The sequence below is a fragment of the Flavobacterium zubiriense genome (genome assembly GCF_041729725.1).
GTDB classification, from domain to species: domain Bacteria; phylum Bacteroidota; class Bacteroidia; order Flavobacteriales; family Flavobacteriaceae; genus Flavobacterium; species Flavobacterium zubiriense.
Genome location: NZ_JBCFQL010000018.1, coordinates 1 through 57,671, shown reverse-complemented (window position 1 = coordinate 57,671; position 57,671 = coordinate 1). Strand labels below are relative to the sequence as shown.

Sequence of the window (57,671 nt, the reverse complement as noted above, 5' to 3'; positions counted from 1 at the left end):
TATACCAAATACAAAATCAATTTTATTGGATTACCATTTGAAGTTAAAATTTTAGAAATTGATAATGAAGAAGTAGTTTTTGATGCTGAAAGTTTTAAAGAAAATCAATATTTGATAGTGTCAAAGGGTTTCAATGTTTTGCATATAATTGGATAAAAAAATTGGAATATTGATACAATTGAAATTAATATTATAAGTTTATAATTAATAATAATTGTATTTTTGTTTTGAAAAAATTAACAATTATGAGAAAAAATCTAGTACTTATAGGAATTGCCAGCTTAGGATTAATGTATTCATGTTCAACGAATCCATTAACTGGAAAAAGAACGTTGAATTTTGTTTCTAATAGCGAATTGTTTCCTTCTGCATTTCAAGAATATGGAACTTTTTTAAAGGCTAACAAAGTAGTTTCTGGAACAGTCGATGCTAAAAAAGTAGAGACCGTAGGGATTAAAATTAAAATGGCTGCCGAACGCTATTTAGCTTCTCTTGGACAAACTGATTATTTAGAAGGATACCAATGGGAATACAAATTGGTAGATAATAAAGAAGTAAATGCTTGGTGTATGCCAGGAGGTAAAATTGTAGTTTACACAGGAATTTTGCCCGTTACAAAAAATGATGCTGGTTTAGCTACAGTGATGGGACACGAGGTTTCTCATGCTCTTGCTAATCATGGTGCACAACGTATGAGTGCTTCTCAATTACAAACTCTAGGCGCTGCAGGTGTTGCTGTTGCAACAGGAAGTCAAAGTGCCGAAAGACAACAAATGTGGCAACAGTATTATGGAATTGGTTCTCAAGTAGGAGTGATGCTTCCATTTAGTAGAAGCCATGAAACTGAAGCGGATAAAATTGGTCTAGTTTTAATGGCGATAGCAGGATACAATCCTGAAGAAGCGATTAATTTTTGGACGAGAATGTCAGCTAATTCAGGAGGTGGAGCTCCAGCCGAAATGCTAAGCACACACCCGTCTGATGCGACTAGAATTGCTAATTTAAAAGCAATGATTCCAGAAGCTAAGGCTGTAGCAGCCAAATTTGGTGTAACATTCAAATAAAAAAAGAAGAACTCATTTTATAAGCCAATTCGTTTGAATTGGCTTTTTTTTATGTCTTTTTAGTAACAATATTTTTAAATTATTTGTGCAGGAACTGTTAAAAAAAGCAATAAATTCGTCAAAAAAATAAGAGATATGAATCCATTACAAAAAGGAGATAAAAAATTACTGAATGCTTGGGCATTTTACGATTGGGCAAATTCAGTATATAGTTTAGTTATTGCTTCGGCTGTTTTTCCACTTTTCTACATGGCTTTATTTAGTAAAGATCAATCGTATATTTATATTTTTGGAACCGAAATTAAAAATTCGGCTTTAATTAGTTTTGTTACAGCTGCCGCTTTTTTAGTTGTAGCGTTTGTATCGCCTCTTTTATCTGGAATCGCTGACTATGTGGGTAATAAAAAGTTTTTCATGAAGTTTTTTTGTTACTTGGGTGCATTTTCTTGTATTGGATTGTATTGGTTTAGTTTAGAGCATATTTACATTAGTTTGCTCTTTTATTTTTTTGGATTAATTGGTTTTTGGGGAAGTTTAGTTTTTTATAATTCGTATCTTCCTGATATTGCATTTGTAGAGCAACAAGACGCAATCAGTGCTAAAGGATATTCTTTAGGATATATTGGTAGTGTTATTCTTTTAGTAATAAGTTTAGCGATGATTCTGTCATCTCCAGATGAAGAAAAAATCATGCAAATGCGATATTCTTTTGTGATGGTTGGAATTTGGTGGATTGTATTCAGTCAGTATACGTATTATCATTTACCTAAAGGCAATAAAAATTCCCTAAGAGTATCAAAAGCCATTTTATTTAATGGCTTTAAGGAACTTAAAAAAGTTTGGAATTCATTAGAAGAGAACATTGCTTTAAAAAAGTACTTAATAAGTTTTTTTGTGTACAGCATGGCAGTTCAAACGGTGATGCTGGTGGCAACTTATTTTGGAGAACAAGAAATAGAATGGGAGTCTGATGGTGCTGCAACTACAGGATTAATAACTTGTATTTTGTTGATTCAATTAGTAGCTGTTTTAGGTGCTATCTTGACATCAAAAGCATCTGTTAAATACGGAAATATCCGAACTTTGATTTTTATAAATTCTTTTTGGATTGTATTGTGCGTGGCTGCTTATTTCATAAAATTGCCGTTGCATTTTTATATTATGGCCGCTTTAGTAGGTTTAGTTATGGGAGGAATTCAGTCTTTATCTCGATCTACTTATTCAAAATTATTACCGGAAACACAGGATACTGCATCATTTTTTAGTTTTTATGATGTGTCTGAAAAAATCGGAATTGTAATTGGAATGCTGGTTTATGGAATTATTGACCAAATTACCGGAAGTCCAAGATTTGCAATTGTGTTTTTAGCTATTTTCTTTATTGTTGGAGTTCTTTTGTTAAGAAAAGTGCCTAATAAATAGTAGGAAAAATAAAATAAAAATTTATATTTGGTGGCAATCAAAATTTGCTGATTTATGAAAATATTAAAAACTGCCCCCCAATTATTACTGTTGTTTCTAGCAATATTGATAGCTTCTTGTACTTATGAACCTGTTGATGGCACTGTTGAACTACTTCCAAACTCAGAAGGTTCAGGAGTATTTAAAGTCGATTTTAGTGGCAGCACATGGACTACAAACGAAGCACAAGCTACAGTATCAGGAAGTTTTATTGGTATCTCTGCAATTAAATCGAACGGTGAAGGTTTTATACTTATGGTTGAAGGGGCTGCTGTGGGAACTTATGCTGCTAATATAAATGTTGTAGCTTATAAGCCAGCAGACACAGAATATGGTTATTGGGCAATAAATGATGATAATCCAACAGAAAATACGGGTTCAGTTATTATTACGAGTATAAATGCCACAACCAAAACAATATCAGGAACTTTTCAATTTAAGGGTTATTGGACAGATTCAGATAATCCTAAACCAGCAATTCAATTTACGAAAGGTGTGTTTACAGATATTCCATATATTACTCAATACTAAACAACTGATGATTTTACTGCAAAAGTTGCAGGCACTAACTTTGCTGCTGCTATATTGACTTCTGAAATTGGAGTGGTACAACTGATTGGATCGATATAGGAGAGTAATATGTTAATTTATATATAATACTTGATTTCGATAAGAACGACTTTTGGAGCTGGTAGTTATACATTTTTTGGAAATCTTATAACAGGGTCATACCATTTACAATAACCGAAGGTAATTTTGATGTAGGATATTAGTTTTAATACAATAAATGTTAGTAATTGCCCTCAAATAAGTAATTGGCTTTTTGAGGGCAATTAATTTTAGTTGGCTTTGTGGCACAAAGATTGACTTATAAGAACTAAATAAGGCTAGTTTTTTGTATTATTGATTGATTTTCAATGTTATAAAACACGTGAATACTAACTTTGTCATTGAGTGTTTCTACAATTTAATGACAAAAAGACTTAAATTATACCATGTCAAAACATAAAATACTTACTATTGACAATCTGTCACAACAAGAATTCGATTCAGAAGCGGAATTAATACCGCTATTAACACCAGAAGACGAAGAGGAAATGATGAAGGAAGAACTTCCAGAATCGTTGCCAATTCTTCCATTGAGAAATATGGTTTTGTTTCCAGGTGTGGTAATTCCTATCACTGCGGGAAGAGATAAATCGATTAAATTGATTGATGACGCTAATGCTGGTGGGAAAATAATAGGTGTTGTTGCCCAAAAGGATGAAGAAATTGAAGATCCGTCAAAGGAAGATATCAATTCGATAGGAACTGTTGCTCGTATTTTACGTGTACTTAAAATGCCTGATGGAACGACTACCGTAATTTTACAAGGAAAAAAACGTTTCGAAATCGAATCTATAACTTCTGAAGAACCGTATATTTCAGCGCTAATCAAAGACTTTTCAGAAGACAGACCAGATAGCGATGATTCTGAGTTTTTAGCTATTTTAGAATCTATAAAAGAATTGGCTATTCAGATTATTAAAGTTAGTCCAAATATTCCAAGCGAAGCTACTTTTGCTATAAAAAACATTGAAAGTCAATCTTTTTTAATCAATTTTGTTACTTCTAACATGAATTTATCTGTTAAAGAAAAACAAGATTTATTAGCTATTAATAGTTTAAAAGACAGAGCTTTAGAAACTTTAAAATACATGAATATTGAGTTGCAAAAACTCGAACTTAAAAATGATATTCAATCTAAAGTACGTTTTGATTTAGATCAACAGCAAAGAGAATATTTCCTTCATCAACAGATGAAAACCATTCAGGAAGAACTAGGTGGTTCTACTCAGGAAGAAGAAATGGACGATATGTTAGTAAAGTCCAAAGAGAAAAAATGGGATGAAAAAACGCAAGCTATTTTTGAAAAAGAATTGACAAAAATGCGTCGAATGAATCCGCAGGCTCCTGATTTTGGTATCCAAAGAAATTACATGGAATTACTATTGGATTTACCATGGAATGAATTTTCGAAAGATAATTTTGATTTAAAAAATGCTCAAAAAATTCTTGACAGAGACCATTTTGGATTGGAAGAAGTGAAGAAAAGAATGATTGAACATTTGGCTGTTTTGAAATTAAGAAACGATATGAAATCGCCAATTATTTGTTTAACAGGACCTCCGGGAGTTGGTAAAACATCTATTGGTCGTTCAGTTGCAGAAGCTTTGGGGAGAGAATATGTTCGTATTTCTTTAGGGGGATTGCGTGATGAAGCAGAAATTCGTGGACATAGAAAAACCTACATTGGCGCTATGCCAGGTAGAATTATTCAGAGTTTGAAAAAAGCGGGAACATCAAATCCTGTGTTTGTTTTGGATGAAATTGATAAATTGTCAAATAGCAATCATGGCGATCCATCTTCGGCATTGTTAGAAGTTTTGGATCCAGAACAAAATAACGCTTTTTATGATAATTTTGTCGAATTAGGATACGATTTATCGAAAGTAATGTTCATTGCTACGTCTAACAATATGACTGCTATTCAGCCTGCTTTGAGAGACAGAATGGAGATTATCAAAATGTCAGGCTATACTATCGAGGAAAAAGTTGAAATAGCTAAACAACATTTATTTCCACGCCAATTGAAAGAACACGGATTGACTTCGAAAGATTTGACTATTGGAAAAAAACAGTTAGAAAAAATTGTAGAAGGATATACGCGAGAATCTGGAGTTCGTGGATTAGAAGCTAAAATTGCCCAAGTAATTCGAAATGCAGCAAAATCAGTTGCCATGGAGGAGGAGTACAATAAGAAAGTGACTGACGAAGATATTGTTAAAGTATTGGGCGTTCCAAGATTAGAGCGTGATAAATATGAAAGCAATGATGTTGCTGGAGTAGTTACTGGATTGGCTTGGACCAGCGTTGGAGGAGATATTCTTTTTATAGAATCTTTACTTTCACCAGGAAAAGGTGGCATGAGTATTACGGGTAATTTAGGTCCGGTAATGAAAGAATCGGCTACCATTGCTTTGGAATACATCAAAGCCAATGCGGATCAATTAGGTTTAAGTTCCGAGTTATTGTCAAAATACAACATTCATTTACATGTTCCAGAAGGTGCTACTCCTAAAGATGGCCCAAGTGCGGGAATTGCAATGTTGACTTCGCTAGTATCTCTTTTTACACAAAAAAGAGTGCGAAAAAATATTGCCATGACTGGTGAGATTACACTTCGAGGAAAGGTATTGCCTGTAGGTGGAATTAAAGAAAAAATATTAGCTGCTAAAAGAGCTAATATTAAAGAAATCATCTTGTGTCATGAAAATAAAAGTGATGTTGACGAAATAAAACCAGAGTACTTAAACGGCGTGACGTTTCATTATGTAAAAGAAATGAGCGAAGTTCTAGCTATTGCCATTACAGATCAAAAAGCTAAAAACGCTAAGAAATTGTAAAAATGCTGCTTTAAGTAAGTGTTAAAAAAAAAACCGCAAATTCGCAAATTATTAGAAAACATAAATAATTTGCGAATTTGCGGTTTTTTTTAGTTGTTATTTCGCAATCAAATCGCAATACCAAAATCCATAATCATAAGCTGTAGAATCATTAGTATCGCAAGCCGAATTCGAAGCATCTTGCTTCGGTTTTTCATATTTTCTATAAACGATTTCACCTATTTCAAAATCGATTGGTTTTTGGAAAATAGGACCATCAAAACTAAAAGTATGGAATTCGCCATTTTCACCGCAAACATCTACATTGTCTGGTAAATCATCAATGAATTGTTGATCGATTATTCGACCTACAAAACTTTTGTCTAAATAGCGCTCGTTGACACATACCACAATGGTTTTAAAACCCAAGGCAATAAATTCCTGAATTAGATCATGAGTTGGAATTTTCCAAATCGGAAAAACACCTTCAAAATCCATAGTTGTTAATTTGTCTTCACGATATTTACGCAAATCTTCCAGAAAAATATCTCCAAAAACAGAATGGGTGATTCCTCTATTTTTAAATTTTTCTAGTGTTTTTTGCATTACGTTTTCGTACACTTCCATAGTTGGCATTTCAGGAATTTGCATGATTTCTAGTGGGATTCCAATACTTTCGGCTTGTTGTTCCAAAAGTTCAACTCTTACGCCGTGCATAGCAATGCGTTGAAATTGCTGGTTGACGCTGGTTAATAAACAGCTGATTTCAAATTCTGGGTTTTGCAGTATTTTGTATAAGGCTAATGCGGAATCTTTTCCGCTACTCCAGTTAAAAAGGGCTTTCTTCAATTTAAATTTTATTAAAACTTTATGAGGTAAACATACAAAAATAGTTCAATTAATTACTTAAGCTTTGTAACTTTGGAAATCCTGCTTAATTTGCGTTTAATGAAATACCTTTTTCTATTTATTTCCACTTTTGTTTTTGCACAACAAACAAAAACTGTTGATTTTACTTCGGTTTCAGCTCATTTGAGTTTGAATGCTGTTGAGAAATCGATTTCTGGTACAGTACATTATTCTTTTGAAGTTCTAAAGACCACAGATACCATAAAAATTGATGCGCAAAACATGACTTTTTCTAAGGTGCTGTTAAATAAAATGAATGTTCAATTCATCAATTCTGGAAAGCAATTGCTTGTCGTTTATCCATTTCAAAAAGGGAGAAACGAACTGGTTTTTGAATATAGCGCTAAGCCAAAACAAACTTTGTATTTTGTAGGTTCAGCAAATTCAGAAGATTTGCAAATTTGGACTCAAGGGCAAGGAAGGTATACCAGCAATTGGTTTCCGAGTTTTGATGATGTGAATGAAAAACTAATTTTTAATCTCAACATTGAATTTGATTCTGATTTTCAGGTGATTTCTAATGGTGTTTTAAAGCAAAAAACGAGCAATGGAAAAAAAACTTTTTGGCATTATCAAATGAAAAAACCAATGAGTTCTTATTTATTGATGTTTGCCATTGGAAAATTCGAAAAAAAAGTACAATTTTCTAAAAGTAAAATTCCATTAGAATTGTATTTAGAAAATAAAGATGCTGCTCGTTTTGAGCCTACGTATCGCTATTCGGCTAAAATATTTAACTTTTTAGAAAAAGAAATTGGCGTAAAATACCCTTGGAAAATATACAAGCAAATTCCGGTTCGGGATTTTTTGTACGCAGGAATGGAAAACACCTCGGCAACATTATTTGCCACGCGCTATGTTGTAGATTCGACGGGGTTTGTGGATCGCAATTATACTAATGTTGACGCACATGAATTGGCACATCAATGGTTTGGTGATTTGGTTACGGCAGCTAGTGGAAAACACCATTGGTTACAAGAAGGTTTTGCTACGTATTATGCTTTATTGGCAGAGAAATCTATTTATGGAGAAGATTATTTTTATTCGAAAATGTATGAATCCATTCAGCAAATAAAATACGCTTCCAGAACCGATAGTATTCCTATTTTGAACGAAAAAGCAAGTTCATTAAGTTTTTATCAAAAAGGCGCTTGGGCTTTGTTTGCGATGCATCAGGAAATAGGAGACAAAGCTTTTAAGAAAATTATTAAAAACTATTTAAAAAAATACGCCTACAAAAATGTTACTACCGAAGATTTTTTTGCAGAAGTAAAAAAAGTAAGCCGTTTTGATACCGATTCATTTTCTAAAGAGTGGCTTGAATCAACTACTATTAATACGCCAAATGTCAATAAGTTGTTGGTTAAAAATAAAATCACTAAGATATTATTAGAATTAGATAAGATCAAATCAAAACCCTTAGCTGAAAAAGAAGGTTTTTTTAAACTAATCCTTTTGTCAGATGCTCATTATTCGGCAAAAGTAATGGTTGTTAACCAACTGAGGAACGAAACTTTTGAAGCTAAAAAACCGTATTTAGAATTGGTAATGAACACTAAAAATCTTCCTGTCCGTCAGGCAGTGGCTTATTCGTTACCTAAAATCCCAGAAGAATTTAGAATGGATTATGAAAGTCTATTGGATGATGATTCGTATCAAACACAGGAAATTGCCTTGCTGTATTTATGGAGAAATTTCCCGAAAAACCGATTGGATTATTTAGAAAAATCAAAAGATTGGATTGGTTTCAATGATTTTAATTTGAGAACTTTGTGGTTGTCACTGGTTTTAAAGACGCCTGAATATGCTGTTCATAAAGAAGATGTAACGGATGAATTAATGAGTTATTCATCTGAAAAATATGAGGCAACAACCCGACAAAATGCCTTAGAAAGACTAATTGGATTTCAGATTATTAATGATACTGTTTTGATAAATTTAGTAAAATCAACCACACATCACATGTGGCAATTTTCTAAATTTGGACGCGACACTATTCGAACACTATTGAAAAATCAAGAATATAAAGATGCTTTTTTGAGAATTTTGCCTAGTTTAGACGAAAAGGAACAATTTCAATTGAATCGATTATTAAATTAAAATTTATGAGAGCATTGGTTATTTCCGGAGGAGGAAGCAAAGGCGCATTTGCAGGAGGTGTTGCCCAATTTTTATTGGAAAAAAAGAAAATCCAATATGATTTTTATATTGGTACATCTACAGGAAGTTTATTGCTGCCTCATTTGGCACTTGGAAATATTGAAAAAATACATCGTATTTATACCAATGTGGATATGAGTAAAATTTTTAATGTTAACCCATTTATTGTTAAAAAAAAGAATGGAATTGATGTAGTAAGTATCAATCACTTTAATGTTTTATTGCAATTTTTTAGAGGAAAAAGAACCTTTGGCGAAAGTAAAAAACTACGTGCTTACATCAAGAAAAATTTGCCAATAGAAGAATTCAATCAGTTAAAAGCATTGCATACTGATGTAATTGTTACGGTGACTAATCTTACTATGAATCAGGCAGAATACAAATCCATTAAAGATTGTACTTATGATGAATTTTGCGATTGGATTTGGATTTCGAGTAATTATATACCTTTTATGAGTTTAGTCACTAAAAAAGGTTTTGATTATGCTGATGGAGGTTTTTCTAGTTTAGTCCCTATTCAAGAAGCTATTAATCGAGGGGCAACGGAAATTGACGTTATTATTTTAGAAACCGAAAAAGCAACTCCTCGAACAACTATAGGTAAAAATCCATTTTCATTATTGATTGATATTTTCCAAATTCAACTAGATCAAATAGAGCATCACAATATTTTATTGGGAAACCTGTCGGCTTCTTATAATAACATTAAACTTAATTTGTATTACACACCAATTGCTTTGACAAACAATGCCTTGATTTTTAATAAATTAAAAATGACTCAATGGTGGGAGGAAGGATTTCAGTATGCTTTGAAAAAAAGCGAAGAAATGGAATCAGAGACAACTAAATCTTTATTGACAGACGAAAGGTCAGCATGATTTTTTACCACAATTCAGCTACTTCACTTTTTATAAATGATAACGCTGTACTACTTGGAGAGGTTTTGTTGAATAACTCACTGATAACATACGTTCTCAACTCGTCAGCATTTGTTACTTTTCCATTTTTAGCTGCTGTGCGAACCATTTGCACAATGGCGTTTTTTGCAGTGATTATTATTGACCAACATTTATCCGAAACATAAATTTGTTGTGCAATGTTGTGTTCAAATTCCTGTTCGATTTGAGCAATTACATAATTTTCATAATCGTTTTTATCATTCGAAATAGGATTAATTCGCACCATTAATTGAGAAGGATTAATACGTTCCATTAATAATGTTAATCTTTCATAAGCTTGTAATCGTAACGGCAAAGCCATTTTTTGATTTTCCTTTTGAATGAGCCAATGACGTGTGTTTTGTTGGTCTTTAAAATAAGACTTAAATAAATAATAAGCCACACCGCCAGTTATTAATGATGGAATAGTATAAGCTAGTATTTCTATGATTTTTGTTGAATCCATTTTGGTCTAAAATTTTGAAAGCAAAAATATGCTTTTTGTGTGTATGTAAAAATTATTACGGAAAGATAAGTTTGAAAAAATATAACGCAAAGACTCGCAAAGAGTATGCGCAAAGTTTTACAAAGGAAAGTCTTTAAAAATGCTTTGCGTTTCTCTGAGTTTCTTAATGAATCTTTGCGAAATAAATCAACAATGACACTCTTTTTAAAACTTTAGAACAGGAGTCTGTAATTAATTCTTAAATACTTATTTTTGCATGAATAGAGAAAAAAATCATGCAACAATATATATCCCAACTTAACGAAGCTCAGCGCGAACCCGTTTTACAAAAAGATGGCCCAATGATTATTATTGCTGGCGCAGGTTCTGGAAAAACCCGTGTATTAACCATTAGAATTGCCTACTTGATGCACCAGGGAGTAGATGCATTTAACATTTTGTCGCTTACGTTTACCAATAAAGCGGCTCGTGAGATGAAAAATCGTATCTCGGATATTGTGGGTTCTAGCGAGGCTAAAAATCTTTGGATGGGAACTTTTCACTCTGTTTTTGCTCGAATTTTACGTTCAGAAGCCGATAAATTAGGTTATCCTTCTAATTTCACTATTTATGATTCTCAGGATTCGCTTCGTGCTATTTCGGGAATTATCAAAGAAATGCAATTGGATAGAGATGTTTACAAACCAAAACAAATTTTAAGCCGAATTTCGACTTTTAAAAATAGTTTGATTACGGTAAAAGCCTATTTTAATGACCCCGATTTACAGGAAGCCGATGCGATGTCTAAGAAACCTAGAATGGGCGAAATTTACCAAAATTATGTAGATCGCTGCTTCAAATCAGGTGCGATGGATTTTGATGATTTATTGTTGAAAACCAATGAATTACTGACTCGTTTTCCAGAAGTTTTGGCTAAATACCAAAATCGTTTCCGTTATATTTTGGTCGATGAGTACCAGGATACCAATCATTCGCAATATTTGATTGTTCGCGCTTTATCGGATAAATTCCAAAATATTTGCGTGGTAGGTGATGATGCGCAGAGTATTTATGCTTTTAGAGGAGCGAACATCAATAATATTTTAAATTTCCAAAAAGATTATCAAGGTGTAAAAACCTTTCGATTAGAACAAAATTACCGTTCGTCCAGAAATATTGTAGAAGCGGCTAATACCATTATTGAAAAGAATAAAACAAAACTGGATAAGGTGGTGTGGACTGCCAATGAATTTGGCCCAAAGATAAAAGTACACCGCAGTTTGACTGATGCCGAAGAAGGACGATTTGTGGCCAGTACTATTTTCGAACAAAAAATGCAAAACCAAATGACTAATGGTCAATTTGCTATTTTGTATCGAACCAATGCGCAATCCCGTGCCATGGAGGATGCTTTACGAAAAAGAGATATTCCGTATCGAATTTACGGAGGTTTGTCTTTTTACCAAAGAAAAGAAATTAAGGACGTTTTGTGCTATTTGCGATTGGTTATTAATCCAAAAGACGAAGAAGCCTTAATGCGGGTTATTAATTATCCAGCGCGTGGAATAGGGGATACTACTGTCGAAAAATTGACTGTGGCTGCTAATCATTACAAAAGATCGATATTTGAAGTAATGCAGAATATTGACCGCATTGATTTGAAACTGAATTCGGGAACCAAACAAAAACTGAATGATTTTGTTACGATGATTCAGAGTTTTCAGGTTATCAACGAAAATCAGGACGCTTTTTATATCACCGATCACGTTTCTAAAAAAACAGGATTAGTTCAGGAATTGAAAAAAGATGCCACACCGGAAGGAATGGCAAAAATTCAGAATATCGAAGAATTATTAAACGGTATAAAAGATTTTACCGAAGGACAAAGAGAAATTGACGGAGCACGTGGCTCTTTGGCCGAATTTATGGAAGATGTGGCTCTAGCTACGGATTTGGACAAAGATACTAGTGACGAAGATCGTGTCGCTTTAATGACGATTCACTTGGCAAAAGGATTGGAATTTCCTCATGTTTTTGTGGTAGGGATGGAAGAAGATTTGTTTCCATCGGCTATGAGTATGAGTACCCGTTCAGAATTAGAGGAAGAACGTCGCTTGTTTTATGTAGCTTTAACTAGAGCAGAACATCAGGCGTATTTGACTTATGCGCAATCGCGTTACCGTTGGGGAAAATTAACTGATAGTGAGCCATCCCGTTTTATTGAAGAAATTGACGGACAATTTTTAGAATACCTAACGCCTGCCGAGAGTAATTATCGTTTTAAACCCATGATTGATAAGGATATTTTTGGCGATGTGGACAAGTCTAAATTGCGTTTGGCAAAACCTTTAAGTACTACGCCACCAAGCCCCCTAACCCCCGAAGGGGGAATGAAATCCGATATCAATATTCGAAAACTAAAACCAGTTTCAACTAATGCACCTTCTGGAGCAGCAAACTTATTTGATAATAAATTGACAACAGGAAATATTGTCATGCACGAACGTTTTGGTCGCGGACAAGTTATCAATTTGGAAGGTGTTGGCGCTGATAAAAAAGCCGAAATTAAATTTGAAGTTGGAGGGATTAAAAAGCTTTTACTACGATTTGCGAAGTTGGATATTATTGGGTAGAAAGAGAATAGATAATAGATAATAGAGAATAAAGTATTATGGAAAATAAATCACTCATTAGAAAACTAAATTTTATCGAAATTTATCAATTTTTTGGTGGGATTATTGGTTTATTGATAATGGTTTATTTGTTAACCACAACTAATGTTAGTGAGTATAAAAGTTTCTTTAATATTTTACTGATTTTACCCTTCATTTTTTTTACCTTTTGTATTTATTCTGCTTGGTTGATAAACAGAAAAAAATATTTGAGAGGATTAAATCTTATTTTAATTTCGTTTTTTTTTCAGTTATTCGCTTTTGATCTTTATGGAGTGTTTTACACATCTGTAAATGGACTTGCTATTAATCTTATTTTAGATTTAACTGATGATATTCTGGTAAGGCTTGATTTTCAACCCTCACAATTCTTGTTAGTATTCAAGTCAGGTACTCTTTTTTATTTTAAATTGAATTTAGTAGCTCTTGGAATGTTTATTTTTACATCAAAAATTTTAAAAGAATTAAAGGACAATGTCTATGTTCTTTAATCTATAATCTTTATTCTAATAATATGGCAGAATTCATAAAAATATACGAAGACAAACCCTCTGAAGCAGCTATTGCTAAAGTGGTTAAGGTTTTAAGAGACGGTGGTTTAGTAATCTATCCTACGGACACTGTTTACGGTTTGGGTTGTGATATTACTAATTCGAGAGCCTTAGAACGCATTGCAAAAATTAAAGGCGTAAAATTAGATAAAGCGAAGTTCTCGTTCATTTGTCATGATTTGAGTAATCTTTCGGATTATGTCAAGCAAATTGATACGGCTACTTTCAAAATTTTAAAAAGAGCCTTGCCAGGACCTTATACTTTTATTTTACCAGGTAATAATAATTTGCCAAAAGAATTCAAAAAGAAAACTACGGTAGGTATACGTGTGCCAGAAAATAATATTACTTTAGAAATTGTAAAACTATTGGGGAATCCAATTGTTACCACTTCTATTCGTGATGAAGACGATGTTGTAGAATACACCACTGATCCGGAATTAATTTTTGAAAAATGGCAGAATTTGGTTGATATGGTTATCGATGGTGGTTATGGAGATAATGTGGCTTCTACTATTATTGATCTATCTGGACATGAGCCAGAAGTGATTCGTGAAGGTAAAGGAAGTTTAGATATTCTTTGATATTTTTAGTTATATAGAACATAGAATTTCGAAAATAGATTATAGAATTTAGATTTAAAAAAAACATAAAAATATGGGATTATTTTCAGCATTATTAGGTAACGCAGGAGCAGTAAGTCAGGAAGAATTAAAAAAAGACTACGGAAAATTATTAATTGACGGAGAAGAAATCGAATTGGGTTTTAAGCTTATCCGTGATGTATTTATTTTTACAACTAAACGATTGATTTTGGTCGATAAACAAGGGATTACTGCTAGTAAAATAGAATACAAATCCATTACTTACAAAAGTATTTCTCGATTTAGTATAGAAACAGCAGGAACATTTGACTTAGAAGCCGAATTGAAAATTTGGGTTTCAAGCGAACAACAACCTAGTATTAGAAAACAATTCAATAAATCGGTTAATGTTTATGATGTACATAAGGTTTTAGCCAGTTATGTTTTGAGTTAAGAATTATAGTTTTTGATGAAACGTCTTGAGTAATCAAGGCGTTTTTTAGTATAATTTTTTTATTTTTAAGACTTAAAAATTCATTTACCATTCACTAGCTAATTTTTACCGTTCACTATTTTTATTTTTCAAAATTTCTCAAATCCCTACATCTTTGAAATGAATTTATAAAAAACACCTTATGAAAGCATTTCAAAAATTTATTTTTCTCACTATTTATTTGTAGTTGTTGGAATTTTTAAACTATCGGCAGGGAAACCTTTTTTCGAGGAATTCAGTTTGGATGTTTATGGATTTTTAGCCATTATGCAATTTATTTTTCCAGCTTTGGCTTATATCTATGTTTATGAAAAGGTTCTCATGAAGAAGAATATAGATATAAAGAAATCTCAAGGAATCGACAAAATACTTCTTATTGTTTATGGATTGGTTTTTGGAGTTTCTTATATTTTTAGTTTATTGATGTTATATTTTCTAACTGGAAAAGTGGAATTTGAAACCTCATTGATCACTGCTACTGCTGTTAATCATTTTGTATTTATTTCAATTGCCTCTGACATGCATAAACGATATAATTCAATTCTAAATTATCAAATTAAGTAACTGTTTAAGTTTTATCTAATAGTTTTTATGGATTGTTTCCCGCTATTCGTCGTTAAATTTTGAAAGAATATGTTGATTATTCTTTCAAAATTAATCTTGGCTATCGAAAAATAATCTTCTAAAATTTAAACAATTATTTAATAAACCTGAAGTTTTTTGTTTCTAATTCATTGTATTAGCCTTTAAATACAGATGAAGTTTAAAGAGTAAATACAAAGAGAGCCATAAATTTTTTTAAAAATTAGTTCGTTTCAAGCCTTCATTACCATCACAAAAACCACTACATACTTTTTATTTTCGTAATGTTTCTATTGCTAATGTTTTTGCTTACATGATACAGCGTTTTTTGTCTAGAGATAAAAAAAAATCATTTCGAATGCTTTTTATGTAATAAAAAGTGATTCAAAATCTATTGAAAACCGTTTTTTAAATTTTTTTTTTCTTATTCTAAATTCATCACCGTCCTAATTACGAGATTACTCACAATCACGAAATTCCCATCATAAACTAATCGCAACCAACGGGTTATGGTTTTTATTTTAAAGAGGTACATATAATAACATCTATTTAGTTAAAATATTAATAATTCATTTATTAGTTGTTTTTTTTATGATTATGAAAAAATATTTCTTAACACAACCGATTGTTTAAAAATATATATATATTTGTTATGTTAATATATTGTTATTATATTTTTATATAAGGCAATATTAAAAAAATACAATTTAATGTTTTATCAAAAAGCTATTTAACCAATTAAAACAATTTTTTATGACTAACTTTTTTATTATTAAAAGAAAATCAAAACGCTTTAAGCTATTGGGATTTCTTATCCTGATGATTGTGTACTCTGCAGGAGTAAATGCTCAAACAACGGTTTCTGGAATTGTTTCGGACTCAAAAGGTCCAATTCCTGGGGCAAATGTTATAATAAAAGGTACGGGAAATGGAATAACTACAAATTTTGATGGAAATTATTCTATAAATGTGCCCTCTGATGCTGTGTTAGTATTCAGTTTTATTGGATTAAAAAGTAAAGAAATAACCGTAAAAGGACAAACTAGAATTAATGTTGTTCTTGAAGATGATTCAAACGCTTTAAAAGAAGTTGTAGTAGTAGGGTATGGAACACAGCGAAAAGAAGCTGTTACAGGTGCGGTTGCTTCAGTAAGTGGAGATGTTATGAGAGAAGTTGCTTCTGCTAATATTACTCAAGCACTTCAAGGAAGGGTTTCTGGTGTTGAATTTTCTCAAGGTTCAACAAAACCAGGCGCACAAATGCAAATTAGAGTGCGTGGCACGCGCTCGTTAAATGCAAGTAATGACCCATTGGTTGTTTTGGATGGAATTCCTTTTGCTGGTTCACTTAGTGATATTAATCCAACAGATATAAAAAGTGTTGATATTCTAAAAGATGCTTCAGCTACTGCAGTTTATGGATCTCGTGGAGCAAATGGAGTCATATTAGTAACAACAAATAAAGGGTCTAAAGGACAAGAAGCAAAAATAAGTTATACAAGTTATTTTGGTTTTAAAAATGTATTTGCAAAATTCCCTATGATGAATGGACCTGAATTTGTAAAACTAAGAGCAGATGCAGGTATTTATACCACAAATTCTGTTGATGAAGCAAATGATGTAAATACCGATTGGCAAGATTTGTTATATAGTACTGCTACTGTAACAAGTCATGACATAGGTGTTACTGGAGGAGGTGATAAAAGTAACTATAGTTTTGGTTTAGGTTATTATAAAGACGAGGCTGTGTTGCCGGGTCAAAACTACGAACGTTTTTCATTAAGAACTGCTATTGATCAAGAAATTGGGGACTATATTAAAATAGGTTTAACCTCAAACAACAGTTTTTCTATTAACAATGGGAATAATTTGGGTATTTATGGTGCATTAAACGCATCACCTATAGCCAATCCTTACAATGCTGATGGTACATTTAAAAGACTAATAGAAATGCCATTAGATCAACAATGGGTAACTACCAGAGCTACCATTGATGCCTTAGGAGATAAATGGATCGATCGAACTAAAAATTTCGGTTCATATAATTCCGTTTATGGCGTTGTTAAAATCCCTGGTGTAGAAGGATTAAGTTATCGTCTAAATCTTGGGTTAAATTACCGTCAATCAATAGGTGGAAACTATACAGGAGAGGGAGTATTTGCGGTTCTTCCAACATCAATTTCATCAGCCTCTTTAAGTAATTCGCATACCACAAGTTGGACTATTGAAAATATACTTTCGTATGATCGTACTTTTGCAGATAAACACAAGATTAATGTGTTAGGTTTATATTCTGCTGAGGAAAGATCATTCAATAGTTCTTTTATTGAAGCAAGAGATATCCCTTCAGATTCATTTCAGTTTTATAACTTAGGTCGTGCGAATGAACCTATTATTATCAATCCTGACAGGCAAGGTTATGAGGTAAGCGGCTTAACATCTGTTATGGCTCGTTTAATGTACTCTTATGACGATCGTTATATGTTGTCGGCTAGCTTTAGATCTGATGGATCTTCAAGATTAGCAACTGGAAACCAGTGGGTTTCTTATCCTGCTATTTCTCTTGGATGGAATATTAAAAAGGAATCTTTTATGGATAAGGTTAATTTCGTAGAATCCTTAAAACTACGACTTGGTTATGGTATTACTTCTAATCAGTCTGTTCCAGCTTATTCTACACTTGGGCGTTTAGGTACTACACCATATAATTTTGGAAATACTTACACTACAGGTTTTAATGTTTCTGAATTGCCTAATCCTAATTTAGGATGGGAAAAATCGGCTACTATGAATTATGGTTTAGATTTTAGTCTATTAAAAAGCAGATTATCAGGTACAATAGATTATTATAATACAAAAACTACAGATCTTTTATTTAGAGTAGGACTTCCTACAACATCTGGAGTTGGTAGTTATATGGCAAACATCGGTGAATCTGAAAATAAAGGTCTCGAAGTAGGTATTAACGGTGTTATATTAGATAATCCTGATGGTTTAACTTGGGAGGCTGGTATCAATGTTTACACAAACAGTAACAAACTTACAAAACTTGCCTCAGGTACAGAAAGAGATGAAAGTAACTGGTGGTTTGTTGGGAGCCCTATTGATGTAATTTATGACTATAAAGCAATTGGATTATGGCAGCAAGACGATCCCTACTTAAATATTTTAGAACCAGGGGGTAATGTAGGTATGATTAAAGCGGAATACACTGGTGATTTTAATCCTGATGGTACACCAACAAGGCCTATTGGAGCTGCAGATAGACAAATTATGGATATGCAACCTGATTTTCAAGGTGGTTTTAACACTCGTCTAGCTTACAAAGGATTTGATTTAAGTGTAGTAGGTATTTTTAAAAGTGGAGGATTGGTTATAGCAACACCTTATGGAGCAAATGGTTATTTAAACTTGTTAACTGGACGTAGAGGCCAAATTAAAGCCGATTATTGGACACCAGAAAATACAGATGCAAAGTATCCAAAACCAGGAGGAATAGGAGGAGATCAACCTAGATATCTTAATTCACTTTCTTATTTTGATGCTTCATTTATGAAAATCAGGACTATTTCTTTGGGTTATAATTTTGACACTGACAAGTTGTTTAAAAATACAGGTATTGATAATTTAAGGCTTTATGTAACCGCTCAAAATCCATTTGTGTTTTTCTCTCCTTACAAACGAGAATCAGGCATGGATCCAGAGACAAATTCATTTGCTAATGAAAATACGGCTGTACCTATTGGCGAAAATGACCAAAGAAAACGTTTGATGACTATCGGAACTAATACGCCGTCAACTACAAATTATTTAATTGGTCTTAATGTAACATTTTAAAAAAACAATCATGAAAAGAATAAAAATTAAAACTTTTATATCAACAGCTTTATTAGCATCGGTTTTGTTTAGTTGTTCAGATATTTTAGAAGAGGAACCACGTGGAATTTTTACACCTGAATATTTTAAAACTGAAAAAGGAGTATTAGGAGGTTTGACTTCACTTTACGCACATACTCGTAATATTTATGGAAATGGGTATTTGTATGCTGGTATGCAATCAGGTACTGACGAAGGCACTTGGGGTCAGAATGTTAATGTTGATGCGAAAAATGGAGATTTTTCGGGAGTAGGAAATCTTTCTTCTACAAACAATCCATTCGGGGCAATCTGGAATGCTACATTTCCAAATATTAATACCGCTAGTGGTATTATTGAAAATGCAGAAACTGTTGGTACAATTTCTGATGCTCTAGTTGCAGAAGCTAGGTTTTTTAGAGCATTCGATTATTTTTTATTAGTACAAAATTTTGGAGGAGTCCCGTTGGATCTAGGTGCAGGAGAATTAAAGTTTAATACTTCTACAACTCGAACTTCTGTTCGTAATACTGTGCCAGAAGTTTATACTAAAGCAATTTTTCCTGATTTAGTGAAGGCGGTAGCAGATTTGCCAGACAATTCTAGATTAACAGGATCGGCAAACAAAACAGTTGCAAGATTGTTTTTGGCGAAAGCCTACTTAACGTATGGCTGGTGGTTAGAAAATCCAAATAATATACCTACTTATCCGCAAGCAGATAGAATAGATCCTGATGGTAAAACTGCAAGTTGGTATTTCCAGGAAGCGTATAATATAGCGGCAGATGGAATAAGTTTGAAACCAAGTACTATTGGTTTGATGGATTATTATTACGATCTGAATTTAGGTTTAAATGACCGTAACAAAGAGATGTTGCTTTATGCAGACCATACACAAGGTAGTGATCTTTATAATGGTGCTCCTGTTAATGCATTTGGTTCCGGGAATTCTCCAGGAAGTTTTTCACCGTGGTTAGCCACTTGGAATTACACAGAATTAAGAAGTGCAGAAACAAGTGGAGGTGCATATAGTTTCACATCGGTTGGTCGTGAAGCAATACAAGCTCATGGACGCCCATGGACAGGTGTTGCTCCTACACATGAAGTTATAAAAAACACTTTTGCTGACAAAATTAATGATTCACGTTATGATGGTACCTTCACCACGGCATATTATGGTAACTGGCAGAGAAATGGTAAACCAACTGTAACAACAATGTACAATGCTAATAATTTACCTATAACTATGAATGATCCTGTTTTAACGTTTTTGGATACAGATAATTCCGCTATTGTTTATCCTACTAATGCAGGTTCGAGTAATGTAGGTGCAGGTACTTTATCTGGTAGATCTGATTGGATAGTTACACCAACAGGAATAAGTAGAATAATGTATCCTGGTCTTTGGAAATTAGGCCCTTACCGCACAGATAATGGTAATACCTTAGGACAAGCAAATGCAACTTATACACGTCCTTTTCCTATAGCAAAATTTTCTGAACTTTATTTTATAGCTGCAGAAGCTGCGGTAAAAGGAGCTACAACTCAAAGTGGTAAAAGTGCTAGAGAATTGATTAATGTAATACGCGCTAGAGCTGGAAAATGGCGTTGGAATAACAATGGCAGAGTTGCAAAAATTGAAGACAATAGTGCTGCAATGGTAGCAGCAACACCAGCAACAATAACGATAGGATATATATTGGATGAAAGATCTCGTGAATATTTTGGCGAAGGAATGCGTTGGTATGACTTATCCCGTACACAAACATGGCACACTAGGGCAGCCTCTTATACTATATGCGGAACTGCAAAGGGCGATCATACACCCGTAACTGTTAATCGTACGATTCCATTGACAGCTTATTTACGACCAATTCCACAGGGGCAGTTTGATGCTATGGAAGGAGATGTTGTAACCTATCAAAATCCAGGATATAACTAGAAAGATTATATTTAAATAGAAGTTGGTTAAATTAAAAAGTCGAGAGTTGTTTACTCTCGGCTTTTTAATTTAACCTAATTTAGCAGACTTTTTTTAAATAAAAAAACTAAAGGAGTTGTACTTTATCATAAAAAAAGCTTTGCTTTTTTCAATGTATTGCTTCATTACAAATAAACCATTTAAACATGAAGAGTATATTTAATTTTTTTTTAGGGCTTGCAATCCTTATTAGTTTTTTAAGTAGTTGCAAACAAAATGAAGATGCTTATCTGGCCTTAGCTGATGGAACGGATGGTGACTGGCTTCTGCATGGGCTTAATTATGCTGAAACCCGATTCAGTCCTTTAAATCAGATTAACGAATCAAATATTAATGAATTAGGGCTTGATTGGAGTTTAGATCTGGGATTAAAAAGAGGCATAGAAGCCACACCTATTGTAAAAGATGGTGTTATGTACCTCACAGGTCCTTGGAGTATTGTTTTTGCAGTCGATTTGAGAACACATAAATTGTTATGGAAATACGATCCCGAAGTGCCTAAAAGTTATGGAGAGAAAGGCTGTTGTGATGTAGTAAACAGAGGAGTTGCACTTTATGAGGACAAAATTTTTGTGGGAACATTTGATGGTCGTTTAATAGCTCTAAACAGCGAGAATGGAAAAAAAATATGGGAAGTATTAACTGTTGATCAATCACAACCATACACTATTACTGGAGCGCCTAGGGTAATTAAAGGTAAAGTGATAATAGGAAATGGAGGAGCTGAACTTGGTGTTAGAGGCTATTTTACCGCCTATGATGCCAATAGAGGAAAAGAAATGTGGCGATTTTATACTGTTCCAGGAGATCCTTCAAAGCCATTTGAAAATAAAGCCATTTGAAAATAAAGCCATGGAAAAAGCAGCCAAAACCTGGACTGGTAAATGGTGGGAATATGGAGGTGGAGGTACCGTTTGGGATTCGATGGCGTATGATCCAGAGTTGAACCTACTTTATGTAGGAACTGGAAATGGTTCTCCATGGGATAGAAATCAAAGGAGTCCAGAAGGAGGCGATAATTTATATTTATCATCCATTCTTGCTATCAATCCTGATTCGGGAGAATTGGTTTGGCATTATCAAACCACTCCGGGAGACTCATGGGATTTCACGGCTACACAACATATTATTCTTTCTGATTTAGAAATAGATGGTAAAAAGCGTAAAGTGTTAATGCAGGCACCTAAAAATGGATTTTTCTATGTTTTAGATAGAACCAATGGTAAATTAATATCTGCCAGTAAATATACTTATGTTAACTGGGCTAAAAGTATTGATTTAAAAACGGGTCGTCCTATTGAAAATCCATTGGCACGATACAATCAGGCCAATATTGATGTTGCACCTAATTTTAATGGAGGACATAATTGGCAACCTATGGCTTACAATCCAAATCTTAATTTGGTTTATATACCCGCTAGAGAAACATTTTCAAATTATGGACAAGACACTACTTGGAAATACAATAAGTCAGGTTTTGGAACGGGTGTTGGATGGAATTTAGCCATAGGAAGCGTTAAATCTAGACCCACAATTAAAGATAAAAAGGCTAAAAACGTAGGCAAACTGATTGCATGGGATCCAATAAAACAAAAAGAGATTTGGAGTATTGAACAAAATAATACATGGAATGGTGGGTTACTAACCACAGATTCTAATATTGTTTTTCAAGGAACTGCCGATGGACGAATAACTGCCTACAGTGGTAGTACTGGTAAATTAATTTGGCAGGCAAATTTACAAACTGGTATATTGGCCTCGCCAGTAACTTATTTAGTGGATAATGTTCAATACTTGACAGTCATAACCGGTTGGGGAGGTGGTTATGGTATGAAAAACAAACATACTAACTATAGTCTTCCAGGTGCTATTTTTACATTCAAAATTGGTGGAAATGCAATACTTCCAAAAGAAATACCAAAGAATACTAAGGAGCTAATAAACCCATATTGGAAAGTAGATACCAATAAATTGGTCAAGGGAGAAGAACTTTATTATAAATTTTGTGCCACTTGCCACGTAGTTGCGGAAGGAGGAGGTGGAGTAGCGCCAGATTTGGGTTATAGTTTATTTGTGGGTACCGAAACATTTCAAAAAATTGTTTTAGATGGGTTGCTACTAGAAAACGGTATGCCAAAATTCGAGGGGAGGTTAACTAAAGTTGAGGTTAAAGACCTTCAGCATTTTATAATCAATAGAGCTAGAGAAAAAAGTAAATAAAAATAGTGTAAAAGTAGGTTTGTTTTATCTATTTGTAATACTAATACATTTGTCAATGTTGGGCAAACTAAAAGAGGCTGTTTCACAACTAGTGAAACAGCCTCTTTTTATATCTTCATGTCTATCTTTTAAAAGATATACATTTGTTGAATAAATCTTTATTTTAGAATTTAATTACTTTTAATTATTACTATTGTTTTTTTCAATCCTTCGGCAGTAATAATTAATTTAATAGTTCCTTTGTGAGCACGAACAATAGCTAATGCCATTCCGTTAAATGCTTTGCGTTCGTGAGTGGCAAATGAAACTAAATCAGCTGGATCACCATTGTCAGTAGCAACTATTTCGCCCTGGCCTTCTATGCTAAAATGGATCGAATTATTTGCAGTAGGAACCATTAATCCATTTTCATCGGTAATTTTTACCGTTATAAAAGCAAGATCTTGACCATCGGCTTTTATTTTAGAACGATCCACGGAAGCGGATAATTTAGTTGCTTTTCCTGTAGTCTGAATCGTTTCTTTAGCCCAATATTTTCCGTTTTTATAGGCTATCACTTTTAATTCACCTGGTTGGTATTCTACTTCATCCCAACGAATTCGATATTCAAAATTTTCTTTCTTTTTTCTACCCAGCGATTGTCCGTTTACGAATAATTCTGCTTCATCACCAGATGTAAATACATGGACAGGAGTAATTTCACCAATACGGTTTTCCCAATTCCAATGGGGTAGGATATGAGCTAAAGGTAAATCAGGTCTCCAACGCGATTGGTACAAATAGAATCGGTCTTTTTTGAAACCCGCTAAATCGATGATACCACAATAAGAACTTCGAGCCGAATAATAGGGAGTAGGTTCACCCAAATAATCCCAACCACTCCATACAAATTCCCCTGCAACATAGGGATGGCGGTCTTGGGTAGCAAAAACTTTGTCTGGTGATGAGCCAAATTGTGCTGTGTATAGTTCATAGGCGCTTACTTCTTTGGTCACTGGATTGCCTCCAACGCCATCACTTACGGGTGCTGAATTTTCATGAGCAACAGGAAAAATATATGATCCGCGTGTACTTAATGCCGAAGCGGTCTCGCTACTGACAATCATTTTGTCTGGAAATGCTTTTTGAAATGCGGGATAGAGTGGCGAAGTTCGAATTCCTCCTTTTAGATGTAAATAGGCAGGAGCATCCCTAATTCCTTCTCCTTGATAATTTAAACTTATAAAATCCATCACTTTCGAAAAAGGCATGTCTGGTTTGGCATAATTTTGTGATGCTGAGGCAGGTCTTGTTGGATCTTCCTCAAGCACAATATCATGCAGTTTTTGAGCTATGGAAGCACCTTCTGCATCCGTATATTGTTCGCCAACTTCATTGCCAAAACTCCACGCAATAACGGAAGGATGATTGCGATCTCGACGTATAAATGAACGCGTGTCAGCTTCGTGCCAATCTGGAAAAATCAAGTGAAAATCGTGAGGTGTTTTTTTACGCTCCCAACTGTCAAATACTTCATTAATTACTAAAAAACCCATTCGGTCTGTTAAATCTAGTAATTCCGGTGCCGGTGGATTATGAGAAAAGCGAATAGCATTACAACCTAATTCGCGAAGTATTTCAAGTTGACGCTCGGCCGCCCGAACATTAAATGCCGCTCCCAATGCCCCCAAATCGTGATGCTGGTTTACACCTTGTATCTTAATTTTTTCTCCATTGACGAATAATCCTGTGGTGGGATTGAATTCTATTTTTCGAATTCCGAATGGCGTATTATAACTATCAATTGCTTTTCCATTACTGTAAATAGTGGTTTGAGCAATGTATAAATGTTGCTTTTGCAAAGGATATACACCCCAAAGTTTTGGATCTTGGAGTTTAATTTGACTTTCATACTGTTCTTTTTCATCCGCATTTAAGCCAATGGTTTTACTTGGAAAAGAAGTAATTGCTTTGCCTTTTGGTTTACCAAAATCATCAGCAACATAGATAGCTGTTTTAACTTCAATATTTTGTGATAATTTTGAATTGTTTTCTATATTCAAAACAAGATTAATAGTAGCTTCATTAGTAGATACTTCAGGAGTTGTAATAAATGTTCCCCATTGTGCTACATGTACTGGTTCTACTTTGGTAAGCCAAACATTGCGATAGATTCCACCACCAGGATACCATCTTGCAGAATGATTTGGATTGTCAATTCGTATTGCTAATTGATTTTCTCCTCCAAAGTTCAGATAAGGAGTCAGGTCTAATCGGAAAGAATTGTAACCATAAGGCCAGCCACCTACCAAATGTCCGTTGAGCCAAACCATAGCATAAGACATGGCTCCATCTATATCTAAATAGATATTTTTTCCTTGATCTGTAGAAGGAATTGTAATTTTTTTTCGATACCAAGCAACGCCATGACTAGGAAGTCTTCCCATTCCGCCACCTACTTCGGGATTATCTCCTGTGTAAAAAGGACCTTTGATTGCCCAGTCGTGAGGCACGTTTACTTGCTCCCAATGATTATCATTAAAATCGGTTTTTACAAATGCAAAATCTGAACCTGGATTACCCATAGGACGAATGTGCTTCTTTGACGGATCTTTAATAAAATCATTAGCCGAAGGAAGTATCCATTTTTTCAAGACATTTTCTTTTGATTCTAATTGTATCGCTTCTTCAGGCTTAGAATCGGCTACTTTACTGTCGTTGACTTCTTTAATTTCAGGACGTACATCATAAATAAGCGGGTCAGGATTTGACTTATATTTCATAAATAGCCAACCTTCAGTGAGTTTGATACGCTCTCTTTTGTAAATTGATTTGTGATCTTGACTGTATCCATTAGTAATACCAAAAAAGGATAAAACAACAATAACCAATATACTACTATTTCTTATTTTTAGAAGATTCATACGCTTATTCTTAAGAAAGTTATTTGATTCTAATACGATTACAATTCCAGATAAGGATTTATGGGAACAATTGTTCCATCATCATTATACGTAATTTCTGTTACTTTAATAGATCTCAAATGAGTTACTCCTTTAGACAGACTGGAATCATGATAGAATAGATACCATTTTCCTTCCACTTCACAAACGGAGTGATGTGACGTCCATCCAATTACGGGTTTAAGAATTATTCCCTGATAAGTAAAAGGCCCATAAGGAGTATCACCCGTTGCGTAACAAATTAAGTGAGTGTCTCCAGTAGAGTAGGAGAAGTAATATTTTCCGTTGTATTTGTGTAACCATGAAGCTTCAAAAAAACGGCGGTCATTGTCTCCTGCTAAGATTTCTTTACCATTTTCATCCAGAATTTTGATTTCTTTTGGTTCTTCGGCAAATTGCTTCATGTCATCTGTTAATAAGGCTACAATAGGTCTTAGAGCAGTTTCGTTAGCTAAAGGTTCTTCATTTTCATCAGCATATTTATTGTTTCTGTATTTTTGAAGTTGACCTCCCCATATTCCGCCAAAGTACATGTAATATTTACCATCCTCATCTTCAAAAACGGCTGGATCAATAGAGTAACTTCCCTTTATAGCTTCGGGTTCTGGTAGAAAGGGACCTATTGGCGAATCACTAATCGCTACACCAATTTGGAAAATCCCATTGGCGCGTTTGGCTGGGAAATACAAATAGTATTTTCCATTTTTGTGAGCAGCATCAGGAGCCCACATTTGTCTTTCGGCCCAAGGAACATCTTTTACATGTAACGCCAATCCATTATCTACAGCTTCAGAAGTAACGGTTTCCATTGATATAACATGATAATCTTCCATTCCAAAATGATCTCCATTATCATTGAAAGGAATTCCTGCATCAATATCATGGGATGGATAAATATAAATTTTACCATTAAATACATGTGCCGATGGATCTGCGGTGTATATATTTGACACTAATGGTTGTGATATAGCTGTTTTTGCTAATTCTGTAAAGTCTATATGTTTTATACTTTCTTCTGGCATTTTATTTAATTTTATTGTGATGTAAAAATGATTAAGCTCTTCTTCCTTTTAATTCTGATTCTATTTGAACTTCCATTTTTTTATTGATTTCATAGAAAAATAAGAGTCCAACTCCTATCATAAAAGGAATGGCAGGAAATATGCTTACTAATAATTTTATTCCGTTTATAGCCGTTGCTGATTGCTCTAATGAGTTTGGTGTATAGTTGAAAAAACCTAATAATGAGGTTGTCAAAGCTCCTCCAATACTCAATCCTGCCTTTAATCCAACCATCATTGCCGAAAAAATGATGGCAGTAGCACGGCGGTTGTTTTTCCATTCCGAATAATCGGCAACATCAGCAATCATAGCCCAAAGAATAGGAATAGTGATGCCGTAGAAAAAACCATGAAAAATTTGGGAAATAAACATCAAACTGACTGATTTTGGCGAGAAGAAATAAAAGGCAATAATAAATAAGGTAGAGATAAAAAGGAAAAAACCAAAAATGTCTCTTTTACCATATTTATCGGCTAATCTTTTTGATAATGTGATTCCAACAATCATAAAAATAATACCGCCGGCATTAAACAATCCGAAACCAGCAGAAACAGGGTCTTTTCCAAATTGATTCAATCCAATAGAATTTAAAACGTCTAAAATGGGTTGGATGAGAATGGCTAATTGTGCTTTATCGACATAATTTTCGAAATAATAAACATAAGCTCCACCTTTCATTGCCAATGTGATAAAAACTAAAGTAGTCAATGTTAACATAATCAACCAAGGCTTATTTTTTACTAAATCGGCTAAATCTTCACCAACACTTGATTTTTGTTCTGGTTTAGGAATAATTCGTTCTTTAGTAGTAAAAAAAGTAATTAGAAGCATTATTGTTCCTACAATAGCTAAGACAGTCATGACTTTTTCGATACCAATTGCTTTATCACCATTTCCAGCACTTTTAATGATTCCAAGCATGAAAACCTGCACAAAAAACTGAGCAAACATAACGGCAACAAAACGATAAGACGAAAGACTATTACGTTCTCCCATATCGCCAGTAATAACACCACTTAACGCAGAATAGGGAAGGTTATTACCCGCATAGAATAAGAGTAATAAAGTATAAGTTATAACAGCATAAATGACTTTGCCTTTATACGAAAAATCAGGAGTAGTAAAAGCTAATAAGGCAATAATTCCTAAAGGAACTGCTGTCCACAAAATCCAAGGACGGAATTTTCCCCATTTTGAACTGGTTCTATCGGCTATGGCGCCAATAATTGGATTAAAAATAAAAGCAGCTATTAATCCAACACTCAACATGATTATGGAAGAATCAGTGGGTGATAAACCGTAGATATCCGTATAAAAGTAAGCGAGATAAGTCATCAAGGTTTGGAAAACCAAGTTGGCAGCAAGATCTCCCAGACTGTATCCAATTTTTTCTTTTATGGATAATTTTTGTGAAGTAGTATTCATGAATTTATTTTTTGTCTTTTTCTTTTAAACTTAGAACTTGGTAGTAGGCTTTCTTTGGTTGCAAATTGGCATCAAATAATAAAGGATAATCTGTTCTTCCTTTGATAGGGAAATCGTTTAACCAAGATTGCGTATCATTTACTCCCCAAAATGTTACTCTACTTATTTTGTCTTTGTGTTTCAAAAATAATTTAAAGATATCGTTATAGCGTTGAGCGAGTTTAACTTGCATAGAATCGGGTAACGTTTTAGGATATGGATTCATCTTTTCGTTATTCTCGAATCTCTGGCTTACTTCAGCACCTTGTAATCCATAAGGACTTGGTAAAACAGATACATCAAGTTCTGTAATAGAAACTTTTACTCCTAAATTAGAATATTCAATAATGCTTTTTTCTATTTCTTCAATTGTTGGTCTATTCAAATGCCAATGTCCTTGCATTCCAATACCGTCAATTTTAATTCCTTTTTCTTGTATTTTCTTAACCATTCGAATTACACCCGATCTTTTTGCTGGATTTGTCATACTATAATCATTATAATATAGCTCGACTTTAGGATCAGCTGCTGCTGCAAGTTGGAATGATTTTGCTATAAAATCTTCTCCAAGTGTTTTTAAAAATACGGATTGTCTTAGAGTTCCATCGTCATTAACCGCTTCATTAACTACATCCCAAGAATCCACTTGCCCTTTATATTTTTTAACGATAGTCGTAATGTGATTTTCTAAAGCGGCATTCATTTCGGCACTGTCATTTATTTCAGAAAGCCATTTAGGTAATTGACTGTGCCAAATTAAAGTATGACCATGAATAAACATTTTGTGTTTTTTTCCAAATGCAACAAATTTGTCTGATGTCTCAAAATCAAACTTATCCTTTTCCGGATGAACGAACATCGATTTCATAATGTTTTCAGCGGTAATGGCATTAAATTCTTTTGCAATAAAATTGGTAACTTTAGGATCTTTCTCCTCAATTTGATTAATGTCCAATGCTGTTCCAATATAAAAGTCACCGTTGTATGCGTTTTTAAGAGAAGTACTTCCTGTAGATTGGGTATTGATTTTATTGTTACAACTACTTAAGGCAAATACCGCAGAAATAAATAATAAAAAGGGTTGGGTTGATTTCATATTTTTGATTTTTATATTTTTTGATTAATTTTTTAAGTTCGAACTCTCAGGAGGTCCAAGAAGCGTTGGTTTTAATTCACTTTTTTCTGTTTCGATAATAATTTTTTGAAGTACTAAGCCTTCATCCATTCGATAATAATTCAAAGTATGATTTCCAGCTTTATCGATTTTAAACTCCGTTGTAATAACCTTGATATTATCTCTAACGTTTTTGTCCCAATTCTTTGTCACTTTTCCATTATAATCAAAAATAATTGGGTCTGAGGCGTAGTTTACTTGGGTTGGACTTTCATTATCAAATGACAATCCATAATACATTCCTTCTCTTGTGGTGTAATTGATTGTAGGTGAAAAATGCAGATGAACTTTTACGGTTCCTGTATTCTTGAAATGGACATTATAAGATAGTTTTGGAGCGTTTTCATTTAGTTCCACTCTGCCTTTTTTGATTGGGGATGAAATTACTGCTCCATCAGTTTTTCCTAAATTATCAACCACTTTCCATTTAAAAGGTTCAGGTTCGTATTTACTGGAAAAATTTACTGCTTTAATAGCTACATATCCATTGTTTTCAACAAAACCTTTAGCGTTGTCAGTTTTTGAATTATTTATTTTGATATTGATTGGAATTTTTTTTCCAGCTCCTGAGATCAATACAACAGCAGTTTGACTGCCTTGAGGCGCTTTCTTCCAATCAATTTCTACCAAGATTCTTTGCTGTTTGTCAATGCTTCCTTTAGTCTTTGAAAGTTTAATCCAATTTGATTTTGATGTGATTTTAAAATTAAAAGCCTTAGTTCCTCTATTAAATATATCAATGTAAGAGGTACTATTTTCTAAAGAATTAAAGGTTGGCAATATAGCTTCTTTTGTAGCATCTGGCCACCATTTTGTTGAACCTTCTATTGCAACACCTAATTCAGCTTTAGTAGGAGCTTCAATTGTTTTCGTTACAGGTATAATATTATTTTTTGGGTCTTGCCAATTGGTATAGCCAATATGCGTTTGCGACATCATGTGATTCCATTTTCCATTGGCCATTTTTGTATGATAGTATGTCGAAAATTCAGCATCCTTATCAAATAATACTTTTGCTTTTTCGGCATATTCATTGGTTGCAGCTCTGCCTTGACTAGCATACAAATTGTTTTTTGCTGCAGTAACATACAATTCATTTAGATTAGCACTGGCTAAAACAGGATATAAAATCAATTGATAAAAAGCATCTTTATATTCAGGTTTAAGCTGTGCATTGATTTCTTGGGCTTTTTGAGCTAATTTATTATAATCTGAAACAACATTTTCAGCTTCGTTGTAATGGATTAAACTATAGCTTGAAGGATCTAATAATTCTGGTTTTCTATTGGCATTATATTTAGAATACATCTTTAATAGATTGGCAATTTCTTCGGTATTTTGTCCTCCAAAGTTATCCTTAGCCCATTGGAAATAATAATCATTTAAATTTGTTTCGTTCCAATATTCTGGATTCCAAGCATAATCTAGGAAGAATTCAGTAGGAAATTCCATTGGTTTAATATCGCCCACATTTACAATCCATACTTTATTTACGCCATGTTCATACGCCAAGTGCATTTGTTCCCAAGTGCGTTCAATTTGGTTGGAATTGATCCATTTATAACTTCTAGGCCCTCCTACATAATCAAAATGATAGTACATTCCATATCCTCCTTTTCTAGGTTTTTCATCCAATTCAGGTAATTTTCTTAAATTTCCCCAGTTGTCATCACACAGCAATAAAGTAACATCATCAGGCACTTTCATTCCTTTGTCATAATATTCCTGAACTTCCTTGTATAGAGCCCAAATTTGAGGGGTTTCTTCCGCTGGTTTTTTAGTGACAGTGGTTATAATCTCACGTTGTGTTTTAACAATGTTTTCTAATAAATCAATAGCAGTTCCTTCTGTCATAGGTTCGTCACCATCGCCTCGCATACCAATAGTTACTAGCGTTTCTTTATTTCCCATTCGCTCCATTCCAGCTGTCCAGAATTTCTTTAAACCTTCCGGATTTTTATTAAAGTCCCATACTCCATTAGTAGACTTATTCCATTCTTGATGAGCTTTTGTTAAAGGTTCGTGATGAGAAGTTCCCATAACAATTCCATATTCGTCAGCCAGAATTCCGTTTTGAACATCATCGGCATAAAACTTTTCGCCCCACATGGCGGGCCATAAATAGTTTCCTTTCATCCTAAGGATTAACTCAAAAACTTTATCGTAGAACTTTGCATTAAATTTTCCGTAATTTTCTCGAACCCAACCCGTAAGGGCAGGAGCTTCATCATTAATAAAAATACCGCGGTATTTTACTTTTGGTTCTCCCAAAGTATGTACACCAGGAAGAACATGTAATTCCGATTGTTTTTTTGAAGGAACATCAGCCCAAAATCCCCAAGGAGAAACGCCTATTTGATTAGAAAGGTCGTAAATTCCATAAATAGTTCCTCTTTTGTCTGAGCCTGCAATAACTAATGCTTTTTGCACTCCAGCAATTGGGTTTTCGATAATTTGGGTGGTGAATTTTTCCCATTTCCCTTGTAGCTGACTGGCATCAATTTTTCCTTCTCGGGCTAGTTGATCAATGATGGGGCTTTTACCTAAAGTACCAATAATCACAATGTAGTTTTCGGTTACAGCCTTATTGACAATATTTGGTGAAATAGTAGTCACTAAACGAATATCGTTTTGAAGATGACTCACTACACGTAATACCCCAGGAAAGTCATTTTCACTAACTAATATTGAAGCTACTTTTCCATTGGAAGCCAAAGGAAAACTTTCATTTGAAGCTTTATTTGTTACATATTTATTTGGATTTATTGCATAACCAATGTTCATTATTGAAAACAATAATAATAGTGCTAAAAAAGTATTTTTTTGATTGGAAACTCTCATTATTTTTACTGCTTTCTTTTATTAATTCCCTGGTGCAAATGGAAATTGTAATGATTTAAAATAATCTAATGTTTGGGTTGGTTTTTCAACTCCTTTTGGTAATTCTTTTCCCGAGAATTGTTGAAAATACAACAGGCAGGCATCACGCCACCATTTGGCTTCTTTATGTTGAATGTTGAGCAACATTTGAACTTCTTTAAATCTTGTTTCATCAACATAATGCTCCATTTTATTCCAAGTTGCATTCATTGACGCTACTTGATTGACACCTTCTTGGTATTTGAATGCTAGAGAATTCCAGAGTTTTTCCCCATTTTTCAATTTGTAATCCCAGGATAAATGATGAAACCATAACAAATCTTTTTCAGGACAAGTTACTACATTATCAAATATTTTGGCCACTTCAGGAGCGTATTGTGCTGTTGCATTGCTTCCCGTTTTAGAACGGTCAAATCCTATTCCTTTGGTATCGGCTTTATGATAATAAGTTGGATTCCATTCGGGTCTGGATAAATTGCTTACCCAAGGTCCTGGTCCATAATGATGACCAGTGTCCATAATATGGTGTAAGCCTAGAGGTGTCATATAATTGACAACGGCTTCTCTGGATTCGAGCATCATTTCTTTTACTGGCTTGATAAAATTTTCTTCGTTAGAAAAAGTCATTCGCAACCAATCTTCAGCAATTGTTTCCGAATCTTGATACGGATTCCAAGCCAGTCGGCCAAATCCATACCAATTAGCTTGTGCAAAAGGATGTCCTGTCCAGTTAATGTCATTCCCAATATTAGCCACTCCAGCTATTCCTGTAATTTTATGATGGTCTAATGTTCCATCAATTATTTTGGCAACGGTTGAACCTTTTCCTTTACTATAGGTGTCAGATTCTAAAACTTCTTGGTATAATTTAGGCAGATAAACTAGGTGAGTGCTAAAACCCAAATATTCCTGAGTAATTTGGAATTCCATCATCAAAGGAGTTTTAGGCATGGCGCCAAACATTGGATGAAAAGGTTCTCTAGGCTGGAAATCAATTGCTCCATTTTTTACCTGAACAATTACGTTATCTCTGAATTTTCCATCATAAGGAACAAACTCGCTATAGGCTTGTTTGGCGCGGTCGTCTGCGTCATGTTCCGAATATACAAAAGCTCTCCACATCACCATTCCTCCAAACGGAGCAACCGCATCAGCAAGCATGTTTGCACCATCAACATGGTTTCGACCGTAATTTTGTGGGCCAGGTTGTCCTTCAGAATTTGCTTTTACCAAAAAACCACCAAAATCAGGAATCCTTTGGTAAATCTCTTTTGCTTTTTCTTTCCACCAATTTTTGACATCAGCATCAAATGGATCAGCAGTTTTCAATCCCCCAATTTCTATCGGTGCCGAAAAACGAGCCGTTAAATATACTTTTATTCCATAAGGTCGGAATACTTTGGCTAAAGTCTCCACTTTTTCTAAATATTGTGGCGTTAATATCAAAGCATTGGCATTCACATTATTAATAACTGTACCATTGATACCAATGGAAGCATTGGTACGAGCATAGTCTATATAACGTTGATCAATAAAATCAGGTAATTTTTGCCAGTTCCAAAGCGAAAAACCAGCGTAACCACGTTCAACTGTTCCGTCTAAATTATCCCAATGATTCAGCATTCGGATGTTTATTTTTGGTGCATCAGTAATGGCTAGGTTTTCAATCGATTGATTGGTTTGAAGTAATTTTAAAAAATTAAAAACGCCGTATAAAACGCCTATATCAGTTTTTGCTGTAATTAGGATGTGTTTTTTATTTTTTAATTGAATTGACTTTATGAGGTAACCTTCATTATTAATTAAGTCCAACTCATTTTTTAAATTTTTCAGTATGGCTTCATCCAAAGAGGATTGAATACCTAAAATTAACAAGTTTTCTGAATTTGTATTTTGTTGAAGAGCAATTGTACGGTCTAATAAACCTGAAAGTCCTGATTGCATTTCTTTTGTTGCAGCCTGAATCGTTTCAGAATTGCCTAAGGCATAAATCCCATTAATTTTAGACTGATAATTAGAAGCTATTTTAGTATCTTGAACTTTCTTATATTGAAGCCATAATTTATAATCCTCTTGTGCAGATATATTAAAGGGAGCTATCAAAAAAGATAGTTGTAATAGTAAGTATAAAAATAATGGATGATTCATTGGGTTAATTTTTACTTGTATAGATTTTTAAAAAACTCTTCTTTAAAATCGATTCTACTTATTGTTATAAGTATCTAATCTATTTTTTTTACTGTTTCTATCTTTGTACCATTTTTTATTTATATTTGCAATCGGTTGCGTAAAAGTAAAACATTGTATCATATAAAAAAAATTTTATCTTATTTTTTTTATATTCACTAAAAAAAGACCAAATAACTAATAAAAATCTACGTATGAATGTTAATTTAAAAAAATTAGGAATCTTATTAATAGTATTTGTTACTCTTCCATGTCAGAGTCAAACATTCCCTTTTTACGATACAGCATTACCAATTGACCAAAGGGTTCAGGATTTAATTTCCAGACTAACTTTAGAGGAAAAAGTAGGGCAAATGATGAATGGTACACCAGAAATAAAGAGATTAAATATTGCACCTTATGATTATTGGAATGAAGCGCTTCATGGTGTTGGACGTTCGGGTGCTGCTACCGTTTTTCCACAAGCTATTGGTTTAGGGGCTACTTTTGATAAGGAGCTAGCACTTAGAGTTTCTACTGCAATTTCAGATGAAGCCAGAGCCATGTATAATGTTGCAAAAGCCAAAGGATACAATAAACAATATGGAGGATTGACTTTTTGGACTCCTAATATTAATATTTTTAGAGACCCTCGTTGGGGACGTGGACAGGAAACTTATGGAGAAGATCCTTTCTTGACGGCCATTATAGGTACTGAATTTGTAAAAGGTTTGCAAGGAAACAATCCAAATTATTTAAAAACGGCTGCTTGCGCTAAACATTTTGCCGTACACAGCGGTCCTGAAAAAGTAAGACACGAGTTTAATGCCGAAGCTACTCCAAAAGATTTATGGGAAACTTATTTACCTGCTTTTCAAGCATTAGTAGAAGCCAAAGTGGAGTCGGTTATGTGTGCTTATAATAGTACTGATGGCGAACCTTGTTGTGCTAATAAATACCTGCTTACTGATGTTTTAAGAAAACAATGGGGTTTTAAAGGACATGTAGTGACTGATTGTGGTGCCATTGATGATTTTTATATTTCCAAAGATAAGGGAGGACATGGAATAGTAAAAACGGAAGCTGAGGCGGCAGCATTGGTTTTAAAAAGCGGGGTAAGTTTGAATTGTGGAGATTCTTACAAATCTCTTCCTCAGGCTGTTAAAGATGGATTAATAACTGAAAAAGATATTGATAAGCAACTAGCAAATTTGTTACAAACCAGATTCAAGCTGGGGTTATTTGACCCAATGGGGAGTAATCCTTATGATGCAATTTCGCCTGAAGTAGTGGACAGTAAAGCACATCGGGAATTAGCAAAAGAAGTGGCTCAAAAAAGTATAGTTTTATTAAAAAACAATGGAATTTTACCACTAAAAAACGACCTTTCTAAATATTTTGTAACTGGACCAAATGCAGCTAGTATAGAAGTGCTTTTAGGAAATTATTATGGTGTAAATCCTAATATGGTCACAATACTAGAAGGAATTACGGCTTCTATAAGTCCAGCAAGTCAATTGCAATATCGATTAGGAGCAATGCTAAATAAAGAATCTATAAATCCTATAAATTATGCTACTGGTAATGCAAAAGACAGTGATGTAACCATTGTCGTATTGGGTGTTTCGAGTACAATTGAAGGCGAGGAAGGAGATTCATTAGATTCTTCCACAGCAGGAGATCGATTGGATTATAATTTGCCTCAAAATCAAATAGAATATTTAAAAGAATTAAGAAAAACAGCAGATAAAAATCCAAATGATAAAAAACCAATTGTAACTGTAATTACCAGTGGAAGTCCGATGAATCTTGCTGAAGTACAAGAATTATCAGATGCAGTATTATTAGTATGGTATCCGGGTGAAGAAGGAGGGACTGCTGTAGCTGACATCCTTTTTGGTAGAACAGCGCCATCAGGAAAATTACCAATAACATTTCCAAAATCTTTAGACCAATTGCCTCCATTTGAAGATTATTCGATGAAAGGAAGAACGTATAGATATATGAACGAAGATCCTATGTATCCATTTGGTTTTGGTTTAAGTTATACTACTTTTTCTTATGACGAAGTAAAAGTATCTTCTAAAAGAATTTCGAAAAAAGATAATCTTACTTTAGCTGTGAAAGTGACTAATACAGGCAAAGTTAAATCAGATGAAATAGTGCAATTGTACGTTTCAGATTTGGTAGCATCAGTGGATGTACCTAATTTTCAGTTAGCCAATATGAAAAGAATTAGTTTGGAACCTGGAGAAATAAAAGATGTGGAATTTACATTGACTCCTGCAGCATTCGAAATGGTTAATAATAAAGGCAATCGAGTTATGGAAGCCGGAGACTTCAAAATATATGTGGGTGGATCCAGTCCAATGAAAAGAAGTTTTGAATTAGGTGCGCCTAAAATGGCGGAGGTTATAGTTAATGTGAAATAGTTAAAAGGATTTTGAATTGCTTCCAGCTGGAGGAAAAAAAATAAATATTAAATTGGCTTTAGCCAAAAGAAAAATAATTTTGGCTAAAGCCAATGAATAGTATTCTTAATTCTATTGCTCCAGCTAAAGCTGGAGGCAATTCAAACCGATTATAAAAAATAAAACATACAAAATGAATACATTAAAAATTGCACTAATTGTTCTGCTTTTTATTCCATCGAATGAAATATTTTCCCAGATTAAACTTCCTAGATTAATCAGTGATGGGATTGTATTGCAAAGAAATGAAAAAGTAAAAATTTGGGGATGGGCTTCGCCAAAGGAAAAAATCAAGTTAGAATTCAAAACTAAAACCTATTTTACAGAAGCAGATCAACAGGGGAACTGGAATATTATTTTGCCTGCTGAAAAAGCAGGAGGGCCTTACCAAATGACTCTTAAGGCGAGTAATGAAATTGTAATTAAAGATATTTTATTTGGAGATGTTTGGATTTGTTCCGGACAATCCAATATGGAACTTCCTATGGAACGTATCAAAGAGAAGTATGAAGAGATTATTAAAAATGCTAAAAATACCAATATTAGACAATTTTTAGTGCCTGACAAATATGATTTTAAAAAAGAGCAAAGCGATTTAGATTCAGGAAATTGGGTTGCTGCAACTCCCGAAACAATACTTGAATTTTCTGGGGTAGCGTATTTTTTTGCTAAAAATATTTACGAAAAATATCCTGTACCAATAGGCTTAATCAATACGGCATTAGGTGGTTCACCAGTAGAAGCTTGGATGAGTGAGAATGCTTTGGAGGCCTTTCCAAAAGCGTATGAAGAGGCTCAAAAATTTAAAAATGACGAGTATATTAAACAAATTGAAATCAGTGATAAAAAAAGAAATGATGATTGGTATGCACTTGTAAATACACTTGATAAAGGTCTTTCTGATGGTAATGTAAAATGGAGTCAGGCTATCAATGACAGTGATTGGAAACTTATGGAAATTCCAGGTTTTTGGGCAGATCAATCCATTGGAAACCTAAATGGAGTGGTTTGGTTCAGAAAAGAAATTGAAGTACCAAAAGCAATGGTGGGCCAAGCTGCTAAACTATTTATGGGGCGTATTGTCGATCAGGATTTTGTATATATTAATGGTGAATTTATAGGTACAACTGGATACCAATATCCTCCTCGTCGCTATGACGTGAATTCGAATATTCTAAAAGAAGGGAAAAATACCATTGCTATACGAGTTATCAATAACTTAGGAAGAGGAGGATTTGTTTTTGATAAGCCTTATTTTTTGGCTGTTGGCAATGATACTATAGATTTAAAAGGGAGTTGGAAATACAAGTTAGGTGCTGAAATGAAACCATTACAAGGCCCAACTTTTATTCGCTGGAAGCCTGAAGGATTATTTAATGCAATGATAGCGCCTTTAACTAATTTAAAAATTAAAGGAGTTTTATGGTATCAAGGAGAATCAAATACGGGAAATCCAAAAGAATATGCCAAAGCTTTACCAGCATTAATTCAGGATTGGAGAACAAAATGGGGGCAAGGTAAGTTTCCTTTTATTTTTGTGCAATTGACTAATTTTATGGAAACCTATTCTGATCCAAGAGAAAGCAATTGGGCGGCTTTAAGACAATCGCAATTAGAAACACTTTCAGTTCCAAACACAGGTATGGCGGTTACGATAGATTTAGGCGAGTGGAATGATATCCATCCTTTAAATAAGGAAGATGTGGGGAAACGTTTGTCTTTATTGGCTCGAAAATTAGCTTATGGAGAAAGCAAATTGAAAGCTTCAAGCCCAATGCCAAGTACTTTTAGATTCAAAAAAGACAAAGCTATAATTTCTTTTAAAAATAGTGGAGGAGGATTGATTGTAAAAAATGGATCAGAATTAAAATCTTTTGCTATTTCAAATGATGGCAAAAATTTTGTTTGGGCAAAGGCTAAAATAATTGGAAGTAAAGTTCATGTTTGGAACGAAAAAATAAGCAATCCTATAATGGTTCGATATGCCTGGGATAACAATCCAGAAGAGGCTAATTTATTTTCGAAAGAAGGTTTACCAGCTACACCTTTTGAGGTAAAAAAGAAATAATCAAAAAAACCACGTTAATAACATTATGCTTAACGTGGTTTTTTTTAAATTCTTTTTGAAGATTCTCGAACCAATACTTCGGTATTTAAAAAAGTAATTTCTTTGACTTCATCCTTTTTATTCGATTTTATATTTTTTAATATAATCTCAGCCGATGCTTTTCCCATTTTGGCAGCGGGATGTGTAATGGTCGATAAATTAGGATCTATAATTTGTGAGATGGGATCGTTATTAAAACCGATAATCGCTAATTCTTCAGGGATTTTAATCCCTCTTTTTTTAGCAGTTTGAATGGCACTTACAGCTATAATATCTCCAGAAGCAAAAATACCATCCGGTTGAAGATCTAAATCAAATAATTTATTACTTGCTTTAGCTCCTTCTTCATAAGTAACTGTTTTTAAATTCACGATTAATTCTTCAATTAAGGGTACATTTTGGTCTTTCAATGCGTCTAAATACCCCCTTTTTCTTTCACTATACAAATTACCAAATTCAGATCCGGCGGTAAGGTGTGCTATACGAGTACAACCTTGCTCAATGAGGTGTTTTGTAGCCTTGTATCCGGCTGCATAGTTGTCTATGATAACACGAAAAGTATTAAAATCTTTGGGTACTCGATCGACAAATACTAAAGGAATATTATTGCTTACAAATTGTTGAAAATGAGAAGTATCACGTGTTTCCATAGCAAGAGAACAAATTACTCCACTTACTCTACTGCTGTATAAAGATTTAGCCAAACTGACTTCTTCGTCATAGGAATCATGCGATTGCATAATAATTACGTTGTACCCTGATTTTTGAGCTGTAATTTCGATACCACTAATTAATGAAGAAAGAAAAGGTTGTGTAACCGTTGGTATCAAAACACCAATAGTATTTGTCTTATTACCCCGAAGTCCAGCCGCCAAAGTATTGGGTACATAACCCATATCTTCGGCTGTTTTTTTTACTTTTTTGATCGTTTTATCGCTAATTGATGGATGATCTTTTAACGCTCTCGAAATTGTAGAGGTGGCAAGATTTAACTTTTCAGCAATATCATAAATAGTAATGTCTTTATTTTCTTCCATAAATTAAAACGTGTGAATCACAAATATACATTTTTTTGACTAATTGCGTTCTATTGTTATTTTAGTGAATTTTTGGGCACTAATTATTTGTTGAAGAATCTGTAAGGGTGTGCAATCCTAATTGATGGTTTTTAATTAAGGAATAGACTTTACTATTACAGATGCTAATTATGGAAGTAAAACGATAAATTATATAAGAAAACGGACTTGATGTAGGGTAACTTCACAATAGTATAAACAAACAAACCCCAGTGATATGGAAAATCAAGAATTCGGCAATACTAGAGAAAGTAACCGTGCAGACCAAAGTAAAGCATTAAATAATATGGAGTATAATGAGGATAAATCGGGTAGAGGTTACAACCAATTAAATCCAAATGCAGGTAACTACGATTCATTATCTGACAAAGAAGATACCAATAATAATTCTGATATAGATGATTCAAATCAGGTAGATAGTAACCAAACGGAAATCAACTCTTATGATCCTAACATTCCTGAAGAGGAAAACAGAGAGAATACATTGGATATAAATCCTGATGAACAAGAGTCTGATAAAGAAAATCAAGATGCCAATTTAGAGGAATGTCCCGAAAGAGATCAGACTCAAGAAAGACAAAATCCTAACTCAGAAAACAGTTCTTTATAATTTAAGCTGTTTTTTATTTTAAAAACATTCTGAAATTTACATAAAAAGGGAAGCTTAGAATATAAGTTTCCCTTTTTTTATATCATATATTTTGACATACATTATTTTCTTGTATAAGATGAATATATATTGATATTGACAGACCTAAAATGACACAAAAAATTGTTCAATACAAATAAAAGAGGCGGGTTTGTTTCCAAAACCGCCTCTGCTGAGTAGCAATTAAAAATCAGTAAGGTTCGTTATTTTTTATCTAATTTTTCTTTAATCATTTTAGCTTGCTGAAGATGTGATGTTAAGCTTGTAATTTTATTAGAGGCCCAAACCTTTACATTTTGATCATTGTCATTGTCTTCAGAAGCATCCTCCATTTTTCTAATGGTTTTTTCATGATCATCAATCATCGTATCTATAAATTCTTTATCAAATTCTTGACCTGATTTTTCATTTAGTTTATTATAAACATCTTTACCTTTATCCGTTAGTGAAGTAGGTAATGAAAGTTGTCTGCCATCCGCTAGATTTTTCAGTTCTGCACTTGATTTAGTATGGTGTGTTACCAACATTTCAGCATATTTTTTTACTTCGACGTTAGTGGCTTTCTCTGTAGCCAGTTTTGCGGTTTCAATTTCTATTAAATCCATTTCAGCAATGTCAACAAAGAAATTAGCTTCCTCTTTTTGAGTGTTATTTTCTTCTAATTGTACTTCATTTTGTTCTTCTACTACTTCCATGGTATCTTCTTGTTTAGAAGCATCTTTACAAGAGATAAAACTACTAGCGATAAGCCCAATTACTAAAAAGGCGTTACGTGCAATAAATATTTTTTTCATGATATTATGTTTTAAAGTTATTGTGTAAATTATTATTTATTAAATATTGATTTTCATACAATTAAATATTTATTTTATAAGATTTAACGTAATTGTATTTTTAAATGCCAATACAAAGAAAATTGCTATTCAGCCGCTGCAATGTTAACTAAGTTTAATGCAAGGTCATTGAGCAAACAATCAGACTCTTTTTCTTCTGCGAGTGTTTGTGTCAATAATTTTGCAGCATCGTTTTCGCCTAGTGCTTTTGCAAAAGCAGACAAAGTTCCGTATGATGCAATTTCATAGTGCTCAATTTTTTGCGATGCAGCAATAATACCCGCATCTCTAACAGCTCCTGGCTCGGTTTCTTCCAGAATACTGTCGCCTTCTTTTAATAGACCAGCCATAGCCTCACATTTTTTTCCTTCGGCTTTTTCTCCAAGCAATTCGAAAACATTTTCTAATCTCACTACCTGATTTTCTGTTACAGCAAGGTGTTCTAAAATAGTACTGGCAAGATTGCGAGATGTAGCATTTTCTGCCATTTTTGGTAAGGCACCCACTAGTGCATTTTCTGCCCAGTAAATATCTTTTAGACTGTCTATAAAAAAATCTCTTAAATCAGCGGCAGCATTTGCTGATGGTGATACCATATTGTTTTTACTATCTTTAGCGGTAGATTTACTTTGATTGGTTTTTTCTGAATTTTTCATGTGTTTTATTTTAATAGTTAGTTGTATAAGTTGGTTTCACGTTCCCAAAAACGATGCTCTCCCATAGCGGCTATGAAATTTTGTGTAAAAGTTTCGGATGCAATAGCACTGTTTAACAGGATACCAGCATCATCATTAGTTATTTTCAAAGCAAAAGATGCTGAGTTTATCAATTCTATGGATTCACCATCAGCACCAATCACTTTACAATGTTTGTAGGCATCGTTTAGGAATTCCATCACATCTTCATTTTTAGCCAATATACTACAACCCTGACTGTGTGGAATGTAAACCGCATCAAAAAGAACTGATGAGGCAGTCAGGAAACTAAAGTCAGCCGCAATGGCTCCATCTGCATCGGTTAGAACTGATCCAAGATGTGGTGCAATTATAAATCCTTTTGCATCTTCTTTGATGAGAGCGTTTTTCATATTCATGACCGCTGCTTCCGAAACTCCATCGGCACAAATAATAGCTACTTTTCTAGATGCAATAGTTGGAGAATTGGTTGGGTTTTTAAGCATAGAAAGTGCGTCAGAGGAAGCAACCGAAGAATCCACAGTTTTAGGTTCCTGTTTTCTAGACATTTCATTTTCAGGTGACACTCCTTTGTTTATAGGGGTTTCTAGAACGGGCGGAACAATAGCACCAAGACCAATGGCTACTTTTTCGGCTAATTGCATATCAACCTGAGACAAAAGTCCTAACATTCTCACTCTAATAGCAGTAGTTTCTACTTTCCCAAGTTCAAAGCGCAATGCTTTTACGATATGGCTTTTTTCGGTATCAGTTTGACTATTAAAGAATAATTTAGCCTGACCAAAATGATCGGCAAAACTTTCGCTTCTTTCTCTTACCTTATGTGCATCAACACGTTCGTTGAAACTTGCAAAGCCACCTTCGCTAATTTGAGCTTGATAAGGGCAACCTCCTCCAAGTGAATTAGGATGATAACTCACTCGACCTTTATTAATTTCCTGACGCATATGTCCATCCCGCTGGTTGTTGCTAACTGGTGCAATGCTTCTGTTGATTGGGATTTCATGAAAATTTGGACTTCCTAATCTCGAAAGTTGTGTATCCGTATAAGAAAATAATCTTCCTTGAAGCAAAGGGTCATTAGAAAAATCAATTCCAGGTACAACATGCCCTGGATGAAAAGCAATTTGTTCCGTTTCGGCAAAGAAATTATCTGGATTCTTATTCAACACCATTCTTCCTACTATAGTAACAGGTACTAATTCTTCGGGAACAAGTTTTGTTGGATCCAGTAAGTCAAATTCATATTTGTGCTCATCTTCCGCAGGAATTATTTGTACCCCTAATTCCCATTCTGGAAAATTACCCGTCTCTATAGCTTCCCATAAATCTTGTCTGTGAAAGTCAGGATTTTTTCCTGATATTTTTTGGGCTTCGTCCCATACTACAGCATGTGTTCCTAATTTAGGTTTCCAGTGGAATTTTACAAAAGTAGATTCGCCTGCTTCATTGATTAATCTAAACGTATGAACGCCAAAACCTTCCATCATGCGGTAGCTTCTTGGAATAGCACGATCAGACATTACCCACATAATCATGTGCATGGATTCGGGCATTAGCGAAATAAAATCCCAAAACGTATCATGTGCAGATGCTGCCTGTGGCATTTCATTGTGAGGTTCTGGTTTTACTGCATGAACAAGATCCGGAAATTTTGAAGCATCCTGAATAAAAAAGACGGGAATATTATTGGATACCAAATCATAAATTCCTTCTTGCGTATAAAATTTAACGGCAAATCCTCTGGCATCTCTGGCAAGGTCAGTAGAACCTCTAGAGCCAGCTACTGTTGAAAATCTTGCAAAAACAGGAGTTTTCAATCCTGCTTCTTGAAGGAATCCCGCTTTTGTTAATTCGGGTATTGGCTTGGTTACTTCAAAAAAACCGTGTGCTCCTGAACCTCTAGCATGCACTATTCTTTCTGGAATACGTTCGTGGTCAAAATGAGTAATTTTTTCTCTCAAGATAAAATCTTCCAGCAGGGAAGGTCCTCTTTCACCAGCTTTCAGCGAATTGTTATCATCATTAATGCGGACACCCTGATCAGTAGTCAGAAACTTGTTAGTTCCATCTGATTTGTTTATGGATAAATCACGCTGTTTTTCGTCCTGTAAATTTTTCATCTAATAAAATTTAGTAGTTAAATGTTTTTTTAAGTTGCTAGAGTTTAATGTTTTTATTTGTCAGATATAAAGGCATTTATAAATTGTAATCTTCTAGCAAATCAAATATAGATTATATGATTAATCTGAATTTATAGAATTTTTTAGGATGCTTACACAATTACCATTTGTTATGAATTTCACACAGAATATTTTAATTTAAGAGTCTATGTCTTTGTAAATCAAAGGTTTTTTTGTGGAGTAAGAACCTTTTACGTAAAAAGTATAGGTATTACAATGGAAAATTAGCTTCTGGAGCTTTATCAGAGCCTTCTGTATTACCACACATCCAATAAATCTTTATTGAACTCAACTGGTAATTATATAAAAGTTAGTAGTCAAAGTTGTAAGTATGCTCTTATTGCCAACAGTAGTTTTGGAACTAAATTAAAAGCATTGGATATCCTCCATTTAAAAAAATATAGTGGAAATTTTTAAAAGAAAAATTTAGTAAAAAACTGCATTATATCAGGAGCCAACAATACTTGCTTTTATATTGATTATACACCAATTATTCCCATTTTACCTCAAATCAGTAACTTAAATTAACAAGATGATAGACAACTTAAAAAATACTCAGAAAAATATGTTCAACAAAAAAGCTTTATCTAATCAGGATGCATCACAACATTATGATATGATTGTGTTTTGTCATTTAAGATGGCAATTTGTTTATCAGCGTCCGCAACATATCATTAGTCGAATGGCAAAAACAATGAAAATTCTTTTTGTTGAAGAGCCATTGCATTATAATGAAAATGAAAATTCGGGAAATCTTATCATTATTAATGAAATGCTACACGTTTTACAACCTAATGTAAAAGACATACAATCCATAGCGGCAATCATTCCAAAATATGTTAGTAACAAAATTATTTCTTTGGGATGGTTTTATTCAGCCGCTTTTTGTCCTATACTGGAATCCATTCACTTTGAAAATGTAGTTTATGATTGCATGGATGAACTTTCTTTATTTAAAAACGCTCCAATGCACTTAATTAATCAGGAAAAATACCTTATGTCTCAAGCCAATATAATTTTTACCGGTGGGAAATCATTATACGAATCAAAAAAACGATTTCACAAGAACGTGCATTGCTTTCCGAGTTCGGTAGATGAGTATCATTTTTCCCAAGCTTTAAATGGTATTGCTATTCCTAATGATATTGCCAAGTTAAAATCACCTATAGTAGGCTATTATGGCGTAATCGACGAACGTATCAATTTGCAATTGCTCCATGAGGTGGCTAAAAAATTGCCTGGTGTTTGTTTTGTGATGATTGGACCTTTGGCAAAAATTGAAGAAAGCGATCTTCCAAGAGAATCCAATATTCATTATTTCGGAATGAAATCTTATGATGAATTGCCTCATTACCTAAAAGCGTTTGATATTGCTATGATGCCTTTTGCATTAAATGATGCTACTAAATATATAAGCCCAACCAAAACATTAGAATACATGGCGGCTGGAAAGCCCATTATTTCAACTAAAATTATTGATGTAGTTCGCGATTATAGTATTTGTGTCAGTTTAATTGAAACCGCAGATGATTTTTCCGATGCTGTCGTATCATTATTAGATAAAACAGATCGTTTGTCGATGGAAATAGAATACAATAAAATTTTAGAAAAAACATCTTGGGATGTTACTGCTGAAAAAATGAAATTAATTATAAAAACGTTTGCAAAATGAAAAATATAGACATTTTAATTATTGGTGCAGGTATTTCGGGGTGTGTATTAGCAGAACGCTATGCGGCAATTGGAAAAAAAGTTTTAATTATAGAGAAACGCAATCATATTGCAGGAAACTGCTACGATTATATAGATGGTAACGGCATTTTAGTTTCTAAATATGGTGCTCATTTATTTCATACCAATGAAGAATCAGTATGGAAATATGTCAACAAATTCTCTGACTGGTATCCTTGGGAACACAAAGTAATTGCCAGGGTTGATAACAAAACGGTTCCAATTCCAGTAAATATTACTACGGTAAATGAATTATTTGATATTAATATTACTAATGAAGAGGAAATGAAAATTTGGCTCGAAGAAAACCGTATGCCTATTGAAAAACCTTCAAATGGTGAAGAAGCCGTTTTAAACCGAGTTGGAACAGTTTTGTATGAAAAAATGTTTAAGCATTATACTAAGAAACAATGGGATAAATATCCAGCCGAATTAGATGCTTCAGTTTTAGAAAGAATTCCAGTTAGAACCAATTATGATGACCGTTATTTCTCAGATACCTATCAGGCTTTGCCGAAAGGTGGTTATACGCAATTGTTCGAAAAAATACTTGACCATCCTAATATTGAAGTAGTATTAGAAACGGATTATTTTGATATAAAAGACCAGTATACCACTTATGAAAAACTGTTTTATACCGGACCTGTAGATCGTTTTTTCGAATTTACTCACGGTTTTCTAGAAAAATTAGAATACCGCTCTATCAATTTTGTTAGTGAAACCGTCGATGCTGAATTCTTTCAGGAAAACTCAGTGGTAAATTATCCAGGAACTGAGGTTGGTTTTACAAGAATTATTGAATACAAACATTTTGGAAATCAAAAATCTGAAAAAACTACTGTTGTAAAAGAATTTACTGTTGACGAAGGAGAGCCGTATTATCCAGTTCCAAACCCACGAAATCAGGAAGTTTATGCCTATTACAAAACCGAAGCGGACAAGTTAGTTGACGTTCATTTTGTGGGAAGACTGGCTAATTACAAATATTTTAATATGGATCAGGCGTTCAAAAATGCTTTGGACTTATTTAATCAACTCGAAAAAGACAAAAAAAATATTTATAAAACAGCAGTATAAATGGAACTTTTCAATACTTTTTTTATAGGAGGTTATGAATGTGCAGATCATATCAATCGGTCTGGTGAAAGAGTTAATCTTTTAAAAGAAACCCAACATGATATTCGTGTTCTGGAAGATTATCAAGCCTTGATAGCTATTGGTATAAAAACCGTTCGCGAAGGTGTTTGTTGGAGTGCAGTTGAAACGTCTCCTGGAGTTTTTGATTTTTCAGAAGTCCATAACCGAATGTTGGCGGCAGAAAAATTGGGTATTCAACAAATTTGGGATTTAATTCATTTTGGTTATCCTGATGGTATTTATCCCACGCATCCTCATTTTTGTAAACGATTCGTGCAATTATGTGAAGCATTTGCTTTGTTTTATAAAGCGAATACAAAAGAGCCTTTATTTGTTGTTCCAATAAACGAAATTAGCTTTCTATCCTGGCATTCCGGTGATGTGAGAGGAACAGTCCCATTTGCTGTAAATAGCGGATGGGATATTAAATACCATTTGTGCAAAGCTGCGATTTTAGGCATAAAAATGCTTAAAAATGTGCGTCCAGAATGCCGAATTATTATGGTAGAACCTTTGGTAAAAATTCATGTGTCCGATTTTCAAAATGAGGTGCATGAATTGAATGAAAACCAATTTCAGGCAATGGACATTATAGGAGGTAGAATGTGTCCTGAACTTGGTGGAGCTGAAGATTTTTTGGATATTCTGGGATTTAATTATTACTGGAACTGCCAATGGGAAGTAAACGGAGAACCGCTGGTTTGGCCTGATAAAGAGCAGAAAAGAATGCCATTTTCAGAATTATTGCAAATGGCATACGAACGCTATAATAAACCTGTATTTATCTCAGAGACTGGACATTTTGGCACTGGTAGAGTGGATTGGCTGGAAGAAATTATAGAGGAGTGTGTGCTTGCCAAAGATAACGGAGTGGATTTGAGAGGAATTTGTATTTATCCTGTAACCGACAGACCAGACTGGGATAATTTAAGCAGTTATTGCCAATGTGGGATTTGGGATTTAGACCAAAACGCTAATCGAATTGCACATCAGGAATATGTTGATGCGGTAATAAAAGCACAAACCGATTTAAAGGAAAAGCAAACGGTTCTTAATCAATTTGATTTTTCTTTAAAATATTGGCAAAAATAGGATTATTAACGAGTTACGTTTCTTAAAAAAGAGCACTCTTTAATTTTCTTATTGATAAAACGGAAAAGGTAATAATTCTTCACATCTCATTATGCAATAGGTGTTTTTTTTTGTTAGTTTAGGGAATGTGAACAATGCTTTTTTTGTGAATTATACAAGTATTTAAAATTGCGGATGATGGTAAAAAACAACACTCGTTTGATATAGTTACAAATACATATTCAAAAACATCATTATATTACTAAATGTGAGTTGGCAATTTTTTCTTTTAAATTATTTTCCACCTTGGCTTTCTCTGCAAATTCACACCAGTTGCCAACAGTATCACTAATTTGCTCAATAATTGCAGGTGCTTTTTTAATGTTCATTGTTTTGGCTACTTGTAAAAGATCTTCTTTTGTGATGTCCTTTCTTTTTCCGTTAATGCTCAAATTGTGTTGGCTTACCCAATCACTATCGGGACGATAAGCATAGCAAATATCATAAGCAGGAGCTAATTCCCAGTTGCTATCTTCTTTTAATCTAAAAGCAAAATTTTTGGTGTGATCATCACAATTTCTAGCAATTACATTAAAGACCATTCTTCTAAACATTTGTTCGGCTTGGGGGTAGGGCAGTCTTAACAAACGCATGGTTTGAAAAACTTGTTCGTAACTAAAACTTGTAATTTGATTAAAATCGTAATGTTGCATGGCACATAAGGTTTGTATATGGTGTTTTTGTGCACCACCTTCACGGTCAAAACGTTTGGTCATGAAATGTGCTCTGCCGTTTTCCTCCAGCAATTTACATTCCATCATTTCAATTCCACATGCTTTTGCCATGAGGTAGTATGCCATTTCTATCCGGCCATATCCTGTGCTTTCGCCAAATTGAGCATCGCTTACAGTGTCTAATTTAATTAACCAATGTTCAAATCCTTTGGGAGCAATTGTTTGCCCTGATTTTACTTGCCCTGTTTTTTCATTGTAGGCAATAATAGCTTTTGGACGCGCACCTCCTGCTGAAGTTCCTATTTTAAGGATGTCTAACATGGCTTTTTGTTCATCATCGCTTAAGTTGGTTTCAAAATGTTCTCTTTTGGCCAACATTTTTTGAGAAATATGAACCAAATTATCTATTTCAATATCAAAAGCTCTTTTAATAGGTTTTAATTGTGATGGTTCAAATTCTAAAGCACCCATGCCTCGAGTTCCTATAAAACATAGCAATTCAATTGGATTCATACTGTTTTCAGGACGACCATTTTGGGCTAGCCAGCTGTTAATTAATTGATTTCCGTAATTGTCAGGAAGTACATCCGCTAATAAACCGGGTAATCCTTTGAATGTTTGAATATTTCTTAGTTCTGGAAACGAAAAAATGCGTTTGTTGCTATTTGCTATAGGCATTTTTAGTGGCGCTAAATCTGATTTTGAGGTAACGAATTTAGGTTCGTATTCAAAACTAGCAATACCTGTTTCCTTATTCCATGCAACGGCGCCTACAGTTTTACCCCATATTTTCACGAAAGCTGTTGTTATCATTACCAAGTAGAGTTTGATGAATTGTCTGGTTTGTTATTTCTAGCGCGTTGCCTTTTATTTTTGTCCATTTTAGCGAGTTCTATTGGGCTTATTTCTTGTTTTACAGAGAAAATTTCTAACAAATGTAAACTGTTTAACGCCCTCAATATTTGAATTAATGAAAGCATTGTGATGGCTTCCCCATTTTCAATTTGACTGATAGTCCATCGGTTGATACCCGCCTCAATTGCTAATTGTGCCTGGGTTTTATTATTGTTCAAGCGTTCGTTTTTAATGAATTTTCCAATTTCACTTACGATAGCGCTATCGCTCATTGCTATCCATTTAGTGTTGGTATTTCCCATTGTTATTGCTTTTAAATATAATTAGTATTGGTAATTACCATCAAATATAACAAAAATAATTATTATTAAATACTTACTTTATGTGAATTTTAAAAAAATGTTGGTAAAAACCATCTTTAAGTACATAAATAAGGGTTAATGTTAGTTTTTACCATTATTATATTTTTAAAAAATACTAAAATATAAATCGTAGTTTTCATGATTACCTTCATTTTAAAATTGAATAATAGCGTTTAGAAATATAAATTGGTCTTTTGTCAGTTCGAGCGCAGTCGATAGCCCTAATTGCATCTGGACTGCGCTTGATGTGATAAAAAATAATTGGACTTTTTTATGTATCTAATTGGTATAATACGCTAATTCTAGGGTTTTCACATGGAGGCTTTTAGTCTATTGCGGTTTAGTTTCTTAAGTTCAAAAAAAAAATCTTCCTTCATTATTTTATTAATGAAGGAAGATTTAATGTTTTGAAATACGATTTTGTTTAGAATTCTAAAACAAATTCTTCTTTAGGAATTCGTACTTTTTTCATAGGTGCAATCCAATCGTTCTCTATATCGGAATAGCCAATATACATAAGGGAAACACTTTTTAGTCCGTATTTTTTAAGATCCAGTACTTCATCGACTAGTTCATTATTGAATCCTTCAACAGGAGTACTTGCTATTCTCAATTCAGCAGCTTGTGCTAAAGCCAATCCTAAAGCAATGTAGGTTTGGCGAGCAGTGTGAGCAAAATTAAGTTCCGCAGGCTGTTTAAGATATATTTCTTTTAATTTATTTGTGTAGCTTTCAAACCTGCCTCTAGGTAAGTCTCTTTCATCCGTTGTAAAATCGTACACTTTATCAATGCGTTCTGCTGTGTATCTATCCCATGCTGCAAAGATGATCACATGTGAACAGTTCTCCATACACTCTGGGTTTAATGCCCCTTTTGCTAGTTTTTTCTTTATTTCGGCATCTCGTATTACAATTGCTCTAAAAGGCTGTAAACCTGAAGAAGTAGGGGTTAAACGTGCTGCTTCTACTATTTTATCGACGTTTTCTTCGCTAACCTTTTTGGTAGGATTATATGCTTTTACGGCATGTCTCCAATTTAAATTTTCTATTAATGACATTTGTTTTTATTTTTGTTTATTTAAGATTTTTGTAATTATTATTTTTAATTCAATGAGTTCATCTTCCGAAACTTTCATAGATTCCATTAAGCGTTGAGGGATGTATTCTGCTTTTTCTTTCAAATCCAGACCTTTTTGTGTTAGTGATAATTTAACAATACGTTCATCATTTGAAGATCTTTTTCGTATTACCATATTTTTTTGTTCCATTCTTTTTAATAGAGGTGTTAAAGTTCCGCTATCCAGGAAAAGTTTTTCTCCTAACTGTCCTACTGTTTGTTCTTCCAGATCCCACAAAACCATGAGTACTAAGTATTGCGGGTAAGTAACATCAAGTTCTTCTAATAATGGACGATACTGATTGATTACTTCTTTAGCTAAAGCGTAGATAGGAAAACAAACCTGATTTTTAAGATTTAATAAATCGTTCATAATTATAATTACGGAATTAGAATGCAAATATAAGCACAATTATATTTTACACAATATAATTTTGTATAATTTAATCTTTTTATAACTTTTGAAATTATTTATTTGTGATAGTAATTTGTTTATTTGACTTTTCTAATTTTATGGATTTAGTGTTTTTAAAAGGCATTTTGAATAATTAGCATTTTTGTTGGGATTGAATTTCATTATTTTAATTAAATTGCACTGATTTATGATATATTTTGTTTTAAAAATAGAATCAGATTTAATACATTTATAAAAAATACAAAGAGGGATGAGTTACTATAAAGTTGATAATTTAGAGCAATATTTTAAGCATTACAATAAGTCAATTCGTGAACCAAGAAAATTTTGGGGAAAAATTGCCGAAGAAAATTTTACCTGGTACCAGCCATGGGACAAAGTAGTAGAATTTGATATGACAGAAGCTGATGTTCAGTGGTTTGCTGGTGCAAAACTAAATATCACCAAAAATTGTATTGACAGACACTTAAATAAAAGAGGAGAGAAGACTGCCATAATTTTTGAACCCAACAATCCAGACGAAGAAGCATTACACATTACCTATAATGAATTGCATCAAAGAGTGTGTAAAATGGCTAATGTTTTGCGCGAGCAAGGCGTAAAAAAAGGAGATCGTGTTTGTATTTACTTACCCATGATTCCTGAATTAGCTGTAGCTATTTTGGCTTGTGCTAGAATTGGAGCGATTCATTCAGTAGTTTTTGCGGGTTTTTCATCCAAAGCCTTAGAAACTAGAATAAATGATAGTGAAAGTAAAATGGTTATTACTTCTGATGGTGGTTTTAGAGGAAATAAAACTATTGAATTAAAAGAAATTGTTGACGAAGCATTAGAAAAAAGTCCAACAGTTAGTACTGTTTTAGTGGTTAAAAGGACTAATACAGCAGTGAACATGAAAGAAGGCAGAGACATTTGGTTACAACCTTTATTAGAAGAGGCTTCAGATAATAGTGTAGCCGAAATTATGGATGCCGAAGATCCTTTGTTTATTCTTTATACTTCTGGTTCTACTGGAAGTCCAAAAGGAATGGTACATACTACAGCTGGTTATATGGTTTTTACCGCCTATACCTTCAAAAATGTTTTTAGTTATGAAGAAAATGATGTGCACTGGTGTACTGCCGATATTGGTTGGATAACAGGACATTCCTATATTTTATACGGACCATTATTGAATGGAGCAACAACTGTAATATTTGAAGGTGTACCTTCTTACCCAGACCACAGTCGTTTTTGGCAAGTTATTGAAAAACATAAGGTGAGTCAGTTTTACACGGCACCAACTGCTATTAGAGCTTTGGCCAAAGAAAAAATAGAATATGTTCAAAAATACCATTTAGAAAGTTTAAAAGTAATTGGGTCAGTAGGTGAGCCTATCAACGAAGAAGCTTGGCACTGGTTTAATGATCACGTAGGACAAAAAAAATGTCCAGTAGTGGATACTTGGTGGCAAACAGAAACTGGAGGAATTATGATTTCGCCATTGGCTTTTATAACACCTACAAAACCTACTTATGCAACTTTCCCTTTACCAGGAATCCAAGCTGTTTTAATGGATGATAAGAGAAATGAAATAGAAGGTAATCAAGTGGTAGGAAGTTTATGTATTAAGTTTCCATGGCCAGGTATGGCAAGAACTATCTGGAATGACCACCAACGCTATAAGGATACTTATTTTTCTCAATATCCAGGTAAATTTTTTACAGGTGACGGTGCTTTGCGTGATGAAGTAGGTTACTATAGGATTACAGGTAGAGTAGATGATGTAATCATTGTTTCTGGACATAATTTAGGTACAGCACCAATAGAAGACGCTATCAATGAACATCCTGCCGTTGCCGAAAGTGCCGTAGTAGGTTTTCCACATGACGTAAAAGGTAAAGCGTTATATGGATATGTTATTTTAAAAGAGTCGGGAGAAATTAGAAATAAGGAAAATCTTTTTATCGAAATTAACCAACACATTACAGATCACGTAGGTCCTATCGCTAAATTAGATAAAATTCAATTTGTTTCAGGATTACCTAAAACACGTTCGGGAAAAATTATGCGTAGAATCCTTAGAAAAATTGCTGAAGGTAATTTTACAGATTATGGCGACATGAGTACTTTATTGAATCCTGAAATTATTGAAGAGATTCAAAATGAAAAAAAATAAACGAAGCTGTATTGATGAGCAGAAATTTTTTTATGAGGGGCTAGTAAGTCCCTCATTTCTTTTTTGAGAAAAATTTTAAATTATTTTTATTAAGTACACGACAAAAAGCAAAACAGATTGTTTTCCAAAGACTTGATTCCTGTTGAAAGAAATTTCGACAAGTAATCTAATCCGTATTTAAACACGTTTACCGCTCTTCTGCCATGCTTTTTTATTACTATTTTTTTGATGTTTTTATCTAAATAGTCGCCAATTTTGTAGCACCATACAAAAGCAATCATTGTCAATGAGAATAATTTTTCTAATCTTTCTAAATCAGTTACACGTGTATCTTCTATATTAAATCCACTGCTTTTTAATCCTCTAAAAAGGCTTTCAATTTGCCAACGTTGTTTGTAATACTCCATTGCTTGCTCTGGTTTGTTGAACGAAACTATAATTAAAAATTCCATATTTCCGTCTCTGTCAATTGTTTTACTACCAGAGAGATAACATTTTTGTTCGTGTAACTTTATTATTTTGGGATAATGATAAAACTCACCTACTTTCAAATTATTGAACAACCAAAATGCTTTTATTTCTCTTTGCTTTTGGTATGAATAAATTTTGAAATTATTCCTAATTCGGATGTAATATCGAATATTTTCATTGTTCAAGAATTCCAGCCATTTGCTACCAACAAATTCTCTATCGGCTAATAAGCAATTAATACTTTGTTTTCCAAACCACTCAATATATTTCTTAATCAAATCAATTCGCTCCTCTGTGTCGGAATTTCCTTGTTTGTCTAACATTTTGAACATTAACGGAAAAGCTACATTTTTATAACTCACCCCCAGCATTAATATATTGATGTCCTTCGACCCAAATTTCCAATTCGTTCTATCTAAAACCAATACCAAATCATCTTTTATCGGTAATAAATTGAATATCAGACCCGAAATTGTCTTCATCGGAAAATCAACTTCCTTCATAAATCGTTGGATTCTTCTGTAAGAACTATTTTTATCCGCTTTTACCTCAAATCCAGAGGCAAGTCTATCATAATTAATTGTCTTTATTTTACATAAAGCTGTTATAAATAAAACCATGAGCTTGACCCTAGCCAAATTGAATTCGCCTTTAAAATGACCTTGCAATACTGATATTAACGATGTATCTTTATCCTCTAGACTGGTGTTCTTCATTAGAAAAAATTATGTGGTAATAATTCTTTAATGTAATGAATATCAGTCTTTTACCCTAATTTATTATTACTTATTTTATTGATTTTCAATGAAATATATTTTTGTCATGTACTAAAAATTTTAATTTAAACTTTAAATTAAAAACTTCCTAAGAACAAAAAATTCTTAGGAAGTTTTTTTTAATTAAATCTTATCTATTAAAACTTTATAACTAGGGTCTTCCATAATATTCACATCAATAACTCCTTGTGCATTCTCTAATAATTTACGACAATCTTGGCTTAAATGACGTAAATGAACTGTCTTCCCTATTTTAGCATAACGCTCGGTAATTTTGTGTACCGCATCAATAGCACTCATATCGACAATTTTACTTTCTTTAAAATCAATGACTACCTCAATTGGATCATTCGATACATCAAATTTTTCAGAAAAAGTAGCAGATGATCCAAAAAATAAAGGACCATATATTTCATAATGCTTCACTCCTTTATCATCGATGTATTTTTTAGCACGAATGCGTTTAGCACTTTCCCAGGCAAAAACCAGTGCCGAAATGATAACTCCTATTAGTACCGCTACAGCTAAATTGTGTAATAGAATAGTAATAATAGCTACTAAAATACCCACAAAAATATCCTGTCTTGGCATTTTATTGATGATTCTAAGACTAATCCATTCAAAGGTACCAATTGCCACCATAATCATCACACCAACTAAAGCCGCCATTGGTAATTTTTCAATAACTGGAGATGCAAACAAAATAATACATAAAATAGTTAATGCAGCGATTATTCCCGACAAACGCGCTCTGGAACCTGCCGATAAATTTACTAACGTTTGTGCAATCATTGGACAACCACCCATTCCAAAGAAAAACCCATTTAATATGTTTGAGCTACCTTGAGCCACACATTCTCTATTACCATTTCCAGTAGTTTCTGTAATTTCATCTACTAAACTTAGAGTCAACAACCCCTCCGTTAATCCAACAGCTGCTACAACCAAACTATAAGGTAAAATAATCTTTAAAGCTTCTAAACTAAAAGGAATATTCGGAATATGAAAAGGCGGAAAACCTCCACTAACCGATGCTATATCTGCTACTGTTTTAGTTTCGATTCCTAACCCTAAAACCAGTCCAAAAACTACAATAATTGCCACTAGAGAAGCAGGAACTGCCTTAGTTATTTTAGGCAAAAGAATAACAATTGCAATGGTCAAGGCTACCAAACCTGCCATAATTAACATGGGAGTTCCTGTGAGCCAGGTACTTTCGCCATTAATTACTGTTTTAAATTGTTCTAGTTGGGACATAAAAATAATTATGGCTAAACCATTCACAAAACCAAACATAACCGGTTGTGGTACTAATCGAATAAATTTACCCCATTTAAACACACCAATCAAAATTTGGATGACTCCAGCTAAAGCCACAGCAGCAAATACATACTCTAAACCATTCGATTTCATTAATGCAATCAATGTAATTACGGTTGCTCCTGCTCCACCAGAAATCATTCCAGGACGTCCGCCAAAAATGGCTGTTATTAATCCCGCAATAAATGAAGCATAGAGTCCAGATAATGGAGGAAAACCAGCCAAAATTGCAAAAGAAAGTGACTCTGGAATCATGGTCATGGCGACCGTTAAACCAGCTAAAATTTCTGTTTTGTAATTTACCTTTTGAGATAAATCAAATAAGTTAAATACTTTTTTCATAAAAAAAATAAAATTGGTTTTGTGATATCATTTCAAATATTGAAATCATATCGAAAAAAAATTAATAAAATGGTTTTAGGAATTATCCTTAGTGTAAATACAAAAATCGAAGAGAGTAAAATTTTATGAAAGTATACCGTT

General features: G+C 33.6%; 41 protein-coding genes (1 of these 41 running past the window's edge). 23 read left to right on the top strand and 18 right to left on the bottom strand.

Going from position 1 to position 57,671, the window contains the following annotated elements; translation table 11 throughout:
- From AAGV28_RS14890 to lon, 5 genes are all read left to right on the top strand, one after another.
- On the top strand, positions 1 to 156 hold the 3' end of the coding sequence (locus tag AAGV28_RS14890; protein WP_373407549.1) for a glycoside hydrolase family 31 protein. 2,241 nt of this gene lie to the left of the window's left edge; only the last 156 of its 2,397 coding nucleotides appear in the window; its start codon lies off the left edge, out of view; the stop codon is at positions 154 to 156.
- 89 nt (positions 157 to 245) lie between these two features.
- Entirely contained in the window at positions 246 to 1,064 is an 819-nt protein-coding gene (locus AAGV28_RS14885; protein ID WP_373407548.1) for a M48 family metallopeptidase, read from the top strand.
- Between the two features lie 135 nt (positions 1,065 to 1,199).
- Positions 1,200 to 2,486, top strand: a complete 1,287-nt coding sequence (locus tag AAGV28_RS14880) for an MFS transporter (protein WP_373407547.1) — start codon at positions 1,200 to 1,202, stop codon at positions 2,484 to 2,486.
- A gap of 90 nt (positions 2,487 to 2,576) precedes the next feature.
- Positions 2,577 to 3,056, top strand: coding sequence for a DUF6252 domain-containing protein (locus AAGV28_RS14875; RefSeq protein WP_373407546.1), 480 nt, complete (start codon positions 2,577 to 2,579; stop codon positions 3,054 to 3,056).
- Positions 3,057 to 3,520: 464 nt separating this feature from the next.
- Positions 3,521 to 5,971 carry an endopeptidase La gene (gene lon / locus AAGV28_RS14870; protein ID WP_373407545.1) on the top strand — a complete coding sequence of 817 codons (2,451 nt, stop codon included), beginning with the start codon at positions 3,521 to 3,523 and terminating at the stop codon, positions 5,969 to 5,971.
- A gap of 96 nt (positions 5,972 to 6,067) precedes the next feature.
- Here the strand turns inward: lon and AAGV28_RS14865 are convergent, their stop codons facing one another.
- A complete protein-coding gene (locus tag AAGV28_RS14865; RefSeq protein WP_373407544.1) occupies positions 6,068 to 6,799 on the bottom strand; it encodes a Dph6-related ATP pyrophosphatase in 732 nt (243 codons plus the stop codon).
- A 99-nt stretch (positions 6,800 to 6,898) separates the two neighbouring features.
- Between AAGV28_RS14865 and AAGV28_RS14860 the strand changes: the two genes are divergently transcribed.
- Both AAGV28_RS14860 and AAGV28_RS14855 read left to right on the top strand, forming a co-directional pair.
- Complete coding sequence (locus tag AAGV28_RS14860; RefSeq protein ID WP_373407543.1) at positions 6,899 to 8,959, top strand: M1 family metallopeptidase; 2,061 nt, start codon at positions 6,899 to 6,901, stop codon at positions 8,957 to 8,959.
- 5 nt (positions 8,960 to 8,964) lie between these two features.
- Entirely contained in the window at positions 8,965 to 9,897 is a 933-nt protein-coding gene (locus AAGV28_RS14855) for a patatin-like phospholipase family protein (protein WP_373407542.1), read from the top strand.
- 4 nt (positions 9,898 to 9,901) lie between these two features.
- Here the strand turns inward: AAGV28_RS14855 and AAGV28_RS14850 are convergent, their stop codons facing one another.
- Positions 9,902 to 10,423, bottom strand: a complete 522-nt coding sequence (locus tag AAGV28_RS14850) for a DUF7935 family protein (RefSeq protein WP_373407541.1) — start codon at positions 10,421 to 10,423, stop codon at positions 9,902 to 9,904.
- 275 nt (positions 10,424 to 10,698) lie between these two features.
- Here AAGV28_RS14850 and AAGV28_RS14845 point away from each other — a divergent pair, with 275 nt between their 5' ends.
- The 9 genes from AAGV28_RS14845 to AAGV28_RS14805 all read left to right on the top strand — a co-directional run bounded on the left by AAGV28_RS14845 (position 10,699) and on the right by AAGV28_RS14805 (position 23,340).
- Entirely contained in the window at positions 10,699 to 13,035 is a 2,337-nt protein-coding gene (locus AAGV28_RS14845; RefSeq protein ID WP_373407540.1) for an ATP-dependent helicase, read from the top strand.
- A 38-nt stretch (positions 13,036 to 13,073) separates the two neighbouring features.
- Positions 13,074 to 13,565, top strand: a complete 492-nt coding sequence (locus tag AAGV28_RS14840; RefSeq protein ID WP_373407539.1) for a hypothetical protein — start codon at positions 13,074 to 13,076, stop codon at positions 13,563 to 13,565.
- Between the two features lie 23 nt (positions 13,566 to 13,588).
- On the top strand, positions 13,589 to 14,209 hold the full coding sequence (locus tag AAGV28_RS14835) for an L-threonylcarbamoyladenylate synthase (protein ID WP_373393072.1): 621 nt from the start codon (positions 13,589 to 13,591) through the stop codon (positions 14,207 to 14,209).
- A gap of 73 nt (positions 14,210 to 14,282) precedes the next feature.
- On the top strand, positions 14,283 to 14,663 hold the full coding sequence (locus AAGV28_RS14830) for a PH domain-containing protein (RefSeq protein WP_373407538.1): 381 nt from the start codon (positions 14,283 to 14,285) through the stop codon (positions 14,661 to 14,663).
- 360 nt (positions 14,664 to 15,023) lie between these two features.
- Complete coding sequence (locus tag AAGV28_RS14825) at positions 15,024 to 15,266, top strand: hypothetical protein (protein WP_373407537.1); 243 nt, start codon at positions 15,024 to 15,026, stop codon at positions 15,264 to 15,266.
- Between the two features lie 771 nt (positions 15,267 to 16,037).
- Positions 16,038 to 19,121, top strand: a complete 3,084-nt coding sequence (locus AAGV28_RS14820; RefSeq protein ID WP_373407536.1) for a SusC/RagA family TonB-linked outer membrane protein — start codon at positions 16,038 to 16,040, stop codon at positions 19,119 to 19,121.
- Between the two features lie 10 nt (positions 19,122 to 19,131).
- Positions 19,132 to 21,081, top strand: a complete 1,950-nt coding sequence (locus AAGV28_RS14815; protein ID WP_373407535.1) for a RagB/SusD family nutrient uptake outer membrane protein — start codon at positions 19,132 to 19,134, stop codon at positions 21,079 to 21,081.
- Between the two features lie 185 nt (positions 21,082 to 21,266).
- Complete coding sequence (locus AAGV28_RS14810; protein ID WP_373407534.1) at positions 21,267 to 21,962, top strand: outer membrane protein assembly factor BamB family protein; 696 nt, start codon at positions 21,267 to 21,269, stop codon at positions 21,960 to 21,962.
- 10 nt (positions 21,963 to 21,972) lie between these two features.
- Entirely contained in the window at positions 21,973 to 23,340 is a 1,368-nt protein-coding gene (locus tag AAGV28_RS14805) for an outer membrane protein assembly factor BamB family protein (RefSeq protein ID WP_373407533.1), read from the top strand.
- Positions 23,341 to 23,510: 170 nt separating this feature from the next.
- Here AAGV28_RS14805 and galB read toward each other — a convergent pair whose 3' ends face one another.
- From galB to AAGV28_RS14775, 6 genes are read right to left on the bottom strand one after another with little or no spacing between them, the layout of a single operon-like run.
- Positions 23,511 to 26,243: a beta-galactosidase GalB gene (gene galB, locus AAGV28_RS14800; RefSeq protein WP_373407532.1), complete on the bottom strand. Its 2,733-nt coding sequence runs from the start codon at positions 26,241 to 26,243 to the stop codon at positions 23,511 to 23,513.
- Between the two features lie 38 nt (positions 26,244 to 26,281).
- Positions 26,282 to 27,304, bottom strand: coding sequence for a glycoside hydrolase family 43 protein (locus tag AAGV28_RS14795; protein ID WP_373407531.1), 1,023 nt, complete (start codon positions 27,302 to 27,304; stop codon positions 26,282 to 26,284).
- Between the two features lie 31 nt (positions 27,305 to 27,335).
- The gene (locus tag AAGV28_RS14790) at positions 27,336 to 28,769 is read right to left on the bottom strand and encodes an MFS transporter (protein WP_373407530.1); all 1,434 of its coding nucleotides are present in this window, start codon (positions 28,767 to 28,769) and stop codon (positions 27,336 to 27,338) included.
- A 4-nt stretch (positions 28,770 to 28,773) separates the two neighbouring features.
- A complete protein-coding gene (locus AAGV28_RS14785; RefSeq protein WP_373407529.1) occupies positions 28,774 to 29,904 on the bottom strand; it encodes an endo-1,4-beta-xylanase in 1,131 nt (376 codons plus the stop codon).
- A 24-nt stretch (positions 29,905 to 29,928) separates the two neighbouring features.
- Positions 29,929 to 32,823 (bottom strand): glycosyl hydrolase 115 family protein, encoded by a 2,895-nt coding sequence (locus AAGV28_RS14780; RefSeq protein WP_373407528.1) that lies wholly within the window; start codon positions 32,821 to 32,823, stop codon positions 29,929 to 29,931.
- 21 nt (positions 32,824 to 32,844) lie between these two features.
- Entirely contained in the window at positions 32,845 to 35,010 is a 2,166-nt protein-coding gene (locus AAGV28_RS14775; protein ID WP_373407527.1) for an alpha-glucuronidase family glycosyl hydrolase, read from the bottom strand.
- Positions 35,011 to 35,243: 233 nt separating this feature from the next.
- On the opposite strand from AAGV28_RS14775, the gene AAGV28_RS14770 reads away from it, so the two are divergent.
- Both AAGV28_RS14770 and AAGV28_RS14765 read left to right on the top strand, forming a co-directional pair.
- Positions 35,244 to 37,460, top strand: coding sequence for a glycoside hydrolase family 3 C-terminal domain-containing protein (locus tag AAGV28_RS14770; RefSeq protein ID WP_373407526.1), 2,217 nt, complete (start codon positions 35,244 to 35,246; stop codon positions 37,458 to 37,460).
- A 172-nt stretch (positions 37,461 to 37,632) separates the two neighbouring features.
- Positions 37,633 to 39,567, top strand: coding sequence for a sialate O-acetylesterase (locus AAGV28_RS14765; protein WP_373407525.1), 1,935 nt, complete (start codon positions 37,633 to 37,635; stop codon positions 39,565 to 39,567).
- Between the two features lie 44 nt (positions 39,568 to 39,611).
- Here the strand turns inward: AAGV28_RS14765 and AAGV28_RS14760 are convergent, their stop codons facing one another.
- Complete coding sequence (locus AAGV28_RS14760; RefSeq protein ID WP_373407524.1) at positions 39,612 to 40,643, bottom strand: LacI family DNA-binding transcriptional regulator; 1,032 nt, start codon at positions 40,641 to 40,643, stop codon at positions 39,612 to 39,614.
- Between the two features lie 325 nt (positions 40,644 to 40,968).
- Between AAGV28_RS14760 and AAGV28_RS14755 the strand changes: the two genes are divergently transcribed.
- A complete protein-coding gene (locus AAGV28_RS14755; RefSeq protein ID WP_373407523.1) occupies positions 40,969 to 41,292 on the top strand; it encodes a hypothetical protein in 324 nt (107 codons plus the stop codon).
- 242 nt (positions 41,293 to 41,534) lie between these two features.
- On the opposite strand, the gene AAGV28_RS14750 is transcribed toward AAGV28_RS14755, so the two are convergent.
- The 3 genes from AAGV28_RS14750 to AAGV28_RS14740 all read right to left on the bottom strand — a co-directional run bounded on the left by AAGV28_RS14750 (position 41,535) and on the right by AAGV28_RS14740 (position 44,982).
- Positions 41,535 to 42,125 carry a DUF4142 domain-containing protein gene (locus AAGV28_RS14750; RefSeq protein ID WP_373407522.1) on the bottom strand — a complete coding sequence of 197 codons (591 nt, stop codon included), beginning with the start codon at positions 42,123 to 42,125 and terminating at the stop codon, positions 41,535 to 41,537.
- Positions 42,126 to 42,250: 125 nt separating this feature from the next.
- On the bottom strand, positions 42,251 to 42,820 hold the full coding sequence (locus tag AAGV28_RS14745; protein WP_373407521.1) for a YciE/YciF ferroxidase family protein: 570 nt from the start codon (positions 42,818 to 42,820) through the stop codon (positions 42,251 to 42,253).
- A 17-nt stretch (positions 42,821 to 42,837) separates the two neighbouring features.
- Complete coding sequence (locus tag AAGV28_RS14740) at positions 42,838 to 44,982, bottom strand: catalase (RefSeq protein ID WP_373407520.1); 2,145 nt, start codon at positions 44,980 to 44,982, stop codon at positions 42,838 to 42,840.
- A 592-nt stretch (positions 44,983 to 45,574) separates the two neighbouring features.
- Here AAGV28_RS14740 and AAGV28_RS14735 point away from each other — a divergent pair.
- Genes AAGV28_RS14735 through AAGV28_RS14725 form a run of 3 tightly spaced genes read left to right on the top strand, consistent with a single transcriptional unit; the run spans position 45,575 to position 49,002 of the window.
- Positions 45,575 to 46,714, top strand: a complete 1,140-nt coding sequence (locus AAGV28_RS14735) for a glycosyltransferase (RefSeq protein ID WP_373407519.1) — start codon at positions 45,575 to 45,577, stop codon at positions 46,712 to 46,714.
- Positions 46,711 to 47,850 carry a UDP-galactopyranose mutase gene (gene glf / locus AAGV28_RS14730; protein WP_373407518.1) on the top strand — a complete coding sequence of 380 codons (1,140 nt, stop codon included), beginning with the start codon at positions 46,711 to 46,713 and terminating at the stop codon, positions 47,848 to 47,850. Before AAGV28_RS14735 ends, glf begins: the two co-directional genes overlap by 4 nt.
- Positions 47,851 to 49,002, top strand: a complete 1,152-nt coding sequence (locus tag AAGV28_RS14725; protein ID WP_373407517.1) for a glycoside hydrolase family protein — start codon at positions 47,851 to 47,853, stop codon at positions 49,000 to 49,002.
- Between the two features lie 233 nt (positions 49,003 to 49,235).
- Here AAGV28_RS14725 and AAGV28_RS14720 read toward each other — a convergent pair whose 3' ends face one another.
- The 4 genes from AAGV28_RS14720 to AAGV28_RS14705 form a co-directional block, all read right to left on the bottom strand.
- Complete coding sequence (locus tag AAGV28_RS14720; protein WP_373407516.1) at positions 49,236 to 50,528, bottom strand: type II toxin-antitoxin system HipA family toxin; 1,293 nt, start codon at positions 50,526 to 50,528, stop codon at positions 49,236 to 49,238.
- The gene (locus AAGV28_RS14715) at positions 50,528 to 50,872 is read right to left on the bottom strand and encodes a helix-turn-helix domain-containing protein (RefSeq protein ID WP_373407515.1); all 345 of its coding nucleotides are present in this window, start codon (positions 50,870 to 50,872) and stop codon (positions 50,528 to 50,530) included. The genes AAGV28_RS14720 and AAGV28_RS14715 overlap by 1 nt, the downstream gene beginning before the upstream one ends.
- Positions 50,873 to 51,356: 484 nt before the next feature.
- Positions 51,357 to 51,989 carry a nitroreductase family protein gene (locus AAGV28_RS14710; protein ID WP_373407514.1) on the bottom strand — a complete coding sequence of 211 codons (633 nt, stop codon included), beginning with the start codon at positions 51,987 to 51,989 and terminating at the stop codon, positions 51,357 to 51,359.
- A gap of 6 nt (positions 51,990 to 51,995) precedes the next feature.
- On the bottom strand, positions 51,996 to 52,421 hold the full coding sequence (locus AAGV28_RS14705) for a MarR family winged helix-turn-helix transcriptional regulator (protein WP_373407513.1): 426 nt from the start codon (positions 52,419 to 52,421) through the stop codon (positions 51,996 to 51,998).
- Positions 52,422 to 52,713: 292 nt separating this feature from the next.
- On the opposite strand from AAGV28_RS14705, the gene acs reads away from it, so the two are divergent.
- Positions 52,714 to 54,621 (top strand): acetate--CoA ligase, encoded by a 1,908-nt coding sequence (acs, locus tag AAGV28_RS14700; RefSeq protein WP_373407512.1) that lies wholly within the window; start codon positions 52,714 to 52,716, stop codon positions 54,619 to 54,621.
- 89 nt (positions 54,622 to 54,710) lie between these two features.
- On the opposite strand, the gene AAGV28_RS14695 is transcribed toward acs, so the two are convergent.
- Together AAGV28_RS14695 and AAGV28_RS14690 are read right to left on the bottom strand one after the other, a co-directional pair.
- A complete protein-coding gene (locus AAGV28_RS14695) occupies positions 54,711 to 55,808 on the bottom strand; it encodes an IS4 family transposase (protein WP_373407511.1) in 1,098 nt (365 codons plus the stop codon).
- A 183-nt stretch (positions 55,809 to 55,991) separates the two neighbouring features.
- Positions 55,992 to 57,530 carry a SulP family inorganic anion transporter gene (locus AAGV28_RS14690; protein ID WP_373407510.1) on the bottom strand — a complete coding sequence of 513 codons (1,539 nt, stop codon included), beginning with the start codon at positions 57,528 to 57,530 and terminating at the stop codon, positions 55,992 to 55,994.
- Between the last annotated feature and the right edge of the window lie 141 nt (positions 57,531 to 57,671).

Coding starts and splice junctions, on each gene's coding strand:
- AAGV28_RS14885 (WP_373407548.1), top strand. CDS start 246: ATGAGAAAAAATCTAGTACTTATAGGAATTGCCAGCTTAGGATTAATG.
- AAGV28_RS14880 (WP_373407547.1), top strand. CDS start 1,200: ATGAATCCATTACAAAAAGGAGATAAAAAATTACTGAATGCTTGGGCA.
- lon (WP_373407545.1), top strand. CDS start 3,521: ATGTCAAAACATAAAATACTTACTATTGACAATCTGTCACAACAAGAA.
- AAGV28_RS14860 (WP_373407543.1), top strand. CDS start 6,899: ATGAAATACCTTTTTCTATTTATTTCCACTTTTGTTTTTGCACAACAA.
- AAGV28_RS14855 (WP_373407542.1), top strand. CDS start 8,965: ATGAGAGCATTGGTTATTTCCGGAGGAGGAAGCAAAGGCGCATTTGCA.
- AAGV28_RS14850 (WP_373407541.1), bottom strand. CDS start 10,423: ATGGATTCAACAAAAATCATAGAAATACTAGCTTATACTATTCCATCA.
- AAGV28_RS14845 (WP_373407540.1), top strand. CDS start 10,699: ATGCAACAATATATATCCCAACTTAACGAAGCTCAGCGCGAACCCGTT.
- AAGV28_RS14840 (WP_373407539.1), top strand. CDS start 13,074: ATGGAAAATAAATCACTCATTAGAAAACTAAATTTTATCGAAATTTAT.
- AAGV28_RS14835 (WP_373393072.1), top strand. CDS start 13,589: ATGGCAGAATTCATAAAAATATACGAAGACAAACCCTCTGAAGCAGCT.
- AAGV28_RS14830 (WP_373407538.1), top strand. CDS start 14,283: ATGGGATTATTTTCAGCATTATTAGGTAACGCAGGAGCAGTAAGTCAG.
- AAGV28_RS14825 (WP_373407537.1), top strand. CDS start 15,024: ATGAAGAAGAATATAGATATAAAGAAATCTCAAGGAATCGACAAAATA.
- AAGV28_RS14820 (WP_373407536.1), top strand. CDS start 16,038: ATGACTAACTTTTTTATTATTAAAAGAAAATCAAAACGCTTTAAGCTA.
- AAGV28_RS14815 (WP_373407535.1), top strand. CDS start 19,132: ATGAAAAGAATAAAAATTAAAACTTTTATATCAACAGCTTTATTAGCA.
- AAGV28_RS14810 (WP_373407534.1), top strand. CDS start 21,267: ATGAAGAGTATATTTAATTTTTTTTTAGGGCTTGCAATCCTTATTAGT.
- AAGV28_RS14805 (WP_373407533.1), top strand. CDS start 21,973: ATGGAAAAAGCAGCCAAAACCTGGACTGGTAAATGGTGGGAATATGGA.
- galB (WP_373407532.1), bottom strand. CDS start 26,243: ATGAATCTTCTAAAAATAAGAAATAGTAGTATATTGGTTATTGTTGTT.
- AAGV28_RS14795 (WP_373407531.1), bottom strand. CDS start 27,304: ATGCCAGAAGAAAGTATAAAACATATAGACTTTACAGAATTAGCAAAA.
- AAGV28_RS14790 (WP_373407530.1), bottom strand. CDS start 28,769: ATGAATACTACTTCACAAAAATTATCCATAAAAGAAAAAATTGGATAC.
- AAGV28_RS14785 (WP_373407529.1), bottom strand. CDS start 29,904: ATGAAATCAACCCAACCCTTTTTATTATTTATTTCTGCGGTATTTGCC.
- AAGV28_RS14780 (WP_373407528.1), bottom strand. CDS start 32,823: ATGAGAGTTTCCAATCAAAAAAATACTTTTTTAGCACTATTATTATTG.
- AAGV28_RS14775 (WP_373407527.1), bottom strand. CDS start 35,010: ATGAATCATCCATTATTTTTATACTTACTATTACAACTATCTTTTTTG.
- AAGV28_RS14770 (WP_373407526.1), top strand. CDS start 35,244: ATGAATGTTAATTTAAAAAAATTAGGAATCTTATTAATAGTATTTGTT.
- AAGV28_RS14765 (WP_373407525.1), top strand. CDS start 37,633: ATGAATACATTAAAAATTGCACTAATTGTTCTGCTTTTTATTCCATCG.
- AAGV28_RS14760 (WP_373407524.1), bottom strand. CDS start 40,643: ATGGAAGAAAATAAAGACATTACTATTTATGATATTGCTGAAAAGTTA.
- AAGV28_RS14755 (WP_373407523.1), top strand. CDS start 40,969: ATGGAGTATAATGAGGATAAATCGGGTAGAGGTTACAACCAATTAAAT.
- AAGV28_RS14750 (WP_373407522.1), bottom strand. CDS start 42,125: ATGAAAAAAATATTTATTGCACGTAACGCCTTTTTAGTAATTGGGCTT.
- AAGV28_RS14745 (WP_373407521.1), bottom strand. CDS start 42,820: ATGAAAAATTCAGAAAAAACCAATCAAAGTAAATCTACCGCTAAAGAT.
- AAGV28_RS14740 (WP_373407520.1), bottom strand. CDS start 44,982: ATGAAAAATTTACAGGACGAAAAACAGCGTGATTTATCCATAAACAAA.
- AAGV28_RS14735 (WP_373407519.1), top strand. CDS start 45,575: ATGATAGACAACTTAAAAAATACTCAGAAAAATATGTTCAACAAAAAA.
- glf (WP_373407518.1), top strand. CDS start 46,711: ATGAAAAATATAGACATTTTAATTATTGGTGCAGGTATTTCGGGGTGT.
- AAGV28_RS14725 (WP_373407517.1), top strand. CDS start 47,851: ATGGAACTTTTCAATACTTTTTTTATAGGAGGTTATGAATGTGCAGAT.
- AAGV28_RS14720 (WP_373407516.1), bottom strand. CDS start 50,528: ATGATAACAACAGCTTTCGTGAAAATATGGGGTAAAACTGTAGGCGCC.
- AAGV28_RS14715 (WP_373407515.1), bottom strand. CDS start 50,872: ATGGGAAATACCAACACTAAATGGATAGCAATGAGCGATAGCGCTATC.
- AAGV28_RS14710 (WP_373407514.1), bottom strand. CDS start 51,989: ATGTCATTAATAGAAAATTTAAATTGGAGACATGCCGTAAAAGCATAT.
- AAGV28_RS14705 (WP_373407513.1), bottom strand. CDS start 52,421: ATGAACGATTTATTAAATCTTAAAAATCAGGTTTGTTTTCCTATCTAC.
- acs (WP_373407512.1), top strand. CDS start 52,714: ATGAGTTACTATAAAGTTGATAATTTAGAGCAATATTTTAAGCATTAC.
- AAGV28_RS14695 (WP_373407511.1), bottom strand. CDS start 55,808: ATGAAGAACACCAGTCTAGAGGATAAAGATACATCGTTAATATCAGTA.
- AAGV28_RS14690 (WP_373407510.1), bottom strand. CDS start 57,530: ATGAAAAAAGTATTTAACTTATTTGATTTATCTCAAAAGGTAAATTAC.